We start from the raw sequence: 57,671 nt of genomic DNA on the forward strand, positions 1-57,671 counted from the left end.
AACAGCGATTCCCTGGCATCAAAAGGCTTGCCCACCGTTCAATACATTGCCGGCGCACTTAATATATCGCCTGGCTATCTAAGTGCATTGCTTAAAATACTGACAGGGCAAAGCACTCAACAACACATCCAGGACAAATTAATGGAGAAGGCCAAAGAGAAACTATCTACCACCGGTTTATCCGTCAGTGAAATTGCATACGAGCTGGGCTTTGAACACCCGCAGTCGTTCAGCAAGCTGTTTAAAAATAAAATGAAAGTGACGCCGTTGGAGTACAGGCAGTCGTTTAACTGAAAATAACAAGCAAACAGCAAATATTACCAGAACCTCACATAAATAACCGACAGCAACAATAATATCGTTACAATTAAAATCACGGAAGAAGGCTTCAGCTTAAACATCTCATAATCCAGTTCAAAAGCTTTGGCACTTACCTTTGGTCCCGCCAGGCTGATAGCCACCATTACCAGCACCGTGGTAAGGAAAGACCATCCCAGGCTGATAAAGAAAGGTATTTCGTATTCGCCCTTTGCATTGTGGAAAGCGGAATATAATACCGTTTCAGGACCAAAAATCTTTACAGCTACCTGGTTGAAGAACAGGGAGGCTGCAAAACCGGTGATGATACCCGCTATGGCAGCCGCGCCGCTGGTTCTTTTCCAGAACATGCCGAGGATAAAAGTAGCAAATACACCGGGGCTGATAAAGCTGGAATACTTTTGTACAAAAGTATAACCGCCGGCGCCGCCGATATCCAGCACATCGTTCCAGGTGAATAATACGCCTATCACGATAGCAGCTACAATAGTGAGCCGGCCGGTCCATACCAGCTGTTTTTCATCTGCTTTCGTATTGATATATTTCTTGTAAACATCTAAAGTAAAAATGGTGGAAATACTGTTGGATTTACCCGCCAGCGAAGCTACGATAGCAGCGGTAAGCGCGGCAATAGCGAGACCTTTCAACCCGGCCGGCAGCAGGGTTAAAATGGCGGCATAGGCGCCATCTTTTTGTCCTCCTTCCAGCTGAGGCAGGTGCCCGTGCTGGTACAACACATACGCTACAATACCCGGCAGCATCACAATTACCGGCATCAGTATTTTAAGCAGGCCGGCAAATAAAATACCGGTGCGGGCTGTTTGCAGATCTGCACCCAGCGCCCGTTGGGTGATGTACTGGTTACAACCCCAGTAGTTAAGGTTACTGATCCACTGTCCGGCAATGTACATACCAAAGCCCGGCAGGATCAGGTATTTGTTCACGTAATCCTGTGGCGCGCCAACAGCGGGCTTCTTCAGCATCATATGGAAATGATCGGGCGCCTCCTGTACCAGGATATTAAAGCCGGCCAGCACATCTTTTCCCATGCCGAATTTTTCACTCACCACGGTTAATGCCATCCAGGTAGTGGCCAGTCCGCCGATAATCAGCACCCCGACCTGTATTACATCCGTGTAGCCAATTACTTTCATACCACCCAGGGTGATCACCACGGAGAAGATAGCCAAAGCCACCATCACTTCATGAAAATAGGCGCCCCCTAGTAGTCCGTTGATAGCGAGAGCGCCCAGATACAAAATAGAAGTGAGGTTAACAAATACATATAAAAACAACCAGAATACAGACATTATCAACGCTACCGTTTCATTGTAGCGCGTTTTCAGAAACTGTGGCATGGTGTAGATCTTATTTTTGATATACACCGGCATCAGGAATACCGCCACAATGATCAGCGCAGCTGCGCCCACCCATTCATACACGGATACTGCGATGCCCACAAAAAAGCCATCTCCGCTCATCCCGATAAACTGTTCCGCTGAAATATTGGAAGCGATAATAGAAGCCCCAATGGCCCACCAGGTAAGAGATCCTTCTGCAAGGAAAAAATTCTTGGAAGCGCTAACAGCTCCTTTCTTCTTTCTTTTATAAATCCAATATCCGTAGGTAGCAACAATCACAAAATACAACGCAAATACCAGGTAGTCTTTGAAGACAAGTTGATTACTCATAAGTGGAGCGGTTGATCAGCAGTTTTTTTTAACGTGGGTAGAAATACCTGGATATAATTTAACACTTTCCGGCATGCAAAAAAAAGGATTACCGGCGACACATCAGAAAGTTGCATCTGCACCGGTAATCCATAATATCACTGTTCAAAACTTTAAGGTGGATGGTAAGTACTTGGCTACCAGATCTTCGTAATATGGTCTTAATACTTTCCAATCTGGCGGAGTTGGACTCTTGGAGTACAGGTCGTACGGATTAAACAGATCCACCCATTTAAACATTTCCACATCATGTGCATTCATCAGGTGACCATAAGCATGTTCCCTGTGCTGCGGATAAAAGGAGTGATAACGCAGCATGTACAGGGCCGGTTCCGGCAAATGATTTTTCATGATCTGGTAAATATATTCGTCGTGTCCCCAGCTCAGGTGTACATTTTCCAAACCGCAGTTAGGTTCATATACACCATACTTGGTGTTATAATCCGGGTTATTGATATCCGGATTATTTTTGAAGAACTCCGGGAAAACGATTTTATCAGAGAAGGCGCAGCCAACAGGGAAAGTATCCCCTACCACTGCCCATTGCGGTTCGCCGAACAGGCACAATACTTTGCCCATGTCGTGAAACAAGCCGGTGAGCACCATCCAGTCCGGGTGACCATCAGCACGGATGGCTTCCGATGTTTGCAGCAGGTGCTGGAACTGATCCAGGTCTGTATCCGGATCGGAATCATCTACCAGTTGGTTAAGAAAATCGAAGGCATCCCATACCGACATTTCCCTTTTATTGAAAGAAAGAAATTCCTTTTCTTTTTCTTTTACAAATGCATAAGACTGGTAAGTATGATTTAACCGGTAAAACTCCCGCACCGTATCGCGTGGAGGCGCTTCGTAATTCCGGAATTCAGCAGTGCTTTTTTCTTTGTTGATATTGGCGGGATCTGGATATCGCTCAAGTAAATCATCTTCCCATTGATCCAGTGAAGTAAGTGGTGCAGGATTTGGCTGCCCGTTAACGTTATCCATAATATCAGATTTTAAAAGTTCGTGGAAATGCAGAAAAATATCCTGCTCTAAATATGCGATCTTTTTAAAAATCTTCCGCATAATAGAATAACTTTATTTACTTAACCGATTAAGTAACACCGGCCATTATATGGAAAACGTCACCATCAGGATGCTTGCGGAAAGATTGCAGTTATCTACTGCCACCATTTCAAAAGCGCTGAGTAACAGTCATGAAATAAGTGAAGAAACAAAGCAGCGGGTGCTGGCGCTCGCCGCAGAGCTGAATTATGTGCCCAATCCATATGCCAGCAGTTTACGGAAAAAGTCGAGCCATACCATTGCGGTAGTAATTCCCGAGGTTGCCGACAGCTTTTTTGCAGAAGCCATCAATGGTATCGAATCTGTGGCACAGGAGAAAGGCTACCACGTACTCATTTATCTTACGCATGAAAGTTTTGGGAAAGAAGAGGCTATTTTGAAAGATTTCCAGAGCGGACGGGTAGATGGGGTACTTATTTCTGTTACAACCGAAACATCGTCGAAAGCGCATGGATTGGCGCAGCTGGTGAAAGAAATACCCGTCGTATTTTTCGACAGGGTTTGTGAAGAAGTAACAGCCGCCAGGATCACCACCGATGACGCCAATGCCGCTTATAACGCCACCGCGCACCTGATCGCCGGAGGATGCCGTAATATGGGCCTTTTATCAGCTTCACGGCAGCTTTCTATCAGCAACAGGCGGGCAGATGGTTTCCGGCAGGCACTGGCCGATCATCAGCTTCCGCTTACTGACAACAGTATTCTCTATTGCTCCAATGATCCTGCCGCTACCCAGCAACTGCTGCAAACAGCATTACAGCAAAATCATTACGATGGCCTGATTGCCACCACGGAAAAACCCGCCACAGCAGTATACCAGGCCTGTGAGGAGCTATCTCTCACTATTCCCGGCGATGTACAGGTGATCGGCTTCTCCAACCTGAGCACTGCACGCTTCCTGCAGCCATCGCTTACCACTGTTTCGCAACCCGCCTTTGACATGGGACACGCCGCCGCCACTGTACTGTTCAAAGCGCTCAAAAGCAGCAGCTTCCCATTGCAGGAGCAGCAACAGGTGATTCCTTCTTCACTGATTATAAGAAACTCTACCAAGTCAGGGCTATAAACAACTATCCCGCAGCATTTTCATATACGCAGTGCCTTTTTCACGGGCAAAGCTGATATTGCGTTCGGGGATGTTTTCCGGGTGGGGATATTGCTGCAATGCCTTCTCTATTTCCGCTTCCCGTAACAAATGCAGCATGGGATAGATGGACCTGTTGGTATAATTGGCCGCATCCTGCAGATCCGTGCCGGCAAACTGGTACAGCGGATGAAAACTCGCCAGCTGGTAGATACCGGTGTACTTCTTTTTATAGATCATTTTCTCCACCACCGATACCAGGTCGAGATAGTCACGAAACACGGGAAAGCCGGCAGGGAAAATTAACAACGTAGTAGATACCGCCGGTTCACTGTCCAGCAACAAACACTCCTGCAACAGCTCATCACTGGCCGCCTGCAGCGATACGGCGCCGCTCACCTGGTACCGGATGCTGTTCTTCTTCACTTCCCTGTTGGCAAAAGGGCAGAAGTTACAACCGATCACAAGTTCCCTGACCCAGTTCTGAGTTTGTGTAATGACCGCTGCTGCCTGTTCCGGATTGTATACCATAGCGGTGAAGGTACGGATAACTATCTTCTGGTGATCACTGTGCTACTGAAGTGATCGCCTACTTTATCATGACTGATCACATACTGTTCCATAGGTAAATAAGATTCGATCATAGGTAAGGCGGGCGCATAATGGTAACTACCACCGGTTTGCAGCGATGCCAGTATTTCCATGTACTTTTTTGCATAGCTCATATAAGCACTATTGCTGCGCTGATGGTGATGCAGAAAATGATTGGAGAAAGAAAGATTGGAGATGATGGTGCCCCAGCTGTTGGGCTCCAGGCGGTATTCCAGCCAATCGGCAGATCCGAGATAACTTTCCGGTTGTTCAATAAAGCGGTCTATTCCATATGCTTTGATGCCCTGTTTACGCAGGTATCTTACCAGGTAAGCATGTTGCCCGCAACCGATATCCAGTACGGGACCTTTGATAGCAGCGGGGTTTAACCGCAGCACAGACAGTTGCGTGGCGGGTGTATATTCTGCACACACTACCTGTTTAACATGAGGTTCCTGCTCACTGTTCAATTCTTTTACAAATGGGTTGGTGTGTAGTAACCATTTTGTTAAGCGTTGTCCATGCAACTGTTCCAGGTCATCGAAATTGGTTTGTTTTCTTTTAAGGCGGGTAACAATATCTTCCATTAAAGTAACATATACGGCCTTTAAGGACTCTCCGGCAACGCCGGAAACATTCATATACTGGTTGGCGGCACAAAAAGTAAGCTGGGCCTGGGTGGTGAGGTAATTAACCAGCCCTGCTGTCAACCCATCCGCGTTCAATTGTAAAATTTCACGCGGATAGGTGGCCAGCAGGAACCTGGTATAAGGCGTCCACGCCAGTGCGGCGCTTTTCCCGCCATAAAAAAGATTCAGTTCTTTATGATGATCATGTTGTGACGAAATACTTTTTATTATCTCCGGTAAAACATACATGCCTCAAAGGTACGCTGCTTTCAGGTGATCACGGGTAAGTAATCCGTACAAACCTGTTGGCATCACGGTAATCAAACTTTGTAAAGGTGCCTACTACCAGCAGCGACTTCTCTCCCACCTGCGGCAGGATCTGTGTAATACCGCCACTGTTGGCGTTCTGGTCGAGTGTTACGCCGCCAATAGTGTTATACGTAGGATGAACCGCGCCTTTGTCGGTGAGCACAATCATATTATTGCGCACCAATCCGCTGAACTCTGTGAAGATACCGCTCACAATTACTTCTCCTCCGGGCATTACATGCGCATTGAACAGGTAACCATTGGACCCCACACCCACGTTAAACGTGGGATCTATCACCCCGTTTTCATTGATACGGGCTACATTAGCCAGTTTTAGTCCGCCGAAAGTATTGAAGCGGCCTACAATGATCAGCTTTCCATCTGGTTGACGGGTCATGTTCAGGATATTCTGATCGGGACCGGCGCCTGCTGAAAAGGAGGGATCAATAGAACCATCGGGGTTTAACCTGGCAATGCGGTTCACGGATTGTCCGTTGTATTTGGTGAAAGTACCTGCAATCAGCATTTTTCCATCGGGTAGGAGGATAGAGCGGTTGATATAACCATTGGGCCCCTCTTTACCCATGTGCTTTGCCAGGTCGTAGTTGTAGGTACTATCCAGGCTTCCGTCGGGCATTAAGCGAACCAATCCATTGATCTGTACGGAATCGAGATGTACGGAATCCTGACCGGCAGCACCCACGAGGTTGTAGTTAGGTTGTACATAAAACCGGAAGAAGCCGGTGAGCAGGATCTTACCATCCGCCTGCACATGCATATTGGCCACCTGTCCGGAAATACCGCCTTTCAGGGAAGACACAGTGATTTCCTTCCCGGTAGGACTGAAAATCTTATCTGCTGCCAGCGAGCCGTTGTTGTTCAGCAGGGCAATACTGTTGACGAAGTTCACCCCTTCATAGTTATTAAAAGCCCCTGCCACCAGGTATTTACGGTCGGCGCCTGGAAGTGCAGCGGCTGTAGCCACAAAGGTATTGGTACCATTTTTCTTGTCCGGGCCAAAAGAGCCGTCTACTTTACCATCATGATTAATCCTCGCCACGCGGTTAAGCTTTCCTTCCTTACCGGAGTTATCGAAGTCTGTGAAATCACCGACGATTAGATACTTCCCGTCTTCCACAGGTATAATATCCGAGATACCGCCATTAGCGGCTACTTTACTGGGGAAAAGGGTATCCATCTGAAAAACACCTATTACCCGGAAGAAGGGTCCGAAGAAGTACTCCTGGTCCACCTGTGCAGCCACATTACCGGTAGCTGCCTGTGCAGGCACCTTTACGCGCACGGTCGTATCTGTAAGCGCCAGGATGGGCGTACTTATGCCATTAAAAAGAATGGCCAGTTTATCTTTGTTCTTCAGGAATCCTTTCCCGCTGATCAGCACCTCCTCTCCTATGTGTGCGCTGGTGGGAGTGATACCGTCTTTATTGATATAGATCGCCGGCTGCACCTGTTCTTTATAAGGATCATCCCCCTTGGAGCTGATCTTATCTTTTGTACAGGCGCCTAACACTGCCAGAAGCACTATTAAATACGTATATTTTTTCATACTGAATGCATTAATGAGTTATTGATTCTGCAGTTCCTGTTCTGCTATCCTGACAAATTCTCCCGGCCGGAAACCGAAGTTGTGCCGGAAATTCAGCACATGCAGTACGCCGTTTGTTGGCTGAATGTCTGAGGTCATCACCTGCACTTTCTGGTTATTGGCAAAAGTCACCGGATCATAGGTAATATCTGTGAGCAACAGCACACGCGCGCCTACCGCTTCTACGCCATTATAGTTCTGGTAAATTAACCCGATGTTGAGAATATAGCCGCTGTTCATAACGTAGTTAATGCCCGGGTAAGCGTATACATTCACCGGATCAATACGTGCAAACTTATTGGCCGTATACTTCCCTTTGAGCATGTACATGCCCAGGAATTTCTTCCATACTTTAGCAGGAATATCAGCTAGTTTCACGCTGTCTTCTACCATCCGGTAACGGTACTCGTTCAGGTCATCAATAGCATCCACGATGCTTTGGTCTGTTGGTGTAAAGAAAGTAACAGAATCGTTCTGCAACATTTCTTTCAATCCGGCTTTTTCCACCACATATGCCACGGTGTCAAAGAGGTCCGGGTTTTGAACCAGGTACTCATAAATAGTTCCTTTATAATGCGGATCCGCAACACCGCTGTCGATATAATAATCTTTTTTACAGGAAGATAACAACAGGCCTGTTATTAACAGGATGCCGGCTATGGGCAATAGCTTTCGCATAGTGAATATTTTTTACAGTTATTGTATCCAGTATTGATTTCTGGTGACCAGCGGATTGTTGTTTACTGCCGATGATGATATCGGCCAGGTCCATGCGCCTTTTTCCATGAGATCCGGTGTGAGGGGATTCTCCGTCAGTATTCTGTCGCCGATCCTTCCGGTGCGGATGAGGTCATACCACAGATGTCCTTCTCCCATCAGTTCCTTTTCCCTTTCATAGAAAATAGCCGTTTTCAGCGGTTCTCCACCGCCGCCGGCATACAGCTTTGCGCCTGCCCTGTCGCGTACCAGGTTCAGCATCTCTATCGCTTCGGCATTTCTGTTTCCCAGGTTGGCCAATGCTTCCGCCCTCAGCAGGATTACATCTGCATAGCGGAACAGGATAAAGTTGGCGTCATAATCCCTGGTAATTGGATTGGTGATCGCAGAAAATTTCAGGAACATTGGTTTCTTTTCTCCTTTGGAAGCATACGGATCATCGAACCACAGGTCTATCCGTTTGTCGGATTCACCGCGGGGATAAACCCTGTCGAGGTGCCTTACCATGGGAGTGATTTCACTGTTCCCGTTCAGTCCATCCCTGATAATGGGATCGTGCAGGGTCCACTGGCAGATAAGGAAATGGAAAGCGCCACCATAGTTAGCATCCAGCGACAGTTCAAAGATGCCTTCTTCTGAGCGGCCTTTGAAAATGGTCTGGAATGTTTCTTTGGTGTAAGGCAACAGTTTGTATTCGTTCAGCGCCATCAGCTCTTTGATCAGATCGGCGGTTTGTGTCCAGTATTTCTGCTGATTGGCGGGGTCAAAACCGGCGCTCCACATATTGATATGCGCCATCAGTGCCAGCGCAGCGCCTTTGGTGCCGCGTACCGCCCTGTTGGTAGGATCGTCGTAGGAAATTACCATATCGTCTTTACATCCTTCGAGGTCTTTCAGACAGAAGTCCAATACCGTCAGCATTTTCTCGCGCGGCCTCAGCGTAATATCATACGGGTCTGTTTGCAGGGGCACATCTCCGTATAGCCGTGACATATAGAAGTAGATGAACGCGCGTACAAAGCGGGCTTCTGCCACCAGGGCTTTTTTCTCCCTTGAGCTGAAAGCCGGATCTTCAATACCTGGTATCCTGTCGATACAAAGATTGGCGGTAGCAATCGCCTGGTAAAACAATCCCCAGTCCGGGATATCTTCTATGCCGTCGCCACCGGCCTGCAGCAGGCGGTTGGCAGCGAGGTTGCGGAAACCGTTCTTATCAAACCAGTTCCAGTTGCCGGCCCTGAAATCGCCTACATTATATATAACGCCGTTGGTAAATTTTTGCAGCAGCTTTGAATATATACCACTAACCGCCTTCTGTGCATCGCCTCTTGTTTTCCAGAAATCCTTTCCGGAAAGGGTATCCAGTGGCTTTACTTCCAGAAATTTCTTACAGGAGCCCACACCCAGCAAAAGGCAGAAAAGCATTCCTATTTTAAACCAATGTTTCATCTGAAAATAATTTAAGTGTCATTAAAATTGAGCGCCAATACCAAATGTCAAACTGGTGGCATTTGGATACCCGTTGATATCGTCCCTTCCGAGTGAGGTAACGGTTTCAGGATTAGGCCCGGTATACTTTGAGAAGATGCCTACGTTGTATGCAGTGAGATAAGCACGCAATACCCGCAGCTTCAGCCGCTTCATAAAATCAAAGTCACGGAACTGGTAAGCCAGTGTGATCTGGTTGATTTTGAAGTAGGAACCATCTTCCATATACAAGCTCTGATCCAGCCTGTTGGGCGCTACCTGTGCATCGTGATCAAAAGAGCCTACGATGGCAGGATGCGATGCTTTGTCGCCCGGATTTTTCCAGTAGTCAATCTGATTGATATCATACAGGTTGATAGGACCGGCGGCGGTACCGTCGTTCTTACTCAACAGGTTGGGATACTGCAGGCGGTAGATCCTCGCAGCGATAGCGTTATTCAGGATGCTGCGGTCTGCCAGGAAAGTACAGTTGATATTGAGCGACAGGTTCCGGTAGCTCAACGTATTGTTCAAACCACCGGTGAACATTGGTTCCGGGTTACCCATGATCATGTAGTCGGCACCATCCAATGCGTAGTCGCCGTTCAGATCCCTCCAGATAGGATCTCCTGCCTGGAAGTACTGGGTACCGGGACCTTTAAACGCTTTGTAACGTACGCCCCTGATGGGATCTACCGGTACATCTGAAGTATTGCTGTATACACCGTCTGTCTGGTACATATAATTGCTCTGCGGATTTCTTCCTACTTTCAATGCAATGCTCTGGTAAGTGTTCTGATCCACTGCTACAAAGAGCTGCGAACCTCCGGGCAATTCCGTGAGCACGCCTTTGTTGTACGCACCGTTTATGGAGAAGATCCACTGGAAACCTTTGGGATCGCGGTTCATAATAGGCCGCGTGGTGATGGACAGCTCATGGCCGTAGTTCACAATAGCGCCGCCGTTGACCTGCATTTTACCGTACCCCGTGGAATTAGGCAACGGGATATCGCGCACCAGGTTGTAATTGTTCTTGTAATAAGTATCGTAGATAACTTCTACACGACCTTTAAACAGGCCCAGGTCTACCCCGAAGTTAAATTGGGAAGACTTCTCCGGTTCCATGTAAGGGTTGGCGAGCACGCCGTAGTTAGGATTGATGGAAACCGCGTTGTTGTAGTTTTTCACACTTTCATATGCACCCAGTGAATTGAGGATAGTAGCGGTAGGGCGGCTGTTAACGCCATAGGTTACACGCACCGATCCATAATCCAGCCAGTTCCAGCGCCGCATCAGGTTTTCTTTATTAAAGTTCCAGCGTACACCCACAGATGGATTTTTCGTATAGGGGTTATTGATACCTGCAGACGAGTTTCCATCCAACCGGTAGGCCAGGTCCAATACATACTTCGTACGGTAGTTATAGGAGAAGAACCCTGCCCACGATGCAGCATGATATACATAAGATACCGGCGTACCGTTTACATTTATTTCGTTGGCATTATTCCAGGGGTTACCGGGATAGAACCGCGGAGAATAACCACGGGGTCCCCAGTAGTAATCGTTCGGACCATTGCGTATATCTTTCACATGCTGGTCATCTGATTTGATGTTCACTTCGCTGAATACGCTGGCATATATGTTATGGCTTTTTTCCAGGTCGGCAGGTCTGCTGCTGTAGCTGTAGTTCACGCCATTCCTGGTATTAAGCTCATCGTGCCGGCCTACGAAACCATATAAACCGGTTTGGTTGTTATTGGAAAACGATTGATTAAACCGGTCCCTGGTATCGGTGTAGTAGTCATAAGAAGTAGTAGAGTTGATACGCAGCCCGTTGATAATTTCATAGTCCACATCCACGAAACCACGGATATTGAGGGTGTTGTTATCATCTATATTATTTTCATATCCACTCAGCTGGGGGTTACCAACAAAGGTAGAAGGGCCGGGCATCAGGGAAGAGGTAAAGGAATTTCCTGCACCATTGTTAGTCAATCCGCCGCCATTACCACGTTGCTTTTGACCCAGCGCACTGAACAACTGTGCACCGATACGCAGCTTCTTGCTTGGTTGCATATTCAGTTGCATGTTCAGGCTATACTTATTAAAACCGGTATTTTTCAATACGCCCTGGTTCATCTGGTAAGCAAAGTTGGCCTTGTAGTTCATTTTCAGGTTACCTCCGCTGATCTGTACGTTATTATTGGTATTTAAAGTGGTTTGGTAAAATAACCCCTGCCAGTCGGTTGAATTATTATAGAAAGCATTCAGGCTGTCTGTCAGGAACTGGGAATTGGGATCGCTCAGTATGCTGCGTGCGTCCTGCAAATCCCTCGCATTTTTCATGATGGAGTTGATACGATACCGGCGCTCGGCATTACCACCAATAGTAGGGCGCAAATTCGGCGGCAGGTTCACAAACAAACTGCTGTTGATGTCGATGATCGGTGTAGGTGAATTACCACGTTTGGTGGTTACCACAATTACGCCGTTGGCGCCACGCGAACCATACAAAGCAGTAGCCTGCGCATCTTTCATTACCACGATGGACTCTACGTCTTCCGGCGGAATTAAGGCGAGCGGACCTGTTGCGGCGCCTGGTTGCAACATCGACTGGGAAATACCGCCGTCGAAATCTACCGGAACGTTATCAATTACCAGCAATGGGTTGTTACTGGTAAGATAGGCATTATCACCGCTGCCACTTACATCCAGCTGGGAAACCCCTCTAACGGACATGGTACCACGAAAACCCGGCGCGCCGGAATTGTTCTGGATATTGAGGCCCGCAATCTTTCCCTGCAGGAGTTCCTGGATATTGGATACCGGCACATCCTGCAGCGCCTTTCCGTCGATCACGCCTGCCGACCCGGAAGATGTTTCCTTGGTACGCTTCTGGTAACCTATGATCACCGTTTCTTTCAGCGACTTATTCTCCGGGCTCAGGGTAACGTTAAGCGTCGTTACACTTCCCGTTTTAACCGTTTCCAGGCGATAGCCGATGTACCGGAACTGGATGGTTTTATCGGGTTCCACTGAAATGGTAAAACGACCGGTGGGGTCTGTAACACCAAGACCTTTATTATTTTTTACATCAATGATGGTTACGCCCGGGATTCCCTCTTTGGAACCGGCATCCGTCACCCTACCCTTAATGGTAACAGCCTGTTGGGCATATACCCTGTTGCCTGCTCCTGTAAGTAACAGGAGAAGAACAACCAACGTATGTATGTACCGTTTTTTCATGGCACTAATATTTTAATGATTCAGAATACAGTTACCGGTTTAATCGTTGGTAAACTTGGGATTTACTTTAAACTTGAAGATCACGTCCCAGCTGCCTGGTTCAAATACGGCAAAGCCGTAGCCGATACCTGCCTGCCGGCGCACACCATAGGAAATGCGCTCATAGATGAACATGACGCTGGCTTTTTCATTAATCCCCACGTCCGCCAGTACCGGGTAAGGGCTGGTTACATCCCAGGTAACAGTGGCGCTGTCTGATGAAAACTTGCGGTTAAAGCCAAAATTCACAGTCGTACCAACGGTGTTGCTGTAATATCTCAGGCTGTCCCATTTGGTAACATTAAACTTCGACATTTTAATTGGTAAGGAATCCTGATCATAAAATTTAAATGTCAGTGTATTCTTAGCAGTACCTGTTTTAACGAAATACACATTTACCTGCTCGCTGTTAATCTCATTGTTCTGCATATCTTGCACGCCTATTACGGTAGGATGATTGTAAAGAAGATTATCGGTATTAGGCACTTTCTTTTGCAGGCCGGTGATGTCATCAAACTCGTAAGGCTCATATGGTCGCGGGCGGCGGAGGTCCAGCTTTCTTTTCTGGAAAGTTTTCTGCCCACCTTTGTTCTTCACCAGGATATCAAAAGTATAAATGCCCTGTTTTATTTTGGAGGTATCGGTGGCCCAGAAAACAAGATCGCCTGAAGTAGAGCGCATGTCAAGTACCGGCCTTTTCACCTGGATACGTTTGGCTTCAATTTCCGCTACGGTTTTTTCCGTACCGCTATAATACTCTTTCCACTGCCAGGTATTCACCTGCTCCAGCAATTCCGGCGCAGGCGTGCCATCGGGCCGTGCAATGTTCTGCATTTCAAAAGTGAGTGGCTGCGTTGAATTGTCTGCATTAAATTTTCCGTAGAACACATTGGTACGTCCAAAATTGGCCTGGTACGTATCGCCGTCAAAGTTGGCGTTATTACTGAAATGCTCTTTCTCATCCGGCAACAACTGCTTGTAGCAGCCTGTTACCGTAATGGCCAGTGTGCCGGCTATTAATAAAGTATATACTTGCCTTTTCATTGCTATGGGTTTATTTTGGTGAAGATGAGACGGTGCAGGTTCAGGTTGGCTTTCTTGATCATCACTTTCATCAGGTGTTTTCCTGCGGGCAGATCTGCCGTTCCAAAGGCGCCCTGCCAGGATTGCCAGCCGCCGGTACCTTGAATCGGGATATCTTCACATACCCTTACTTCATCTATCAAAAGATAAATAAGGCCACCGCCATTCCCGGCTATCCTCAGTTCTACTTTATATTTTCCTGCTTCTTTAATGTCAACCGTATACCGTACCCAGTCGCCGTCGCTGGTCCAGCCGATATTATAGTTACCGCCGGGACTTGTGGCGCCATCCCCCTGCGAGCAGTTTTCTGTGCCCGGATCATCGGGACGATAAGTATGACCGCCATTGGGATTACGATAATTGTAAGCCACTCCCTTGGGGCCTTCGTCATAATCCGCTGCATTCACAATACCCGGTATTTCAATCGGGTAGCCGAGGTATGGCCCCTGCGCCGGCTCCAGTGACCTGGGATAGGCTTTTCCAACAAAGGATGTAAATCCGAATACATGCCGGGTTTCTAAAATGTGCATCAATCCGTTGGTAGATTTGATGTCCACGTTTTGCGTAAGCGCAACGGACCAGTCTTTTGTAAACCTGGAATCATTTTTATCGCTGTACTGCAACACCGCGGTGCCTGCGCCCACTGCGCCGGAAGCATTGGTGCTGGCGGTTTTACCATTCATTTCATGACCGTACAAAGATTCGAGGTCACTGCCATCCGCATATCTCAGCGAATCGGCGGTTACCAGTCCACGCACGATATAGCGTCGCAAAAGACTATCCCATACCGTCAGCGGAATACTATCCAGTGTCCAGTTGCCTTTATCACCGAGGCGTTCCCGGGAAAAATTCACGTTCCTGATGGCTGTGGAAATACTGTTGTCCTGTGGAACAAAAAAAGTGACCTGTTGATTTTTAAGTGTATCCGTAAGCTTTACGCGGTCTATCAGTAATAGCAGGGTGTCATATAATCCTCCCTGTTGCTTGAGAAAATCATAAGTACTTACCTTCACTTCCGATACGGGCTTTGCATTCCGGTAGTCCTGCATTCCTTTTTCGCATGCAAAACAAGCCGTTACAGCCAGTAGTATTAAATATTTTTTCATGGCAGTGATTTATTATTTCCAGAAAGAATTTTGAACCAGCGCGCCATTGTTGGCCAGCGCTTCCTGCGATAGTGGCCACAAAGCGGCGCCCCTGTCTACGTCAGCCTGTGTAAGCTTGGTATACTGCGGGATCTTTTTGAAATGTATGAGGTCGTACCAGTACCATCCTTCTCCGATCAACTCTCTTCTGCGTTCCAGCAAAATAGCATCCAGCAGCTCCTGGCCGGCAGTAGCTACGTTTACATTTTTGAGTGCGCGGGAGTTACGGATCTGGTTCAGGTCTTTTTGTGCTTCCGCGGTTTGTCCTAACCGGGCTTTAGCTTCTGCGCGCAGCAGGTACAATTCCTCATAACGGAATACGATTATACAAGACGAATACATTTTCAGTACGGGATCTTTCACCGCGCCGTTGATTTGTTTCATCTTGTAAAAGATGGGATAAGCCTCTTCCATTTTTGTAAAGAAATAGGTAGGGCGTTGTTCCCGCGATTCGCTATAGATCTTTAGCACACTGTCTTTCGGCACATAAATTTCAGATTCCCTTTTTGGAATATAAGGTTCACGGAGGGTCCAGTCTTCCAACTGACCGGTAGACGATATTTCCGCGTGGTCAAAGTTCATATCTATCTGGAAAATGTTGGCCCCGATACGTCCGCGGAATGCGCCATCCAGCCTGGTAAGATCGTTCAGGCTCACAAAACCGTAACCGGTGTTCGACTGGTTGTTGATGACGGTGTTGGCATACTCGAGCGACTTATCGTATTCGCCTTTCCAGTTATAGATATGTGCGAGCAATGTATAGGCCATTCCTTTGGTGATGGTGATAGAGATATGATGTGATTCACCCTGACCACGGTAATCGCCCTGTTGTTCCGGCGACTTACCATTGTATTTCCAGGGTAAGCCATCAATACAGGCTTTTGCTTCGGCGGCAGCATAATCCAGTACTTTATCCCATTTTTCACGGGAGATCGTTTTTGCTACTCCATCCGACGGAGCAATTACCAGTGGCACATCTCCCCAGATCCTTACAATATAATAGTAGAGAAATGCGCGGATGTAAATCGCCTGCGCCCGGTCCAGCTTCATATCGTTTTGCGAGTAACGGTAATCGGTAGCGGTTACCTGTGGTAATTTTTCTATCGTAAGATTGCATTGTGCTATAGCCGTATAAAATCTTCGCCAGTCGCGCCATTCCTCCATTGTAGAATAACTGGCGTTCAGGTTACTTTCCACTACTGCGCGCAGATCGCCGCGCTTGGTCGACTGAAAGTCGCCACCACGCAAATCTCCGTACACCCAGTGTGCATTTTCGTTTGACATGGCAGCGCGCATTAAAGCATAGCAGGCAGATAATCCTGCGCGTGCATCATTTTTAGTCTGCCACATATTTTCTTCTGTCAGGGCGCGATGTGAAGGCACATCCAGCATTTTCTTGCAGGACTGCATCCCGCCAGCCAGTAATAGTATCACCCCAACAACAGCGATATTTCTCATGATCTTGTTTTTTAACATCAGAATTGAAAATTAAAGCCCAGTGTAAACGTGCGCGGAGCCGCCCAGTTATAATATCCTTCGTCATATCCGAAATAGCTCACGGCTTCCGGATCGCCGCCCTTGTACTTTGTCCAGGTAAGCAGGTTGTTACCGGTGGCATAAATACGCAGGTGCTCAACACCCGAACGTTTCATCCAGTCTGTTTCCATATTGTAGGCCACCGTTAATGCGCGGAGCTTTACAAAAGAGGCGTCTTCGAGGAACAGGGTCTGGTTGGGCTGGTAGGCATATACTGCGCTCCAGGGATTGTATTGCGGTATTTTGCTATAGTCGCCTTCTACTTTCGACCACCAGCTGATTTCCTTTATCGCCTTTGGATCATCAATGGCTTCCCTGTTGGCAAAGTCAAAACGATCGGCCAATGCCTGGTTAATCACTTTACGGCCAAAAGAATAGTTCAGCAGGATGTTCACGTCCCACGCGCCATAATGGAAGGTGTTGGTAAAACCTCCGGTAGCAGCGGGTGACAGGCGGCCTTTCATTACACGGTCCGCATCATTGATATTAAAATCGCCGGTTAAATCTGTCCATTTAGGATCTCCTTTTTTCAGGGTTACACCCTGGTAAGTCATCTTCCTGCCTGTTTTTGGATTCACAGGTACTTCATCATCGGAGTTATAAATACCTTCGTTGAGCAGCAGCCAGTAACGGTCTACCGGTTTTCCTACGAGGAAACGGCGGTTATTGATCACCAGGTCGGTAATCCCGTCGGGCAAAGCCATCAGCTTATTCTGGTTTGTATAGATATTGATACCGGTGGTCCACTGGAATTTCTTTCCTTTCACTACGTCTGCATCGATAGACAACTCATAGCCGTAGTTCCGGATGTCCATGCCATTTTTTACGATACCGGTATATCCTTCTTCTTCCAATGTAGGCACCTTCAGTACCAGGTTACGATCTGTTTTGGCATATACATCCAGCGAGGCGCGTAACCGGTCGTGAAAAAGACCGATATCAATGCCGCCATTCAGTTGCTCTACTACCGGCCACGAAGTACCCGGCACTACATAGCCGGTGGTGTAGCCGGCGTTAATAACAGGGAAACCGTTGTAGGTAGACATGTTAGGCACCCCATTCCAACCTGCATCTACGTTATATACCGGTCCGCCGGTATACATTTCATCCATCAGCAAACGGCCTACACGGCCCCAGCTGGCGCGGACATTCAGGTTGCTCAGCCAGGAAGATTCTTTCAGGAAATCTTCCTTATGCACTTTCCAGGAAGCAGATAAAGTAGGCGATATCAGCCAGCGGTTATCTGCATCGAGGTAGGAGCTGCCATCTCTTCTCACATACAGGGAAACAAAATATTTTTCATTGAAGTTATATCCGACATTGGTGTAGAAAGATGCCAGCCGCGACTGCGTAAAATCTTTGGTGTTAAACATCAGGCGGAAGTTGCCGAAGCGGCCTTCTTTCTGCTGATCTGTACCCGGCTGATAGATCTTCACATAATCGCTGGAGCCTTTGTAGGCGCGGCCGTAATCATAGCGCCATTTGTCCCATTGGCCATACTGACCAAGTGTTATTTCAAGATGATGTTTTCCCGGGAAAGTTTTTTCAAACTGAAGGGAATTGTCCAGGATCATCCGCCTGTTCAGTCCATCATAATTGGATACATAACTGTTGCCTTCGCCGAGTGCCGTAGGTACAAAGAAGTCGCGGAAATTTTGCCCGTAGTCAATAGCAAAACGGGTGTTCCAGGTGAAGTGCGATAAGAAGCTATACTTCGCATTGGCAATGATACGGGCAGAATTATTCTTGTTCCGGTTAATGGTATTTTCCAGCGCCGTATAATACTGTTGGAGATAGGCTTTGTTGGGAGATAAAGGTGCATCGTAGTTAAAGAGATAGTCTTCGTCTCCGGCGCGGTCGCGGATAAACTCATTCCGTTTCCGGTTTTGGTTAGCTACAGAAATATCTGTTGTAAAAATCAGGTTCCTTACGGGCTGGATGTTGATCCCGAAGTTTACATCGTAGCGTTTGATGCCTGTTTTGTCATATACGCCCTGCTGCGAGGATTGCCCGATGCTGAACCGGAAGTTGGCATATGGCGTTCCGCCGCTTACGGCAGCCTGGATACCTTCCGTGAATGCGTTTCTCAAAAAAAGATCATCCCAGTTGGCCGGGCCATAGTAGCGGGCCTGGGAAGAATCTGCCAGGTAGCGGGGAAAGTTACGCCACTGTGTTTCATCAGCATATTTCTGGTAGAAGGGCAGGCGGAAATCACTTTCGTATCTGCCATTCACTGCATCTACCGCAGGTTTTAATGATACACCGGCGTAAGCATTTACCGACACCCGCATCTGTCCCACGCGGGGTGCTTTGGTGGTGATGTTGATAATCCCGTTGGCAGCATTGGGACCGTATTTTGCGCTGGCAGCAAAATCTTTCAGCACTTCGATACTTTCAATATCATTGATATCGAGGAAGCCAAGCAGGTTGGTTTCCGTTCCCATCCTGTTAAAATCGAACCGCTGAATGTCATAGGCGAAAGCATGCTCCATGATCAAGGGCACACCGTCGACCACATAAGTGGGTTGCGCATAAAACAAATCGCGGTTGCTCAGGAGCAGGGAAGAGGTACCTCTTACAAATACGCTGTTGCGTTTTCCGGGTTCTGCTGAAGGAATTCGTACATCCACTCCCGTTACCCTTCCTATCAGCATCTGGTCGATACTGTTGTAGGGAAGTTTTTTAACCTCGCCAATGTCTACTGAAGAAATAGCCCCACTGGCACTATGTTTCAGGAAGAGTTCATTGTTGGGAAAATATCCCAATGTGTCCCGCCTGGTAGATGTCACTTTGGAAAAGGCAAGTGAATCTGCATTCACACCGGAGGTATCTTTGTTATTTTTGAACAACACATTCTGTGCTTCCGATGATGTACTCACCAGGCACATTGCTGCAAAAAAATAAATACCTCTGTGCAGGAAAAAGTAAAAGTATTTCATACATGCAATATTTAGGAATGAGAATCCCAGGGCGTAAAAGAAGCTTTACACCAGATTAACTATTTTTTGACATGAACGGGCATAGGTTGCCCTGTTCCCTTTAGGGGAATGTCTGTGATTTAGAGATCAGCGTTCGCCATGGCTACTACAGCACAATATCTGCCATGCAAAATGCCTCGTCAGCATAAGCAGGATGCGAAAATAATGTCAACTGTGGAAACATAACGCCCGTGGGTAGTTAGGGACAGCGGGTGACCCTATCAGGATGTAATGAACGTTGAGTCATGGAAACAAGATTAATTAACGTGAAATTTTCAATCGGTCTGTAATTCTGGTTTTCAGTAATGGCAGTACTAATGCACAGTGGGGAAACTACAGCAAACACAGGGTCTTACTGGTCATCAGTACTATCAATGCTCTTTAAATTCTGGTTGTTTTTTTAACGCTACTGTACCAAATGTAATTAGCTAAAAGGATTTTTCATAGTTTTTTGTGAATTATTTTTTAAAATTTAATCCGGGAGGTAACACCGCCTTCATCTTCGTGAGCCTTTTTTCAAATTCTTCATTCACAATGACCGGGGTAGTCTTCACAGGTGTTAATAATGCAGGACGTTATCGTTATCATACATCCCCATGCGGGTCCAGATCAATATGCCCTGTCGGTGGTATAGCGCACCAATTCCTCCAATGCGGCCCGCGTGGGTGAGGGCGGAAAAGTAAAGAGTATCCGGAATGCTTCATCGCGGTATTCCATCATTTTTTGGGTGGCGTAATCGAGTCCACCCGACTGGTTCACCGTTTCCACTACAAAGTTTACTTTATCCTTGTCGGTATGCTGGTGCTTTACTATATGAAGGATCTTTTTCCGCAGCGCCGGGCCGGCATGCTGAACGGCATAAATAAGGGGAAGGGTTACTTTCTTTTCTTTGATATCATTACCGGTAGGTTTGCCGATGTCGGTATTTCCATAATCAAACAGGTCGTCTTTCAGTTGAAAGGCCATGCCTACTTTTTGTCCGAAGTTGTGCAACCGCTGGATAGTTTCCGGGTTATCGCAGGCGGATGTGGCGCCGGCGGCGCAGGCAGCGGCCAGGAAGGAGGCAGTTTTAGCATTGATGAGATCATAATAGTCCTTTTCCTCAAAGCTGAGTTTATTGGCTTTCGTCATCTGGAGCAATTCTCCTTCTATCATTTGCTGAATAGCGGCGGCGTATATTTTAAGCAGGCCGGGGTCGTTGTTATCGAGGGCCAGCAGTAGTACACCTTTGGTAAAGAGCTGGTCGCCCACCATTACGGATACACGATTTTTCCAAAGGGCGTTTACAGAAAATGCGCTGCGGCGTTTCATAGCGTCATCCACCATGTCGTCGTGCACAAGGGAAGCGGTATGCAGCATCTCCACCAGGAGCGCGGCGCGGTAGCTGGCATCATTGATGGCGCCACACAACCGGGCGCACAGCAACACAAACATCGGACGCATCTGCTTCCCCTTGTGGGCAGCAATATCCGCCATGATCCTGTTCAGCAACAGTACATCACTTCGCATGGCATCATGAAAAATTTCCTCAAACCGCTGTAATTCGCTACCAATCGTTTCCCGGGCTAATTGCATATGATCATCACTATGAACGGGGCCGAAATTACGACTTCTGTGGGAAAGTATGACCTGGGACCTGACTTTCTTTATTGCCGGAAGCCCAGCACAAAATGTAATTGCTGCATGTGTTTTAAAAAAGCCAGCGTATCCTGCTCCAGTGTACCCGTGTCCGTTATATTCAGCTGCGGCGCATATTCCAGTATATCCTTTACCGTGATGCCGAGTGTTAACTGCTCAGTAAGGAAGGCCAGCCAGGGCGACAGATCCGTGAACTCTACATGCCCTGTTTCCGGGTGACGGAACAGCAGCACAAAATAAACGCCTTTATTTTTCAGCAGTTCTTTCGGCTTCGCTACCAGGTGAACGGGGTAGTTAAAAGATAACAGCCGGTGCTCAGGATTGAGTACCAGCAGGGTATCCAGCCAGTTGCCGGAAAGGGAATACGCAGGTGCAGGTATATCTTCCATGTTATACACCTCCATTTCGGCCCACTCAAAAGCGAGGAGATCGTTGAGGAAGGGAATACCATAAGTATCTTCCCAGTTATGCTCTACCGCGTAAGTATAAAACTCCAGGGGGAGTTTCCATACCTGGTACGACTGACATGCATGCCTTGAAAAAAATTCCTTCACCATTTTATTCCACCTGGTGGTGGGAATATGTTTAAATGCAATGGGGAATGCATGCTCCATAGTATCCTGGATCATGTTAAATACCAGCTGGCGATAGTGTTTCAGCCGGTGCGGCGCTACGCCGGGCAGCTTCACTTTTTCACCGGTTCTGCAATAGGTGGAAAAAGTTTGCTGGATATGATAAGTGTCAGGCAACAAGCTCATCTTTCCGTGTCCATTGTTTGTGACAAATATTTTTCAACCTGGTTAACTCTCCCTGCAGTTCCGCCATTTCCGGGATATTAAAATCCCTTTCCAGTAAAACCGGTACGGGTTGCAGGTGCTGAATGGTCCATTCAAAAAGGTCGTACACCGGGTCTATAATTGGTTCCCCGTGCGTGTCAATGATCAGATCAGGAGCTACCTGTTCATGACCTGCCATATGTATGTAAGCAACTTTACTAAGGGGCAGTTGTTGTATAAATGCTTTGGCATCATACTGGTGGTTGAAAGCATTTACATAAATGTTGTTCACATCCAGGAGCAGCTGGCAGCCGGATTGTTTTACCACTTCATTAATAAAATCCACTTCACTCATTTCTGCGGCTACCGGTGTGTAATAAGATACAATTTCCATTACCAGCGGGCGTTGCAAATAATCCTGCACCTGCTGTATACGGCTGGCAATATGCTTTACCGCATCCATCCGGAAGGGAATGGGCAACAGGTCGTACATATGCGCGTTATCACACTTGGAATAGCTGAGATGCTCTGAGTAGATCTGTACGTTGTATTCCCGGAGAAATGCTTTTATGTACCGGAGAAACGATTTATCCAGCGCTTCGGGGCTGCCGATAGAAAGGGAAAGCCCATGACAAAGCACAGGGTATTTTTCTACCACGCGGTGCAATACCTTCTTCCAGTATCCGCCAATGTTCATCCAGTTTTCAGGGGCAAACTCAATAAAGTCGGGGCGGATATGTTCACCGCTGATCATCTCTTCCGCAAATTCCCTGCGAAAACCTATACCTACCATGGTCGTACATTTTAGGAGGTTAAAATACGAGTAAAGACCGGCCTGCATATGATACCGGTCTTTACCTTATCCGGGAAATCAGCTGCCGGATTTTGTACTGTCTTTTTTATGCTTATCTCCTTTCTTACCTTTTTTATCGCCGCATTTTCCTTCACCACATTTACCCTGACCGCATTTACCCTCTTTTGTTTTACCTGCAGCAGCGCTGTCTTTTTTTGCGCCGCATGACAGTTCAATCGCATTGGCTGTATTGCCGGATGCGCCGGTTAATGTACTTCTTACGGCTGCGCCGGAACCCAGGTTAGTATAACTGCCGGGGGTTGCAGTTACCTGCAATGCAGCCATACCGAGGATAGCACCGGCAACAAGAGAGCCGGAAAACAGTACTTTTTTGCTGATAGGATTGTTGTTTTTCATCTTCTTGAAAATTTAAGAAACTGGTGAGAAAATATATGTTTCTGACAGACAGACGTGATGATCGTTGTTTATGTTTCGTAGTGGAAAGCTTACGGAAAATTACCTGTTTTAGTTTTCCCGGCAACCAAAAAAAATGTTAAAGGCGGATAACCGGTAAAGAGAGTATGGCAAATGGTGTGATAACCGGCATCACTATTCAGCATTTTATCCTATTTTTGGCCTGTACCCAATGAAATATGAATTAAACTCGGCCCATGAAAAATGAAATGTCGCCTGTAACGTCCGTTTACTTTGTAACATTATTGAAGGCATATTTACGTGGTACTAAAACAAGACAGGAAGTAATAGATGAATTGCGCAGCGTATCCCCGCTGCAACAGAAGGCCGGAGAAGAATCAGACACTGAAGTGAGCAGGTTACTGTTCCAGACTGCCAGTGAAATCAATGAGGATTATTACCAGGATATAGTCACTGCTATTTCGCATGCTTCCGATACCACTCCCACCCGCGAAGGGGTTATTCACCAGCTGGAAGCGATGCTGACCGGCTATATCACCAAGGAACAGCTGATCCAGTGGGCCACCTGGCACAACGAGCCCGGTACCGACGATGGAGCGGGTTTCTTTGATGATATCGCGGTAGATTATTTTTGTACCCAGCTATTGCCTGCTTCTGCCGGTGAATTAACGTTGGCGCACTACAAACAGGCACTGAGGATTTTCCGGTCGGGCCAGCATAACAGCCTGAAAGACAAGGTGGCGCTGGTGTTGTTATCTGAAAAAGAAAGACAACGGTTTCTCTTTTATCTCAGTGATTACATACAGGGACATACTTCGCCGGAGCAACTGGATGTATACCTGCTTCATAAATTTGGTATGGACCATCATTCTTTTCCCTATATGTCGTCCCTTTCCGCCATTATGCACGATCCCGCCAAATTACCTGCGCTTTTACACCTCGCCGCCATGGACGAATAAACACATCATATAAATTTAACATACTAACTAACCATCAGGCTGCAGCCTCTTAACGCAGAGTTGTCCAGCCGGCCCAGTACTTCAAACCGGCCATCAGCATGGATACGGCCAATGTCTTCCGTGGCAATGAATGCACAGGAGTAAATATTAGCCAGGTCAATTATGTTCATTACGCCCGCGCCTTTGCCGGCAGTAAGCTGGAAAGGATCGTTTTCATCACGCAGGAGTACTTTCATCCAGGGTGGAGTTTCAAACAAGCCATCACATTTGGAATAAGCCTGTGATAACAGCTCCGTCATGCCATATTCCGCATGGATACAGGCCGTTCCCAGCCGTTCTTTGAGGAAAGCATGTACTTCTTCCCGGGTCCATTCCTCTCTTCTGCCCTTCATGCCACCAGTTTCCATGACGATGGTATTTTTCAGGGAAAGGGTATACTGCTCTGCAAAATCCAGTAATCCGAAGGTCACGCCTATCAGTAATACCTTTTGTCCGCGTGCTTCCAGCGCCTGCAGCTGTTGAAACAACTTATCATGTTCATACAGGTAAAAGCCGCTTTCCGCGTGTCCGCTGCGGAGGGTCATTTCCTGCACCATGCGCACCAGTGAAGAATGCTGGCGTTCCAGGTAGGAAGGCAACAATCCCACTACCACGTAATCGCTCACCGGGCCATAAAATTGTTCAAACGCTGTCATGAAGCTCCGGGTGTAGATCGCAGACTCCTTCACCAGGTGCCGGCTGTTCACCGTTTGGGTGGTGCCGCTGCTTTCAAAGATCAGCTCAGGCACAAACTGACCGCATACGACGGTATGTGATTTGAAAAATTGTATGGGGAGATAGGGAATTTCAAGAATGCTTTTCACCGAAGCAGGCGGGATGCGCAGGGCATCTGTATAGGCCCTGTACAGGTCATTTTCCCGGTACTGGTACTGAAACAGCTCCAGTGCAGCGGCTTCCAGCCCGTTTTGGGTTAATGAAAATATATATTCCGGTGATACGGCGGTCATGTAAAGCTGAATTTAAAATCGCACAAAGTTAGGGAGAAGAATAAATCTATCCGCAGTAAGTAACAATTGTCACAAAAAAACGTTTTGGTATAGATGGATAGCGATAACTGAATATTTGTATATTTCCTAAATTAATGTAGGTTTGTTTTATGAAGAAAATTCTGTTTTTGTTCCTGCTGGCCGGATTATTTTACGCCTGTAAAAAGGATAAAATAGGCACCAAACCCATTCTCAGCTTCAAAGGATATTCGCTCGACAGCGTGGTAACCAGTACCCAGGTAATGTTTGTAACGCTCGATGTCCAGGATGGAGACGGGGACATAGAAGACACTTTGCAGATAGCCCCTATCTATGATACCAAACTACAGGACACCTTCTATATTGTGAGACGGATGCCTGAAATTGGCGCCAACCGGGGAAACAGCGTAAAAGCAGAAGTAGCTATCCGGCTCGATCCCGTGGATTTCAGAACCTACCAAAGCCCGAGCGACAGCATTCATTTCCTCGTATTTATCCGTGATAATGCCGGGAATATCAGCGACACCATCGCTACCCCGAAAATACCTTACAACATTCCCTGACAAACGTTACATTCTAAAATATCATACATTTAAGGATTCCTTTTATCAAAGGAATCCTTTTATTTTTAGCTTTACTTTTGATTTTTAGCATATGGATAAAATAGAAGAACTACAGGCAAAGATCGCCGAAGCAATGCTTGGCGGAGGAGATGTACGTATTGCTTCCCAGCATAAAAAAGGTAAGCTGACCGCCAGAGAAAGGATACAGTTGCTGATGGATGAAGGTTCTTTCGAAGAGCTGGATATGCTGGTCACTAACCGCAACCGCGGACTCACCGCCGACCAGGAACAGTTTCTCGGCGACGGCGTGGTAACCGGCTACGGGACCATCCACGGCCGCTTGACTTATGTTTTTTCACAGGACTTCACCGTATATGGCGGTAGTTTGTCCGAACCACATGCCCGCAAGATCTGCAAGATCATGGACCTGGCCATGCAGAACGGCGCTCCTCTCATCGGTTTAAACGACAGCGGCGGCGCACGCATCCAGGAAGGTGTGGTGAGCCTTGGTGGCTATGCCGATATCTTTTACCGCAATACCAGGGCTTCCGGCGTGATCCCGCAGATCTCCGCCATCATGGGACCCTGCGCCGGCGGCGCCGTATATTCCCCTGCTATCACCGACTTCATCATGATGGTGGAACAAACATCTTATATGTTTGTGACAGGCCCCAACGTGGTAAAAACCGTTACCCACGAGGAAGTAACTTCAGAAGAACTGGGTGGCGCGCAAACGCACGCCGCTAAAAGCGGTGTAACCCATTTCGCCTGCGCTAATGAAATAGAATGTATTCAGTATATCAAACAGCTCCTGAGCTATGTGCCGCAGAACTGTGAAGAAACCGCACCGGTATACCCTTACGAACCAGGGAACGAAATACGCGATGCCCTCAACACGCTGATCCCGGAGCATCCGAACCAGCCGTATGACATGAAAGAAGCCATCGAGCAGATTACGGATGCCGGCAGCTTCTTTGAGGTGCATAAAAACTTTGCAGAGAACATGATCGTTGGCTTCGCCCGCATTGCCGGCAGGAGCATCGGTATAGTGGCCAATCAGCCGGCCCACCTCGCAGGAGTACTCGACATTCATGCCTCCGTAAAAGGCGCCCGGTTTACCCGCTTCTGCGATGCTTTTAACGTCCCATTGCTGGTGCTGGTAGACGTGCCCGGCTTCCTGCCCGGCACCGACCAGGAATGGAACGGCATTATCACCAACGGCGCTAAACTGCTGTACGCACTCAGTGAAGCAACGGTACCCAAACTTACCGTTACCACCCGCAAAGCCTATGGCGGTGCCTACTGTGTAATGAATTCCAAACACATCGGCGCAGACCTCAACTTCGCTTTTCCACAGGCCGAAATTGCTGTAATGGGCGCCAAAGGAGCGGTGGAAATCATCTTCAAAAGAGAAATCGATGCGGCGCCGGATCCGGAAGCACGCATGAACGAACTCGTGGCCGATTACACGGAAAGGTTCGCAAACCCTTACCTGGCAGCAGAAAAAGGGTACATCGACGAAGTGATCAAACCTGAAATGACCCGTATCAAACTGATCAAGGCTTTCAAAATGCTCGAAAATAAAGTGGTAAACATGCCGCGAAAAAAACATGGCAATATACCTTTGTAGCAAATGGCGCCCCGCTTTTTCATACTAAAAAGCGGGGTGCTAAAAGCTAAACATATGCTCCGCAGTCTTTTCAACCTTATTCTCTTCACCTCCGTTTATATTTCAGGGTGTGCCATCCTGATGGTATGGCAAACCAACCAGTTGCTGGCACTCGATTACCCGCATAATACCTTTTACCTTTTTGTTTTCTTTTCCACCATCTGCAGTTACAATTTTCACTGGTACCTTACACCCGGCGCCTACTCGGCCTCAGAAAGAATCCTTTGGGGTAACCGTCACCGTACCCTTATGCTCACTTTATGCGGCATAGGCCTGGCAGGCTCTCTATGGTTTTTCTGGCAGCTGCGCGAGCACTGGCTGGTACTCAGTGGCAGCGCAGTACTCACTTTTTTGTATTCTGCACCCAAAGTACCGCACAAGGCATTCAGGTGGCTCAGCAAAATAGCCATCGGGAAAACACTATTCCTCACCTTTGTATGGACCTATGTAACCACTGTGCTTCCTGCGTTGATAGCGGACAACGTGGTCACCCAGCCATTGGTATATCTCACCATACACCGTTTTGGTCTTATCTATGCGATCTGTATCTTATTTGATTACCGCGACCTGGAATCAGATAAAAAAGAAGGCATCCGCAGCCTGATCACTACCCTGGATGAGAAAAACCTGATGCGACTTTATTACGCTTCCCTGCTGATAGCCGCCATAAGCGCCGGTTTAATGTGGCCCTATACCACGCTGCCCGCTGTGGTTACCCTCCTGGTACCGGTCATCGCCACGGCCATCGTCACCCGGAAAGCGCAGCACACCGATTCCGATTACCTGTTCTACTTCGTACTGGATGGATTCATGGCCTTGTCGGCCGTATTATATCTCATGATCGTTTAACCCTGATGAGCACAATCCGGCGTTTTCCTTACATTTGTCGCGTCACAATCTGCAAATATTATGTCTAAAAAACAGAAATCAATATTCAACAAGGAATCACTGACATTCCTGGAAACGTACCTGAATAACCCGTCTCCTACCGGTTTTGAGAAAGAAGGACAAAAGCTCTGGCTGAAATACCTGACGCCTTATATCGATGAATATTTTGTAGACTCCTACGGATCTGCAGTAGGTATTATCAATCCTAAAGCGGAATTCAAAGTGGTGATTGAAGCCCATGCGGACGAAATCTCCTGGTTTGTAAATTACATCTCCCCGGAAGGACTGATCTATGTCATCCGCAATGGCGGCTCCGACCAGCAGATTGCTCCTTCCAAGCGCGTGAATATCCATACTGAGAAAGGTACCGTAAAAGCCGTGTTCGGCTGGCCGGCGATCCATACCCGTATCCGCAGCGGCGATGGCAAAGAACCGCAACCAAAAGTGGAAAACATTTTCCTCGATTGCGGCGCACGCTCCCGCAAAGAAGTAGAAGAACTGGGTATACACGTAGGTTGTGTATGCACATTTGAAGATGGTTTCGAGGAACTGAACTACGACTACTACATCTGCCGCGCTATCGACAACCGTATCGGTGGTTTCATGATTGCAGAAGTTGCCCGTTTGCTGAAAGAAAAGAAGCAGCAGCTTCCTTTTGGTCTTTATATCGTGAATGCTGTACAGGAAGAAGTAGGTTTGCGCGGCGCAGAAATGATCGCCAAACGTATTAAGCCAAATGTGGCCATCATCACCGATGTAACGCATGATACCACTACTCCCATGATCAACAAAAATATTGAGGGAGAAATAAAATGCGGCAGTGGTCCCAGCATTACTTATGGTCCGGCAGTACATAACATCCTCCGTGACCTCATCATCAAAACCGCCAAAAAGAACGACATTCCTCACCAGCTACATGCGGTAAGCCGCAGTACCGGTACTGATACAGATGCATTTGCCTACAGCAATGACGGCACGCCTTCTGCGCTGATCAGCTTACCATTACGCTATATGCACACTACCGTGGAAATGGTGAAGAAAGATGATATTGAAAATACGATCCAGCTGATTTACCAGACGTTGCTGAATATTACGCCTAAAACGAATTTCCAGTATATATAGGAGATCGGCGCGGATTTTGTCTTTCTCAGGATTACGCTGATTTTACTGATTTTACTTTTTGGATTTTTTTTGATTTTAAAAGATCAGGGAGATATAAGCGGACATATTCGCTCCTATCTCCCTGAATACTTTAATCAGTTATAAAATCAAAAAGTAAATTTTTGATTTTATAAGATCATGGAGATAGGAGCGGAATATATTCGCTCCTATCTCCATGAATACTTTAATCAGTTATAAAATCAAAAAAAATCCAAAAAGTAAAATCAGCGTAATCCTGAGAAAGACAAAATCCGCGCCGAAGGCGATCTCCTAGTTTTTAAAGAAGTCCGCTGCCCGGTTCACCTTCTCCACCCATGCGCCGGAACCAGCCTGCATTACATATTCGCTCATTCCTACCCTGCTGGCGCCCGGGGCCCAGTCGTAGGTGTAGCCTAGCCTTGTCCACGGATAGTGCATATCTGTGGCTGATGTCAGCGGGCGGTAGTAAGCGAAGATGATGTAGTTGTTAAACCAGGTGGTGAAGTCCGGCGATACACCGCTGATGGGGACTGCACCGGTGGTTTTGGTAGTAATGGCAGGATTGCCGGCGGGACGGTACAACCTGGAGGCACTTACCCACATGGTAGCGATATGGGTATTTGTTTTTGAGTTAACGGGCGGTAGTCCCAGTAACTGGCAGATACGCTGAATGGTATCTGAAGTAGGCGTAAGGGATGGTCCTATCCTGGTCTTCATCTGTTTAGGGATGAACAGCCAGGATTCGCCCCATACGGTGTTGATGGAATCGCCGGCCGGGTAACTTCCGGGGAAACGCATGAAGGTAGCCATCAACACATACTGCTGACCATTAATGGTTTTCCATTGCAGGTCAGGGTTGTCTGGTGTGATGGGCCACAGTGCATCGGTAATTTCGCTGCTGTCGGCAATCATGGCATCATCTACGGCCTGGCTGTAGAGCTGATCCAGGGTGTACACCGGCGGCGGAGGCAAAATTGGGTCATCATCATTTTTACTGCAACTGGAAAATGCCATAGCGGCAAATAGAGCGAGTACGGACAGCTTACTGCCCTTAGGGAAATGTTTCATAGAAGTGGTTTTCTGGATGCTGGTTATTTAAATTGAGTCCCGCAATTAAGTGTATTTCAACAGAATAATCAAATTTCCTTCATTTTCACTCCTACTAATTGGTAATTTGTATTTCGTAATAATTTGCTACGTTTGCTATTCAAACAAAATCAGATCTATGATCCGTCATGACTGGACGTTAGAAGAAATCAAAGCTATTTACAATACTCCTTTACTGGAACTGGTATACCGTGCTGCCACTATTCACCGTGAATACCAGGATACAGCAGAGGTGCAGGTTTGCACCCTCTTGTCCATTAAAACAGGCGGATGCCCTGAAGATTGCGCTTACTGCCCGCAGGCTGCCAGATACAACACTGACATCAATGTGCATGGCCTTCTGAAAAAAGAGGACGTGATGAGTTACGCGCAGAAAGCAAAAGAGGCGGGGTCCACCCGTTTCTGTATGGGCGCAGCATGGCGTGAAGTGCGCGACAACCGCGATTTCGACCGTGTACTGGATATGGTAAAAGGCGTAAATGAACTTGGTATGGAAGTATGCTGCACATTGGGCATGCTGAACGAAGACCAGGCAAAGAAATTAGCCGATGCCGGCCTGTTCGCCTACAACCACAACCTGGATACTTCCCGTGACCACTACGAAGAAATTATCACCACCCGCACTTACGACGATCGTTTACAAACGCTGGATAATGTCAGAAAAGCAGGTGTAAGCGTATGCTGTGGCGGTATTATAGGCTTGGGAGAATCGCATGAAGACCGTATCGCCATGCTGTGGACACTCAGCAGCTTACCGTCGCATCCGGATTCCGTGCCCATCAATGCGCTCACCCGCGTAAAAGGTACACCGCTGGAACATTTACCTAAAGTAGAGTTCTGGGATATGGTACGCATGATTGCCACCACCCGCATCCTGATGCCAAAGGCAATGGTGCGTTTGAGCGCAGGCCGTGCGGAAATGAGTATGTCCGACCAGGCCCTGTGCTTTATGGCGGGCGCCAACTCTATCTTTACCGGCGAAAAATTATTAACTACAGGCAATCCTTCCTTTGAAGAAGACCACATGATGTTTGAGCTGCTGGGACTGAAGCCCAGAGAAGCTTTCAAAGCACAGGAAGCGGTGGCGCCTTCGGCGCCGGAAATTGTCTTGGAGCGCTGATTATACTGATTTTTTGGATTTGATCAGTTTTGATTTTATAAGATTAAGGGAGATATAAGCGGATAAGTCCGCATATATCTCCCTAATCAATTATATAAAATCCAAAAAATCATTATAATCAGCGTAATCAGCGCTCAAGACAACCTCCGCAGCGCTACAAGTCGTTCATCCCGAAGTACTCCACTCCCAATTGATATCCTTTGAGTCCGAGTCCGCAGATGCAGCCGATGCATTTGGGCGCTATCAGTGAGGTGTGCCTGAATTCTTCCCTTGCATATACGTTGCTGATATGAATTTCCATCACCGGTGTTTTGATGCCCGCAATAGCGTCACGGATGGCAATGGAGGTATGTGTATAAGCGCCTGCATTGAGCAGCACGCCATCATATGAAAATCCTACTTCATGCAGATAGTTCACGATTTCCCCTTCTATGTTACTTTGATGGTAGCTGAAAGTTACCGCCGGAAATTGTTTTTGCAGATGTTTGAAATACTGTTCGAAAGATTCGCTGCCATAGATTCCCGTTTCACGCTTACCGAGCAGGTTAAGGTTAGGTCCGTTTATAATAGCTATTTGCATGATAATGGTTATAGAAATGAAGAATGAGGGACTAAGATAATTAATCCTGTTTATTATTACTATCGCTTCCCCCAGCGGTAAGTTTGCTGTTCCAGGCCTGCGAGGTCTATGATCCGGTCCACCACTGTGGCGGCCATTTCTTCGAGATTGGCGGGAACGCTGTAAAAGGAAGGAGTGGCAGGGCAGATAATGCCGCCGGCCAGGGTAACTGCTTCCATATTTTTGATGTGAATAAGATTATAAGGGGTTTCCCGTACCACGCAGATGAGCTTTCTTCTCTCTTTCAGCACTACATCTGCCGCGCGGGTAATAAGATCGTTGGAAATGCCGGTGGCAATGCGTCCCAGCGTACCCATGGAACAAGGGCAGATAATCATGGTGTTAAACCGTCCGGATCCCGAAGCGAACGGCGCGTGGAAATCCTGTTGGGAATAAAAACGGAAAGGCAATTGTTTATAATCTTCGTCTCTGAGCTCTGTTTCCCATACCGTTTTTGCGTTTTCTGTCATCACTACAGCTACCTGGTCCAGCTGTTCATGTGCTGCCTGCAGCTTCTGTAACAACTGACGGGCATAGATAGAACCACTTGCCCCGGTAACTGCTACTACTATACGATGTTTCATTGGCTATGCTGTTGAATTTACAAAGCTAGCCTATTTGGGTGGTTATACGCCAGCCTGTGCAACTATTTCATCCATGGCAATGCCGCCATGACTTTCATTGTAAACACATTGGCCGTTGCGGATGACCAGTACCTGGGGAGACTCATGCTGAACATTATAGACTTCCGCAATTTTATTGGATACCGGACGATGGGCGATCAGATCCAGGTAATAAAACGTTAACCCTTCTGGTACAGCCGACCGTTCCAACCTGGCCTTGGCCATCGAGCTGATAGAGCATCGCGTGCTGTGTTTGTAAATAACTACCGGCTGATGCGCTGATACTGCATTGATTTCAGCCAATTGTTCCTCGCTGGTTAACGTTTTCCAATTCATTTAACATGCTTTGTTATGTTCTATCGCAGGCGACTTGGCCATGCCCTTCATGGGACAGCCTAATTTCTGATGGCTTGCGCAGGACGTTAAGAAAGCGGCAAAGATACAAACCATAGCGGTGTAGCCCAAAATTCTTACATAAGATTGCATACTGGCAGTTTTAAATAATTTATGACTAAAACGAATTTTCACAGGAAATATGATACGACCACTTTTTTAATCGTCTTTTGTAACGTTATTTTGCAAATATAGAAAATACATTAAAAAAAACAACAATGTAATTTTCGGCCAGCCGAAAATATCCAGCGTTATGACAAAAGTACATTTTATTGCCATAGGCGGCAGCGTAATGCATCAGTTGGCCATTGCGCTCAAAAATAAAGGTTACCAGGTAACCGGCAGTGACGATGAGATTTTCGAACCGGCATTGTCAAACCTCCAACAGGCGGGCATTTTACCAGCCAGTACCGGTTGGAACCCTGCCCGGATAACGCCGGATCTCGACGCAGTCATCCTCGGCATGCATGCCCGGGACGACAACCCCGAGCTGATAAAAGCCCGGGAACTGCAGCTGAAAATTTATTCTTTCCCGGAATATATCTACCAGGAAAGTAAAAATAAAACGCGGGTAGCCATCGGGGGAAGTCATGGTAAAACTACCACTACCGCCATGGTAATGCACGCCTTGCAGCTTAATCATCAGTCGTTCGACTACCTGGTAGGCGCCCGGCTGGAGGGTTTTGCCCAATCTGTAAATATCACAGACGCACCCGTAATTGTGTGCGAAGCCGACGAGTACCCGGCCTCGGCCATTGAAAAACGGCCCAAGTTCCACTTTCTGCATCCGCAGATCGCGGTATTAACCGGCATCGCCTGGGATCACATCAACGTATTTCCTACCTACGAAATATATAAAGAACAGTTTGCTATTTTTATCAGGCAGATGGAAGCCGGTCAGGTATTGATCTACAACAATACAGATCCTGAACTCGTTAGCCTGGTAACCGCTACCGGCGACCACCTTAAACTGGTGCCATACGGCCTGCCCGAACATACCATTACCAACGGCGTTACCCGGGTTGTTTTTGGCGACCAGCAGGCCAGCCTGGAAGTTTTTGGCGATCATAACCTGCTGAACCTCCACGCTGCCAAGCTCGTTTGTAACGAACTGGGCCTCTCTGATGCGGAATTCCTGGCAGCAATTGCTACCTTTAAGGGCGCCGCAAAAAGACTGGAACTCGTAGCTAAAAACGATCATTGCGTTATTTACCGTGATTTTGCACACGCGCCTTCTAAAGTGAAAGCCACTATGGAAGCCACTAAACACCAGTTTCCCGACAGGAAACTGATAGCCGTGCTGGAATTACACACCTATAGCAGTTTAAATGCAGATTTCCTGGAACAATACCACGGCGCCCTCGATACAGCAGATACCGCCGTTGTGTTTTACAGCAAACATGCACTGGAAATAAAAAGAATGCCGGATCTGGCGCCGGAACTCATTGCACAGCGGTTTGGCCGGGATGACCTCCACGTTTTCCATAACAGGGAAAAACTGGAAGCTTTCCTCGCCGCACAACAATACCAGGACACCAACCTGCTGCTGATGAGCTCCGGAACATATGATGGTCTCGATTTTAGCAAACTGAAAGCATTATTGCCGTCAGACAAATAAATACATTAAACAAATTATAAATTATTCATAATGCCTTCTTTGCTCCTCAAAAGGCCGCTGGCCGTAATCGATCTGGAAACCACCGGTACCAACGTGGCTTCTGATCGTATCATTGAAATTGCTATCATCAAAGTGTTTCCGGACAAAACCACCCAGTCCAAAGTGAAACGCATTAACCCCGGAATGCCGATCCCAGCAGGATCTACAGCAATTCATGGTATTAAAGACGAGGATGTAAAAGACGCACCTACCTTTAAACAGGCCGCTCATGAACTCAAACAGTTCATGGATAACTGCGACCTGGCCGGGTATAACTCCAATCGCTTCGATATTCCCCTGCTGGTAGAGGAATTCCTGCGGGCCGACATCGAATTTGACGTATCCAAACGCAAATTTGTAGATGTACAGCGGATCTTCCACCTGATGGAAAAACGTACCCTGGGCGCCGCCTACAAATTCTATTGCGATAAATTGCTGGAAAACGCTCACAGCGCTGAAGCAGACGCATTGGCCACCTACGAGATCCTGGAAGCCCAGCTCGGCCGCTACGAACAATTGCAACAGGATATCGATTCACTCGCCGATTTCACAAAAGAGGAAGATTATATCGACTTTGCCCGCCGCCTCGTGATGCAGGGTGGACAGGAAGTGTTTAACTTTGGTAAATACAAAGGCCGTCCTGTCAGGGACGTGCTAAAGGCAGAACCTCAGTACTACGATTGGATGATGAAAGCGGATTTTCCGCTTAATACCAAACAGAAACTGACTGAAATCTTCCATAATATGATGTTAAAAAAAATGTAATGTTATTCGGGAACGTCATATCTTGCGCCGGAATTGAATTATTTTCGCAGTCCAAAAATATCATCTGCTGAATTGGAAAAGCTTGTCATCATTCCTACGTACAATGAAAAGGATAATATCCGTAACATCATTGACGCTGTATTTTCCTTACAGCAGAATTTTCATGTCCTCATTGTGGATGACGGATCGCCCGACGGCACCGGCGCTATTGTAAAATCATTACAACAGCAACATCCCAACGAATTATTCCTGGAAGAAAGGTCCGGCAAACAAGGTTTGGGTACAGCTTATATCCACGGTTTCAAATGGGCGCTGGCCCGGGGCTATCAGTACATCATAGAAATGGACGCGGATTTTTCACACAATCCCAAAGATCTGCCGCGCCTGTATGACGCCTGCGCCAAAGATGGAGCAGATGTATCCGTAGGCTCCCGCTACGTAAAAGGCGGCAAAACCGAAAACTGGCCGTGGGACCGCGCCGTACTATCTTATGGCGCTTCCATTTATGTAGGCATGATCACCTGGATGCCGGTAAAAGATCCCACCGCAGGATTTGTATGTTACCGCAATACCGTATTGGAATCCATTAACCTGGACCAGATACAGTTTGTAGGCTACGCTTTCCAGATTGAAATGAAATTCACCGCATGGAAGCTGGGCTTTAAAATAAAGGAAGTGGCTATTACCTTTAAAGACCGGAAAGAAGGCTATTCCAAGATGAGCAAAGGCATCGTAAAAGAAGGCATCCTCGGCGTACTCAAAATACAGTGGCAAAGCCTTTTCCGCAATTATAAAAGACGGGTTCAGAATTAATAAATTACATCAATCGCATAGCATTTAGGGATCTGTTCATTTAAAAAAATGACCAGGTCCCTAAATACATTTTAACGGACCATGAAGAAAGCATTTCTCCAGCTACACCTCTCCGTATTTCTGGCTGGATTTACCGGGATATTGGGCAAACTCATTTCCCTCAACGAAGGACTACTGGTATGGTACCGGTTACTGATCACGTCCGTTACTTTGTATGTTCTATTCCGCTTCCAGGGTACCTTTAAAAAACTCCCCTGGAAAGACATCCTGCCCATTGGCAGCACCGGCGTAGTGGTAGCCCTGCACTGGCTCTTCTTTTATGGTAGTATCAAATATTCCAACGTATCTATCGGGGTAATCTGCTTTTCACTCACCAGCCTGTTCACCGCTATATTTGATCCACTCATCAACAGGCGCCGCTTCGACGTGGCCGAAATGCTGCTAAGCATGCTCACCCTCCTCGGCATCCTGCTTATCTTCCATTTTGATACGCAATACCGTACCGGCATTATCCTCGGAATTATTTCTGCCATGTTCGCCGCGCTGTTTACCGTATTTAATAAAAGACTGATCAAACGGTTCGATACCTATACCATTACTTTTTATGAGCTGTCGACAGGCTTCATTGTGCTCACCCTCGCCATGCCTCTATATCTCTACCTGTTTCCGGCCCCTACCCTGCTGCCCTCGTCTATGGATACACTCTACCTCCTTGTACTGGCCTGGTTCTGCACGGTGCTGATGTACCTGCTGAGCATGAGCGCATTAAAAAAAATCTCCCCGTTTACCGTCAACCTTTGTTTCAACCTGGAACCGGTTTACAGCATTGTGATGGCGTTTGTATTGTTTCATGAAAACAAATTCCTGAATAACGCTTTTTATGCCGGACTGGGCTGCATCATCCTTTCCGTAGGACTGCAAATGCTGCGGGTGGTAAAGGGTAAAACGGCGTCGTAATCCCCTCCGTTCATCCTCATTTATTTGTAACTTGAGCGCCGTAATTATTACTTTGCGCTTATGAGAAAAGTTTTATTAGGGGTGTCTCTCCTGGGCTCCTCCCTTTTTACCTATGCACAGCAACCTGCAAAAAAGCCGCTGGACCACAGTGTTTACGACAGTTGGCAAAGCATCGGCACTAAACTGATCAGTAATAACGGACAGTGGGTAGTGTATACTGTAGTTCCGCAGGAAGGCGATGCCAGCCTCGTGATTTATGACCGCAAAACAGGTCAGTCCACCACCATTGACCGTGGCGGCAGCCCGGTGATCACGGAAGATTCCCGCTACGTGATCTGCAGCATCAAACCGTTTTTTAAAGATACCCGCGAAGCAAAGATCAAAAAGAAAAAAGCTTCAGAAATGCCCAAAGATTCCCTGGCCATCATTGCATTGGGCCAACCCGGCATCCTGAAATTTCCTGGCGTAAAGTCTTTTAAAACACCGGAAAAAGGCAGTGGTCTGCTCGCCTATCTTTTGGAAAAACCAGCAGCAGATAGTGCCAAAGCCAAAGGAGGCAAAGCCCCCAAATCGCTGGATGATACCGATCGTGCGGATGACGACAAAATGCCCGCTGCCGGCACTGAAAGCGGCACGCTGGTGATCCGTCAGCTGCAGAGTGGTACACAGGATACCATTAAGAATGTAACGGAATTTACATTCAGCAAACCTGGTAACCAGCTGCTCATAGAAACAAAGGCAGATAAAAAAGATTCGCTGTCGCGCAACGGTGTACTGCTGTGGCGTGCTGCCAACAGGAAAGCGGTGGCATTGAGCAACGGTAACAACGATTATAAACAATTTGCTTTCGACGAAAAAGGAGAACAGGCGGCGTATTTCGGCACGCGTGATTCTGCCAAAGCATTACAGCAATTCTATAAATTATATTATTTCAAACCCGGGCAGGACAGCGCCTACGAAGTAGCCGATAAAAACAGCAGCGGCCTGCCGGCCAACTGGAGTATCAGTCCCAACAGCCTCATTTATTTCAGTAAAGATGGACAGCGCCTGTTTTTTGGCACCGCTCCCGTGCTGCCCGTGAAAGATACCACCATCGTGGACTTCGAAGTAGCTAAAGTGGATATCTGGAATTATAAAGATGATTACCTGCAACCCATGCAGTTAAAAAATGTGGATAAGGAACTGAAAAGAAGTTATGCCGCCGTATATTATCCAGGCAGCAAACGGGTGATCCAGTTAAGCGATAAAGACCTGGAAACCGTTGTCACCGCTGCGGAAGGCAACAGTGCTAACGCCCTCGGCTATACGGATAAAGGCGCGCGCATCCCTATGCAATGGGTGGGCCGCACACTGAAAACAGCTTACCTCGTAAACATAAATGACGGTACGAGAAAAAAGATCAAGGAAAAGCTGGACGGTAACTTTTTCATCTCCCCTAAAGGAAAATATATTATCTGGTACGACCTGGCAAACCGGGAGTGGTTCAGTTATGATAATGCTACCGGCGCCGCGGTAAATATAAGCAAAGGCATTCCCACCAAAGTATATGATGAGGAAGATGACCATCCCGATGTACCGGATGCATACGGCATCGCTGGCTGGATGACCGGTGACAACTACGTATACATTTACGATCGCTACGATATTTGGCAGGTGGATCCTTCCGGTAAGGCAGCGCCGCTGAATATCACCAAAGGCCTGGGCCGTACCAACAAAATACGTTTCCGGTACCTGCGCCTGGATCCGGATAAGAAATTTTTCCTTCCCGGCGACCGCCTGACCTTATCTGCTTTCCAGGACAGCACCAAATACAATGGTTTCTATTCGCTGGAACTGCCGCGTAAAAGCGGTAAGGCTGCTAACCTTCAACCCGTGGTACTTGGGCCTTATTCATACACCGATCTGCTGAAAGCAAAAGATGCCAACGTGTTTTCGTATACCCGTAGCCGGTATGAGCTTTCCCCGGATGTTTTTACCGGAGATGATATCGCAAAAGCGACACAGATCAGTCATACCAATCCCCAGCAACAAGGATATAACTGGGGCACCGCATCGTTGTATAAATGGACAACTTTCAGCGGCAAACCGGCAGAAGGTATTCTTTACAAACCTGAAAATTTCGATAGCACCAAACAGTACCCGGTCATCTTTTATTTCTACGAGAAATTAACAGATGGATTATACAGTTACCAGGCGCCCGCGCCAACGCCGTCCCGGCTGAACATTTCGTTTTTTGTAAGCCGCGGTTACCTGGTGGTAGCGCCGGATATCAGCTATGAAAATGGTTATCCCGGAAAAAGCGCTTACGATTATATTGTGAGTGCCGCAGAAGACCTGGCTAAAAAAGCCTGGGTCGACGGAAAAAATATGGGTATCCAGGGGCAGAGCTGGGGTGGTTACCAGGTAGCTTATCTCGTTACACAAACCAATCTCTTTAAAGCAGCGTGGGCAGGCGCTCCCGTAGCCAATATGACCAGCGCTTATGGCGGTATCCGTTGGGAAAGTGGTATGAACAGGCAGTTCCAGTATGAACATTCGCAAAGCCGTATCGGCGCTACCTTATGGGAAAAACCCGAGCTGTATATTGAAAACTCACCCTTGTTCAACCTGCCGCGCGTAAACACGCCGGTGGCAATCATGGCCAATGATGCCGACGGCGCCGTTCCCTGGTACCAGGGCATTGAGCTGTTTACCGGCCTGCGTCGTTTAGGCAAACCCGTATGGTTGCTGAACTATAACAATGAAGCGCATAACCTCATACAACGCCAGAACCGGAAAGACGGAAATATTCAGCGCAGGGAACAACAGTTCTTTGATCACTTCCTGAAAGGCGCACCGGCGCCGCAATGGCTGGAAAGCGGTGTGCCCGCAACAGAAAAAGGGATCAACTGGGGCTGGGATCTGCAACAGTAAACTAACGGCAATAATAAAAACGCTGCAGGCGCCTGTTAAGGAACCTGCAGCGTTTTTTGTTAATACGGGACCGGAGATAATGCTATTAACAGCTAATGCTGATAGATGACCGATTTTTGAGAAATGCCGAATCTATATATCATAGCCGGTTGCAACGGCGCCGGGAAAACGACCGCCAGTTTCACACTATTACCTGAAATACTGGACTGCAAAGAGTTTGTGAATGCAGACATCATTGCTGCAGACATGTGTCCTTTCCATCCGGAAAGCGTTGCTTTACCTGCAGGCAGGCAAATGTTGCACCGGATCAGGGAACTGGTGCTGGCAAAAACAGACTTTGCTTTTGAAACAACCCTGGCCACCAGGAGTTGTGTATCGCTGATTGAAAAAGCAAAAGAAACCGGTTACACCGTTACCCTGCTTTTCTTTTGGCTGAATTCCCCCGAAATGGCCGAGAGACGGGTACAGAAAAGGGTGAAAGAAGGCGGCCATCATATTCCCCCCGAAATCATCAGAAGAAGATATCACAGAGGTCTTAGTAACCTCATGAACCTATATATCCCTGTCTGCGACAACTGGCTGATGATAGACAACACCAGTACAACACCATTAGAAATCAGTTCAGGCACTAACATCCCTTCGGAATCTTTTTGTATATGGGATGTATTCCCCCTCCACTGTGGCAGGGAGGAACCGGAAGCAGCCGGCCAATATGAATTTAAAATACTCTCCGGGAGAATAATGCAGGGCGTTGAAACAGCTATGTGTAAACTGGTGGAAACGAATGCTGGTCTTGGCCGGGAGCTCATTATCGGCGATAAACAGGGTAACATCCTAAGCATTCCTGCCAGGGATATCCCGCTCACTGCCAGGTGATTCCGTTGCTCTCTAAATATATTTTTCTTAATATAAATTATTTAACATATATTTACAATAACATCGCCACTTCAGCGTATGGTGTGATCTGCAGCGATAGCGATATCCTTAACACCACATTATTGTACCTATGAACTTCCATATCCATCATCCCGCGGATGCATTACGTCCGTTTGTAAAGCAATATTATTATTGGGAAGACGATACCCGTGGTATTATTCAACTACCACAAAACCTGTTTGCCCTGGGCGATCAGTACATGGTATTCATTCTCGAAGGGAAGGCTGAAGTTAAACCAGTGAATCACAAGGCATTCACCTTGCCTGCGGGCTCTGTGCTGGGGCATCTTACCTGCGCCTGCCAGTTACAGGTGCAGGGGCCGGTAAAGGCAGCAGTAATACAGCTGAACGCTTATGGATGCTACCGGCTTTTAGGTATGGATGCCGCTAATTTCACCAATTACTACCGCAACCTGTTGGCCGCCGGACAACCTGTGTGGCAGGAACTGATCACGGCCCTCCAACAGGAAAAGGAGCCGCAACGCATAGAGTCATTGCTGGATGGTGCTTGTCTGCAGGCGCTTTCACAGCAACCGGGCAATCTCCGTGAAGTAGACGACATGGCGGATTACCTGGTGATCATGCAGGGAAATGTAAGCATGGACGAACTCACCACCCGCTACGGACTTTCCCGTCCCACGCTTGAAAGACTCTTCAGCAAAATAGTAGGTATTCCGCCGCAATTATATGCGCGGATGATCCGCTATAAAACCGCGCTGAGTGCGCTCCGCCAGTTAAACTTACCACAATGGCAAACACAGGTGGAAGCAACATCCTGGTACAACCAGGCCATGTTTATAAAAGACTACCTGCTGTTTAATCATGAAACGCCTTCTTACTTTACTCCTTCAACAGGAACTATTGCACATATGCAGGTAGATAACCTGCAGCAGGTGGCAGTAGCCAGTTAAGAAAAAGCTGCTTTTGCAGCAATATAAAAAAACAAACTTCCGGGAGCAGGCAAGCCTGTTCCCGGAAAAACCATGCTCGATATAACCCTCACCAATACACGAAAAAGTACAATACCATACTTTTTATTTAACTTACTTTTTCTAACAGGCATTACTATGCAATATTCTGCAGCCCATTGGCGTGAACAACTAAAACTGCAATCTCATGTTGAAGGCGGCGCATTCCGCGAAACTTACCGGTCGGAGTGGGTACTCGACATGAAAACCCTGCCTGCCGGCATGAGTGGTAACCGCAATGCATCTACCTGCATTTATTTCTTACTGGAAGAAGGAGAGTTTTCTGCATTCCATCGTATCGCAGCCGATGAAATCTGGCATTTTTATGATGGCAGCACATTGACTATCTACGAGATCGTTCCCGGTGGAGAACTGCTGATACATAAGCTTGGACGCGATATTCAAAACAATGAAAGCCTGCAGGTGATCATCACCGCGGGCAACTGGTTTGCTTCCCGCGTGGAAGTGCCCGGCGGATACGCCCTTGCCGGCTGCACCGTAGCGCCCGGCTTTGATTTTGCAGATTTTGAACTGGCTGAAAAAGCGCCGTTGCAGGCGGCTTACCCGGAACATGCGGCACTGATCGACAGTCTTACCAGGTAACGGTAACGGCTATCCGCTGCAGGCTCCTTACTTTTCACTAAATTTAGGTATGAAAAAAGCCCTTTATCTCGTTGTATTTATATTATTCGCGCTCCTGATCTTTTGGCTGGGCAAGCGTTTTGGCAGTACCAATGTGAGCCAGCAGGTAATTTCCAACAGCACTATTGTAAAAGAAATTGCAGAACTGGCCAGCCTGGATGTACAGGGAAGCGCCAGTATCAAAAGGAGTAATATTGAAAACAGCGGCGACTGGACTGATAACCTGAAGAAAGCATTCCTTGAAAATACAGTATGGGTAACTATTCCGTACCAGGCCAAATACGGCGTAAACATCGACGATAAGTTGTTTAAAGTGCAAATGACTGATAAGAAGATCATTATCAGTTTACCGGCGCCCCGTTTGCTCAGCTATGAACTGAAAATGGACCGGATGGAAACCTCGAACCGTAAAGGCTGGCTCCAGTTCCAGGATGACGAAACCTATACCGATGTTCAGAAAAGTCTCTATCGTACCTCCCGTGCCCAGCTGGAAAATAACCCCACTTACATCCAGCAATCCAAAGAGAAAATACAGAAGGTAATGGAGCAGTACTATGCTCCATTCCTGAAGGACCACACCCTGGAAATCCGGTACGACGGCGAAACCAGTGCACCGGCTTTAAACTAACCGCTACGCCGCTTCCTGCGCAATATATTTTACCAGGCTTCTTTTGGCGATGGGCAGCAAGGTTTCATCTACCGGCACCACCAATGGCGTTTCCACGCAATACACCGCAGGGTTGGGTAAATTATTCCGTTCCCGTATCAGCATGCCTTTAATATGATTGATGGTATGCACCAGGTCTTTCTTATAGGCCTGAAGGTATTGGGTATGAATACCCCGGTATTTCTCGTCATGTCTTTCAAAAATAGTAAGCCGGTAAGTGTATACCAGCGTTTGCCGGCCACGACCGTCGCACAACAGCAGATACCCTTCGGCTGTTTCCAGCGGCACAAGCCCCACCGGGAAAATACTGAGATGTTCCGCCACGTATTCGTAAATCTCCGTTCCTTCCTTAATAGTGCTGTTTAACTGTGGCAGGGAATAATGGATGATGGACTCCAGTTCTTCCATCAGTTCATCATCTGCAATCAATTGCTCGTACAATAGCTCCAGCTTCTGGATGTTCACTGCGGTAAGCCTTTTTGGAAACTGCTGCTGTAAAAACTGTTTGTTGTCCCGGAACGCTATCAGGTTGTTGTAATGAAAGATAATGTCTGACAACTGCGGGTACAGCCTGCTCTGGGTAAAGTGTTGATTAATGTCCTGTAAATAAGCCAATAGCGTGTACTTTTTGAGCTCAAAGTCTATGTAACCATCGGCAAACCATGTTTCACTTAACGCTCCCATATGAATTTAATTTAATGGATCATGTACTGAATTTACGAAAAAAAAACCGTAAAAAGGAGCGTTTATAAGGGTCAGAGCACTATTTTAAATAATATTTCCATGCCAGTCAAACAAAGTACTGCAAAGGATCTGGCTATGTCAAGTGGTAGTAAAAAAGAAGGTAATTACAAAAATATTTTAACGCTAACTTTTTTATTAGCGTAATTTTCATAACTTCAGTATATTATTTTTCATTTTTTTAATTTCAGTTATCATGAACATTTACGTAGCCAACCTGCACTATAGGTTGAACGATGAGGATCTCCATCAGATTTTCAGCGATTTTGGAGAGGTTACCTCCGCTAAGGTTATCAAAGACCACGAAACAGGCCGCTCACGTGGTTTTGGCTTTGTGGAAATGCCTAATCAAGAAGAAGGAGCAAAGGCTATGGATAGTTTGAACGGCAGCGAAATCGAAGGTAAGCAATTGATGGTAAACGAAGCAAGACCTAAACAACCGAATAATAATTTCAAAGGTGGCGGTGGTAATAACCGTGGCGGCGGAGGATATGGTTCCCGCGACCGTCGTTATTAATAATCCCCTTTATTCGGCACTAAGGAACTAAAAAGAGACGCTTTTTCGGGCGTCTCTTTTTTTGTGGCTGTTAAAAGACAAAATGCAGCAGAAAAAGATTCCTGCTGCATTCCTGCTAATACAATAGCTATCTTAAATTCCTCTCTTCGGATCAAAATTCTCCAGTTCCTTCGCTACTGCGCTCAGGAAAGTAGAACCCAGGGAGCCGTCTACAATGCGATGGTCGTAAGACATCGACAGGTACATCATGTGCCTGATGCCAATGGTATCACCGTCTTCCGTTTCAATAACCACCGGGCGTTTCTTGATGGCGCCCACTGCCAGGATGGCCACCTGCGGCTGATTGATAATGGGCGTACCCATCAGGCTGCCAAAAGTGCCTACATTGGTAAGCGTGAAAGTACCGCTCTGGGTATCTTCCGGCTTCAGCTTATTCTGGCGGGCAGAATTGGCCATATAGTTTACCTGTTTGGTTAACCCGGTGAGGTTCAGCATATCTGCATTCTTGATCACCGGAACAATCAGGTTACCACTTGGCAATGCGGTAGCCATACCTATGTTGATGTCTTTCTTGATAATAATCTTATCGCCGTCGAGCGAGCAGTTGATCAGCGGGAAACGCTTGATACACTTCACAATGGCTTCTATAAACAGCGGCGTGAAAGTCAGTTTTTCACCTTCACGTTTTTCGAAATCCCCTTTTACACGATCGCGCCATTTCACCATGTTGGTCACATCGGCCTCGGCAAAGCTGGTCACATGCGGACTGGTTTGTTTGCTCATTACCATGTGGTTGGCAATCAGTTTACGCATACGATCCATTTCAATAATTTCCACATTACCGCTATAGGTTGGGGAAGCCACGGTAGTGGTCACCACCGGCTGACGGGTAGTGGCCGCTGCTGTTGAGGTTGCCGGTTCCGGCGTTACATCCGGAATCACCTTTCCTTCGCGGCGGTCGGCTACGTATTGAAGGATATCTCTTTTGGTTACGCGGCCATCGTTGCCGGAACCGGGGATTTTTTCCAGGTCGGAAAAGCTGATGCCTTCCTGTTGTGCAATGGTAAGTACCAGCGGGGAGTAGAATTTGGCTCCGCCACCGGAAACAGGCGCTTCGGCAGCAGGTGTATATGCCGGCGCTGTAGTGAATTTTGGTTCAGTGGCTGCAGGTGCAGCAGGCGTAACAGGTGTGGAAACCGCTGCTGCATCGGCATTGGTATTAATGCGGGCAATGACTGTACCTACCGGCACCACATCATTTTCATTGAAGAGCAGTTCTGTGATTTCGCCTTCCGCGGTGGAAGGAACTTCGCTGTCCACCTTGTCGGTGGCAATTTCAAGTACGGTTTCATCTACTGTTACGTGATCGCCCGCCTTTTTATGCCAACGCAAAATGGTGGCTTCCATGATGCTCTCCCCCATTTTTGGCATTACCAATTCTACAATGGCCATAAGATTGATTTTTGCTTTAGTGCGCAACAAAAATAAGGGAATTGTACCAATTCAAAATACGTGAATATCCCTATTCCAGAATGAGTTTGCGCAACTCATTCATGGCGTAGACAGCTGTCATTTGCGTATTCCGTTCCCGGTCGTAACGCAGCTGGTGTTTTATGGTGACTTTTCTCTTTTCATTTCCTACCGCTATCCAAACGGTGCCCACCGGTTTTTCCGGCGTACCGCCATCAGGTCCCATGATCCCGGATACGGCAATGGCATAATCAGTTTGCAGCAGTGCCAAAGCGCCGGTCAGCATTTCAAGCACAGTGGCCTCACTCACGGCGCCATGCGCCTGCAGGGTTGCCGGATTCACGCCTAACATCTTTACTTTCATTTCATTCGCATACGTTACCGCACTGCCTTTGAAATAAGCGGAACTACCAGGAACAGCAGTAATCCAGCTGGCAATCAGTCCGCCGGTACAGCTTTCCGCGGTACCCATGGTTTTCCCTTTCTCCTTTAACAGGTTACCGAGTACTTCGCCTATAGAAATATCCTGGTCTGTTACCGTGATATCTGCCAGCAGGTCTTTCAGCTGGTGAAACAGGATGCTCACTTCTGCCGCCACTGATAATTTATCTTTCCCAAAACCGGTTAACCGGAGTTTCAAGAGGCTGTAACTGGGCAGGTAAGCCAGTTTGATGTGGGCAGGGAGCTTTGCTTCAAAAGCAACCAGCCGTTCGGCAATAAAAGATTCGCCCATGCCGGAGGTAACCAGCGTTTGATGTACTACTGCCGGGGTTTTGAAATGGCTGGCCAGCCGGGGCAGCACGTAATCTTCCATGATCCCCTTCATTTCATGCGGCACCCCGGGCATGGATACATAGATCTTGCCTTCTTTCTCAAACCACATTCCCGGCGCGGTGCCTCTCTTATTTTCAATAACCGTGGCCGTTTCCGGTACCAGGCTCTGGTCCAGGTTCCTTTGCAGGATGGGCAGCCCCCTGCTTTCAAAAATATGCAGTACGTTATCCAGCGTTTCCTGGTGCTGTACCAGCCGGGTATTGAAGTATTCACACAAGGTGGGCTTGGTGATATCATCGGCCGTGGGTCCCAGCCCGCCGGTGATCAGCACAATATCCGACACCGCCGATTCTTTTGCCAGGGCGTCCAGGATATCATCCCTGATATCGCCAATGGCTACACGCCGGTGTACCCATATGCCCATTGCATTCAGTTGCTGCGCCATCCAGGCAGAATTGGTATCAATCGTTTGGCCTATCAACAGTTCATCTCCGATGGTGATGATGCTGGTGGTGATTTTATCCATAATGCGTTGTTTATACTGCTATTCAAAAAACGGTGCCAGTATTTTCTGCAGCTCTTCCGGCAAGCCAGCTTTCTGCTTCGTTTTCACATCAATGAATACCAGTGTGGTCACTCCAACATTCAGCAATTCATTCTTTTCGTTATACAACTCACTGTGAAACTGTATCTTAGAACCCTTCGGCATCTCCTTTAGTATAGTCTTCACCGTTATCAGGTCGTCGTAATAGGCGGGCCGCAGGTATTTCACATTCAGTTCGGCTACCGGCATAATCACGCCCTGTTCTTCCAGCTGCCTATAGCTGAAACCCAGTTCACGTATGGCTTCTGCCCTGCCTACTTCGTAATACAGCCCGTAATTGCCATAATACAGGTATCCCATCTGGTCTGTTTCCCCATAACGCACCCTGATTGTTGTTGTACTGATAAACATGGTTCCCCGCTATTTTTATCCTAAACGTTTACTTGAAAATTTTATTTGCCTAATGCGCCATCCAGTGAAAACCTGCCCGGTCCAGTGAAAAGCAGCGTTACAAATGCTGCCAGGAAAAGAATCGGCATTTCTTTTTCTGATACCGGGTCGTGGCCGTGAATCATAAAAATGATCACTCCCATACAAATGACCAATGGCACAGAAGCCAGTCTGGTTAACAGTCCCATGATCAGCAACACCGCGCAGAACACTTCTGCAAAAACCACCATTCCCAAAGAAATTTTATGTCCTACTCCCAATGGATCAGGAAAAGAATTCATTTTGGCAGTAAAATTGATCAGCTTGGGCCAGCCATGCAGGAGTATCAGACCACCGGATATCACCCGGAGCACCAGCATGGAGAAACTTACAGCGCCATTCGAGTAGCCGGCAGAGAACAGTTTTCTCATAGTAGGTAAGGTTTTTGTTCTTAAAATTATTTTCCGCAAGATAAATGAATAGCTTTTGCCTTGCTACCGGAGTTATCCACATTGTTAGAAACACAATCGGAAAGGAAAAGATATAACTTTTATATTTGCTGATACCACCTGGTTCGTTTCTCATCATGAACGCCGGCGGCACTCAGGCATCAAAGAAACGGACTACCAGGGTCAGGCCACGACAGAGTACTTCCCCGGCTGGAAAATATTTCCTCCCGGGATTCGTTTTAAACGCATATTCAAGAAATAACAGCTATAGCATGCAATTTATAAGAAGAGTTTTTGTTCCCGGACATCTGTACATATCACTCCTGGCCTTTACGGGTACAGGTTTGATAGGGCTGCCTGCCGCACAGGCACAGCAAACACGCATTTATACAGATCCGGAAAAAGTGTTCAAGGACGCCCAGCAGTATTTCCAGCAGGAAAAATATGCCGTGTCCATGCAGCTTTTCAAGCAAACCCTTGATAACATCGACTATTTCCACGAAACCAACCGAGACCTGGTTAAAACAGATGCGTACTACTATTATACCATCTGCGCACTGAAACTGCAACAGGACAATGCGGAAAAACAGGCGCAGGAATTCCTGAAACTGGCCAATAACAATGCCCGGGAAGAACTGGTGAGCTATCAACTGGCAAAATATTATTTCCGTCAGAATAAACTCAAAGAGGCCATTCCCCTCTACGAGAAAGCCAATATCGAAAACCTCTCCAACGCAGAAATTGCAGAAGCAAAATTTGAACTGGCCTATTGCTATTTTAATTTAAAAGATTTTAAAAAGGCACAGCCCCTGTTTGCCTCCATCAAAGAAGTACCGGGCAAATACAGCATTCCTGCTAATTATTACTATGGTTTCATCAGCTACTATAACCACCAGTATGCAGAAGCACTCAATAGTTTCCAGAAAGTAGTGAACGAACCGAAATACAGCAACGTAGTGCCTTATTACATCGCTGAAATTTATTACTTCCAGGGAAAAACAGATCAGCTGATCGCCTACACCGAGCCACTGCTGAGACAAGGCGGACAATACTACGAAGCAGAGCTGAAACAGTTACTCGGTAAAGCCTACTTCGAAAAAAAGAACTATCCGAAAGCATTGCCCTACCTGCAGGATTTCCAGGATAATGCAGATGACGTGAGAAACGAAGATATCTACCAGTTATCATACGCTTATTACCAGACGAATAACCTCTCAAAAGCGATCGCCGGATTTAAACAACTGAGCAGCTCCAAAGACTCACTTGGACAAAATTCCATGTACCTCCTGGGCGACTGCTACCTCCGCACCGGTCAGAAAGCCAATGCACGCAATGCTTTTGCCTTTTGCGCCAACAACAGCTCCAACGCACAGCAACAGGAAATTTCCAGGTTCAACTACGGTAAATTATCGTACGAACTGGGCTACCCCGATGCGGCGCTCAGCGAACTCACACAGTTTGTAAAAACATACCCGCAATCTGCTTATAACAAAGAAGCCCGGGAAATACTCGTTAATCTTTTCATGAACAGCAATAACTACAAAGACGGTTTAGCGACCATTGAATCGATTCGCGATAAAAACCCGACGGTGCTGAAAGCTTACCAGAAAGTAGCCTACGGCCGCGCCACCCAGCTGATCAACGACCAGCAACTGGCAGAAGCCGACCGCCTGCTGGATGTGGCCATCAGCAACCCCTACGATCCACAGATCAAACAACTCGCCCATTTCTGGAAAGCAGAAATTGCCCTTCGTCAGAATAAAACAGACCAGGCGGTTACTAACCTGAACGCCTATCTGAATAATACGGCCCCGGTGTCCGGTGAAGCTAACGCACAAACCGCCAGCTACAACCTGGGATACAGCCTCCTGAAACAGGACAAATTCACGGAAGCACTGCCTTACTTTGAATCCGCCCAGCGCACCAGCGGCCCTAACGCAGAACGCATTGCCACCGACGCCGCCCTACGCAGCGCCGATTGTTATTATATGCTTCGCCAGTTCCCGAAGGCACTGGCGCTGTACGACCGCATCATCAGCAACAACGCTCCCGGCGCTGATTACGCCACCTACCAGAAAGCCGTGATCCTCGGCTTACAGGGCAAGCAAGGCGAGAAACTTGCACTGCTCAAACAACTGGGTAACAAGTTTCCATCGTCCGGCTTTAATAACGAAACAGATATTGAGATAGCCAATACCTATCTCTCGGAAGAAAAATATACAGAAGCCATTCCTTTCCTGGAAAATGTTTTACAGAAACAACCCAACGGACCGAATGCACCACGCGCACTCCTGAAACTGGGTTTGAGCTACTACAATAAAGATAACGACAGTAAAGCGCTGGCCTATTACCGCCAGGTAGTGGAGAAATTCCCTAACTCGCCGGAATCCAATGAAGCCCTGCAAAGTATGAAGTCGATTTATGTTAGCCAGGGCAAAACCGACGACTACCTCGCCTTCCTGAAAGCCAGCGGCAGAACCGTTACCGCTTCTGCTGAAGACTCCCTGGCCTATGCTGCTGCTGAAGCCCGCTTCACCAGCAACGATTGTACAGGCGCCACCAGCGGCTTCAACAACTATATCCAGAAATATCCGAACGGACAATTTATCCTGCCGGCCTACTTCTATAAAGCAGAATGCGCTTATAACAGCAAAGACTATACGAGCGCATTGCCCGCCTACGAATTTGTATTATCCCGCAACAACAGTTTATATGCAGAAAGATCTGCGCTACAGGCGGCTAACATCAATTTCTACCAGGTAAAAAATTACGATAAGGCAAGAGGCTACTACCTGCAACTGCAGGACCTCGCTACCAGCAAAGAAAACAGTCTTACTGCCACCAGGGGATTACTTCGCAGCAACTACCAGCTGAAACGTTGGGACGAAGTAACCAACTATTCAGAAATGTTACTGGCTGCCGCCAATATCAGCACGGATGATCAGATCATCGCTCACTTCTATCATGGTAAAGCATTGCAGCAGGCAAAAGATTATGCCGCCGCCCTGTCGGAGTTCAAAACAGTTGCCGGCATGACCAAATCTGAAACAGGCGCCGAAGCCCGCTACAACATTGCGGATTGCTACCTGCAACAGAATGAACTGGATGCTGCTGAAAAAGCTGGTTTTGATGTGATTAAAAATACGCCGTCCTATGAATACTGGGTGGCTAAATCATATATCCTGCTGGGAGATGTATACGCCCGCCAACAGGATTATTTCAATGCAAAAGCTACTTACCAGAGCATCGTTACCAACAGCTCTATTCCTGAGCTGAAACAGGAAGCGAAAGATAAACTGGCCAAAGCGGAAGCAGAAGAAAAAGCAGCCGGTAAAAAACCGAAGAAATAATCACCCGGATTCTGGAATCTGACATTAAGCGCAACAAAGCATGAACATTCAAGCAATATATAACAAACGAACTTTTATCATATCAGCACTGGGGCTGACGGGAATGCTGTTTTCACAGAAAGCAGCCGCTCAGGAGGTATTGAAACAGGAAACGATTGATATCATTTCCACCAACCAACCCAAACTGCGCGACGCCTACAAACTCAATCTCACAGCTTCTTTGCCGGGTATCGATACCACCCGTCCTTCCATGAAGTACGAGATACCGGCGCTGAACCTGAACTTTATGTACCAGGCCATGCCGCTCAAACCGTTGGCACTGGGTAAAGATTCATTGTCGTACCTGCAGAACAACTTCGTGAAACTCGGATATGGCAATTATAAAACACCCTATGTGCAGGCTGGGTTCGGCAGCGGCCGGCAGGATATGTACAACTACGGTTTGTACGTAAACTACACCGGTTCCAAAGGCAAGGAAATTCCTGACCAGGATTATAGTAACCTCAATGTACTGGCCGCGGGCACCTACCTGTTGCCAAAGTTCCGGTTCGACGGAAGCATCGGGTACGACCGTAATACCGTTCACTACTATGGCTATGGCCACGATACGGCCAGCTATAAAAAGAAGGATATCGAGCAAACGTTTAACCAGATCACCGCTTCGGCAGGCATGCAGAACAGGCCGCAAAACGACTGGGCATTTACCTTCCAGCCAAAAGTGAAGTTTATTCTTTTCAACGATTCCTACAAGCGCACAGAAAATACCTTCCAACTGAATGTACCGGTACGTAAGCAGGTGTTTGAAGATATCTACATAAAAGTAGAAGGTGTGTTTGATCTTTCTACCTATAAAGAAGATAACAACCGCGCCATCAACAACAACATCGCTTCTATCCACCCTGCAGTGGATATCATGAAACCGGGGTTTGTGCTGCATGCCGGCGTAAATCCAACGTGGAGCAACGGCGAATTTTACCTGCTGCCCGACATCGTGAATGAGTCGCACCTGATCCGTAAAAAACTGATCCTGAGCAGTGGATGGATTTCCTATTTTGAAAAGAATTCCTATCGCAACCTCGCCAATAAAAATCCGTTCCTCGCCGGCTTACCGGGAGAAATGATGAATACCCGTGTAGAAGAAAAATATACCGGTATCAAAGGTACGCTGGGCAGCCATTTCAACTATAACACTAAATTCGCTTCTGTTACCTGGTACAATATGCCGCTGTTTGTAAACGACAGCGCTGATACCAAGAAATTCACCACCCGTAACGAAGCCCAGCTGCGCGCTTTCCAGCTGCATGGTGAAGTAGGCTATATTGAAGAAGAAAAATTCCAGGCCCGCGTAAGCTTCGACTGGTATAATTATAACAAACAGGAAACGGAAGTGCAACCATGGCACCTGCCCGCTTTCCAGGGCGATTTGTTTGCACAATACACCATCGCCAAAAAATTACACCTGAATGCCGACCTCTTTGCACTGAGCGGCAGCTATTACCTGCTCCCCAACAAAGACTTTGGCAAAACCAAAGGCGCATGGGACCTGAATGCAGGCGCATCCTATGATATCAGCAAAAATTTCGGACTGTGGGTGAATGCAAATAACCTGTTCAATACGCACTACCAGCGGTATTATCTTTACCCTACTTATGGGTTCAATATTGTGGGTGGTGTGATGATTAAGTTTTAACTTTATATGCGGATTTTGTCTTTCTCGCTGATTATACTGATTACCAGGATTTGATCTTTTTTTGATTTTTTTGATTTTGGGGGAATATATGCGAGTATATCCACTTATATCTTCGAAAATCCTTTATAAAATCACAAAAGTTCAAATCCTGGTAATCAGTATAATCAGCGTAATCAGCGAGAAAGACAAAATCCGCAGCATTATTCACTAAAAATTGCTCCACTTGATACTTCAGCAATATATCCAGGAAGTGCTGTTTAAACAGCGGATTTGTGTAGTACCACAGCTGGGAACATTTTCTGTACAACATTTTCCGGCGCATTATAACGACCACGCCCAAACGCTTACGGCGCCACGTGAGCAGGTGATGTTTACCCAACAATGGCAGGACGATGGTTCCTGTGTGGAATGGATAGCCCTTAAGGAAAACCTGGTGCCGGCAGTAGCACAGCGGAAGCTGGAAAAATACCTGGAAGAGCTGAAAGCAGAACTTCAATCCGGGAAGCCACTGGTATTACCGGGTATTGGTCAGTTGCAGGGCGACTTTACCGGCAACATTCACTTCCATGCAGAGGAACTGCCGGTAGAAAAAGAAACACTGGATATTAAGCCGATAGAACGCACAACAGATAGCCGCTCTGCGCCAGCATTTGTTCCACCGCCGCCTTTGGAGGCGCTGGAGCCTGTTATGACAGAAGAGGTAGAAGATACATTGGAAGCCGTAACAGAAGAAAGTGGTTTTAAATGGTGGTGGGCAGCTATTCCCATTGCGGCTATTGTAATTGGATTAGCCGCCTGGTGGTATTTATCGGGTGTTTCAAAACCAATAGCTGAATCCGAAACTCCCGCTGATACGGAAGTCAACGCGCAACAGCTCGCCGCCGCTGCTGCAGATTCCATACAAAAGGTCCTGGCCGACTCCACAGCAAAAGCTGCGATTACGCCCATTACCTATTATGCAGTGGTGGAAAGATACAAAGACAGCAGCATCGCTGTAAAAAAACAAAAGCAACAACTCGCCTGGGGAAAAACGCTGGTTCTTTATAAAAGGGACAGCATGTACAGAACTGCGGTGGAATTGCGCTCACTGGCAGCAGATACAACCGTGCAAAGGGATAGCATCCGCAAAATATTTGGCAATAAAGTATTTCTTGAATTTTAGCTGTTAAGCTTTGATTTCAGCGGCTACAATTTCCAGCCCCTCCGCAAAAGTACGGGGCTGATAACCCAGTTCTTTGGCCGCCTTATCTATTATCAGCCCGGTTTTGGCAGGACGGGCCGCCGGTTGTGCCAGTGTTTTGGCACTGATTTTTTCTACGAGGGAAGTATCCAGTTTAAAGTATTCAGCCGTTTGAATGGCCATATCATAGGGAGTGAGAATTTCATTTCCGGAGATGTTGAAGAAACCGTTTGCTTTCTTATCTGCAATCAGCAAACAACCCTTCGCCAGGTCGTGGCATAAGGTAGGCGTACGCCATTGGTCATCCACCACTTTCACTTTTTTACCCTGCTGCAAATTATTTTTTACCCAGGTAATCATATTATTGCGATGCGGATCTGCTACCACGCCATACACCAGTACAGTGCGGACAATGGCCCACTTCAGTTTGCTATTGATCACCAGTCGCTCTGCAGCTACTTTACTGGTACCATAATAATTAATAGGATTTACGGTAGCGTCTTCACTGTAAGGTCCCTGTAAGCCATCGAATACAAAATCGGTAGACAGGAAAATGAAGAAGGCGTTGCAACTTTCTGCCGCGTGTACCAGGTAACGGGTAGCTCCTACATTGGTATCCCAGCACGCATCTTTATTTTTTTCGCAGTCATCTACCTGCGACATGGCGCCGCCATGAATAATGATATCCGGCTGATGTTTTTCCACCAGCTGCTTTACGCTGCCGGCATCGCGGAGGTTCACCGCCTCATAAGTGTATTTATCCCGCAGGGGGAAACGATTAGGGCCTCTGCCTGTGGCTATCACATCATATTTTCCATCTTGCAGAAAAAGCGGGATCAGATGTTGTCCCAATAATCCGTTACTACCAGTTATAAGTACCTTCATAAAGCCATGTTCAATACGCTATTTCTAAAGATAAGAAAAAAAAGCTTTTAGCTGTTCACCAAAATGAGGCATTTCGATAACAGCTAAAAGCTGATCACCTGCAACTTTACTTGTGCATGCCCAGGTTATACATGGTGAACGCCCAGATATCAGCGGCTTCATCAATCATCTTGGAAGTGGGCTTGCCGGCTCCGTGACCTGCCTGTGTTTCAATACGGATCAGGGCCGGGTTTGGCCCGGCGTTGTCTGCCTGCAGTGTAGCTGCAAACTTAAACGAATGCGCCGGTACCACACGGTCGTCGTGATCCGCAGTGGTGATCAGTGTAGCCGGGTAAGCGGTACCTGGCTTCAGGTTATGCAACGGTGAATATTTCAGCAGGTATTTAAACTGTTCTGCATGATCGCTGCTACCGTATTCCACTGCCCAGGCCCAACCGATGGTAAATTTCTGAAAGCGCAGCATGTCCATTACGCCTACAGCGGGCAGTGCCACCTTAAACAATTCCGGACGCTGCGTCATACAGGCGCCTACCAGTAAACCACCGTTGGAACCGCCGCGGATCGCTATCTTGCCGGGATTGGTGTATTTCGCTTTCACCAGGTATTCAGCTGCACCGATAAAATCGTTGAATACATTCTGTTTCTTTTCCATCATACCCGCTTTGTGCCAGGCTTCACCGTATTCGCTGCCACCTCTCAGTGATACTACGGCGTATATGCCTCCCTGTTCCATGAAGTATAGGTTGGAAACGCTGAAAGAGGGCGTCATGGCAATATTAAATCCGCCGTAGCCGTAGAGCAACACGGGGTTATTACCATTCAGCCGGATCCCTTTCTTGTAGGAAAGGAATATGGGAACACTTTCTCCATCGGCACTTTTAAAGAATACCTGTTTGGTTTCGTATTCCGCAGGGTTGAATTTTACTTCTGCCTTATTATATAAGGTAGAAACGCCGGTGGCCACATCATATTTATATACAGCAGGCGGCGTAACAAAGGAAGTATAAGTATAAAAGAATTCCTTGTCTTCTTTCTTGCTGCCAAATCCACCAGCGGTTCCGAGGCCAGGCAGTTTCACTTCATGTTCTAGCTTACCTTTATAATCATACTGGTAAACCCTGGTAGAAGCGTCTTTCAGATAGGAAAGGAATAATTTGCCGCCGGCAAGGCCCACTCCCTGGAGGGCTTCTTTCTTTTCCGGAACAATTATTTTCCAGTTGGCTTCCGCAGGATTGGCGGGGTCTATCAGCACAATTTTATAGTTGGGTGCGTTATGATTGGTGCGCACCAGCAATTTATCCCCATCGTTATCTATTACGTCTGGTTCGTTAGCGAAGCCTTTTACCAGCAGGGTGAATTCTTTTTGTGCGGGGTTTTGCAGGTCGCGGTACCAGAGTTCCCGGCCGGAAGTACCTTCCGAGGTAGAGAGGATCAGGAAACGCTCATCTTCTGTTACGTCTACGCCGGCGTTGCGCAGCGGGTGTTCTTTATCCACATAGATCAATTCATCCTTCTCCTGCGGATCGCCCAGGCGGTGGTAGTATACTTTCTGGAATTCATTCTTTTGGGATAGTTTGTTTTGTTCATCGGGTTTGTCGTAGCGGCTGTAATAGAAGCCATCACCTTTCCACGACAGGCCACTGAACTTTACCCATTCCAGTTTATCCGGCAGGAGTTGCCGTGTTTCCACGTTTATCACATAACCTTCCTGCCAGTCGGATCCTGCTTTGGAAAGCAGGTAGGCAAAATATTTCCCGTCTTTTGAAAACGACATGCTGCCCAGTGCGGTAGTACCGGCTGCTGACAGTTTGTTGGGATCCAGGAAAACTTCCGGGGTACCGCCTAAAGTGGCAGAACGGTAAAGAACGGACTGGTTCTGCAGACCATCATTTTTAAAGAAGTAATAATAGTTACCGTGTTTAGCGGGGGCGCCGTTTTTGGGGTAATTCCACAATTCTTCCAGTCTTTTGCGGATTTCTGCGCGGAAAGGGATGTTGGAGAGATAGTTTTCTGTTACCTTATTCTGGGCGT

The 57,671-nt window shown here is 47.2% G+C and carries 49 protein-coding genes (2 of these 49 cut by a window edge); 21 read left to right on the forward strand and 28 right to left on the reverse strand.

What is annotated here, in order from left to right:
* Nucleotides 1-294, forward strand: partial view of a helix-turn-helix domain-containing protein gene (locus tag QFZ48_RS03010; RefSeq protein WP_429045842.1) — the 3' portion only. 621 nt of this gene lie to the left of the window's left edge; the window shows 294 of its 915 coding nt (coding positions 622-915); the start codon falls outside the window, past its left edge; it ends in the stop codon at nucleotides 292-294.
* A 23-nt stretch (nucleotides 295-317) separates the two neighbouring features.
* Here the strand turns inward: QFZ48_RS03010 and QFZ48_RS03015 are convergent, their stop codons facing one another.
* On the reverse strand, nucleotides 318-2,009 hold the full coding sequence (locus QFZ48_RS03015) for a sodium:solute symporter family transporter (RefSeq protein WP_429045840.1): 1,692 nt from the start codon (nucleotides 2,007-2,009) through the stop codon (nucleotides 318-320).
* Between the two features lie 144 nt (nucleotides 2,010-2,153).
* Entirely contained in the window at nucleotides 2,154-3,035 is an 882-nt protein-coding gene (locus QFZ48_RS03020) for an inositol oxygenase family protein (RefSeq protein WP_429045839.1), read from the reverse strand.
* 130 nt (nucleotides 3,036-3,165) lie between these two features.
* Between QFZ48_RS03020 and QFZ48_RS03025 the strand changes: the two genes are divergently transcribed.
* Entirely contained in the window at nucleotides 3,166-4,182 is a 1,017-nt protein-coding gene (locus tag QFZ48_RS03025; RefSeq protein ID WP_429061096.1) for a LacI family DNA-binding transcriptional regulator, read from the forward strand.
* On the opposite strand, the gene QFZ48_RS03030 is transcribed toward QFZ48_RS03025, so the two are convergent.
* From QFZ48_RS03030 to QFZ48_RS03095, 14 genes are all read right to left on the reverse strand, one after another.
* Nucleotides 4,177-4,731, reverse strand: coding sequence for a DUF1415 domain-containing protein (locus QFZ48_RS03030; protein WP_429061098.1), 555 nt, complete (start codon nucleotides 4,729-4,731; stop codon nucleotides 4,177-4,179). The two genes, QFZ48_RS03025 and QFZ48_RS03030, sit on opposite strands and share 6 nt — an antisense overlap.
* A 20-nt stretch (nucleotides 4,732-4,751) precedes the next feature.
* Nucleotides 4,752-5,669: a hypothetical protein gene (locus QFZ48_RS03035; RefSeq protein ID WP_429045835.1), complete on the reverse strand. Its 918-nt coding sequence runs from the start codon at nucleotides 5,667-5,669 to the stop codon at nucleotides 4,752-4,754.
* Between the two features lie 28 nt (nucleotides 5,670-5,697).
* The gene (locus QFZ48_RS03040; RefSeq protein ID WP_429045833.1) at nucleotides 5,698-7,296 is read right to left on the reverse strand and encodes an IPT/TIG domain-containing protein; all 1,599 of its coding nucleotides are present in this window, start codon (nucleotides 7,294-7,296) and stop codon (nucleotides 5,698-5,700) included.
* Between the two features lie 18 nt (nucleotides 7,297-7,314).
* Entirely contained in the window at nucleotides 7,315-8,013 is a 699-nt protein-coding gene (locus QFZ48_RS03045; RefSeq protein WP_429045832.1) for a fasciclin domain-containing protein, read from the reverse strand.
* Between the two features lie 18 nt (nucleotides 8,014-8,031).
* Entirely contained in the window at nucleotides 8,032-9,501 is a 1,470-nt protein-coding gene (locus QFZ48_RS03050) for a RagB/SusD family nutrient uptake outer membrane protein (RefSeq protein ID WP_429045831.1), read from the reverse strand.
* Between the two features lie 21 nt (nucleotides 9,502-9,522).
* On the reverse strand, nucleotides 9,523-12,765 hold the full coding sequence (locus QFZ48_RS03055; protein WP_429061100.1) for a SusC/RagA family TonB-linked outer membrane protein: 3,243 nt from the start codon (nucleotides 12,763-12,765) through the stop codon (nucleotides 9,523-9,525).
* A gap of 39 nt (nucleotides 12,766-12,804) precedes the next feature.
* Nucleotides 12,805-13,848 carry a DUF5007 domain-containing protein gene (locus tag QFZ48_RS03060; protein WP_429045828.1) on the reverse strand — a complete coding sequence of 348 codons (1,044 nt, stop codon included), beginning with the start codon at nucleotides 13,846-13,848 and terminating at the stop codon, nucleotides 12,805-12,807.
* 2 nt (nucleotides 13,849-13,850) lie between these two features.
* Nucleotides 13,851-14,993, reverse strand: a complete 1,143-nt coding sequence (locus QFZ48_RS03065) for a carbohydrate-binding protein (protein WP_429061102.1) — start codon at nucleotides 14,991-14,993, stop codon at nucleotides 13,851-13,853.
* A 12-nt stretch (nucleotides 14,994-15,005) separates the two neighbouring features.
* Nucleotides 15,006-16,490, reverse strand: coding sequence for a RagB/SusD family nutrient uptake outer membrane protein (locus QFZ48_RS03070; protein ID WP_429045824.1), 1,485 nt, complete (start codon nucleotides 16,488-16,490; stop codon nucleotides 15,006-15,008).
* Between the two features lie 17 nt (nucleotides 16,491-16,507).
* The gene (locus tag QFZ48_RS03075) at nucleotides 16,508-19,507 is read right to left on the reverse strand and encodes a SusC/RagA family TonB-linked outer membrane protein (protein ID WP_429061104.1); all 3,000 of its coding nucleotides are present in this window, start codon (nucleotides 19,505-19,507) and stop codon (nucleotides 16,508-16,510) included.
* A gap of 648 nt (nucleotides 19,508-20,155) precedes the next feature.
* Nucleotides 20,156-21,121, reverse strand: coding sequence for a polyprenyl synthetase family protein (locus QFZ48_RS03080; protein WP_429061105.1), 966 nt, complete (start codon nucleotides 21,119-21,121; stop codon nucleotides 20,156-20,158).
* A 71-nt stretch (nucleotides 21,122-21,192) separates the two neighbouring features.
* Nucleotides 21,193-21,942, reverse strand: a complete 750-nt coding sequence (locus QFZ48_RS03085; protein ID WP_429045818.1) for a DNA-binding domain-containing protein — start codon at nucleotides 21,940-21,942, stop codon at nucleotides 21,193-21,195.
* Entirely contained in the window at nucleotides 21,926-22,753 is an 828-nt protein-coding gene (locus tag QFZ48_RS03090; RefSeq protein ID WP_429061106.1) for an HvfB family MNIO-type RiPP peptide maturase, read from the reverse strand. Before QFZ48_RS03090 ends, QFZ48_RS03085 begins: the two co-directional genes overlap by 17 nt.
* A 78-nt stretch (nucleotides 22,754-22,831) precedes the next feature.
* A complete protein-coding gene (locus tag QFZ48_RS03095; RefSeq protein ID WP_429045814.1) occupies nucleotides 22,832-23,170 on the reverse strand; it encodes a hypothetical protein in 339 nt (112 codons plus the stop codon).
* A gap of 254 nt (nucleotides 23,171-23,424) precedes the next feature.
* Here QFZ48_RS03095 and QFZ48_RS03100 point away from each other — a divergent pair, with 254 nt between their 5' ends.
* Nucleotides 23,425-24,147 (forward strand): hypothetical protein, encoded by a 723-nt coding sequence (locus QFZ48_RS03100; protein ID WP_429045812.1) that lies wholly within the window; start codon nucleotides 23,425-23,427, stop codon nucleotides 24,145-24,147.
* Nucleotides 24,148-24,170: 23 nt separating this feature from the next.
* On the opposite strand, the gene QFZ48_RS03105 is transcribed toward QFZ48_RS03100, so the two are convergent.
* Nucleotides 24,171-25,154, reverse strand: coding sequence for an acyl transferase (locus QFZ48_RS03105; protein ID WP_429061107.1), 984 nt, complete (start codon nucleotides 25,152-25,154; stop codon nucleotides 24,171-24,173).
* A gap of 149 nt (nucleotides 25,155-25,303) precedes the next feature.
* Here QFZ48_RS03105 and QFZ48_RS03110 point away from each other — a divergent pair, with 149 nt between their 5' ends.
* The 4 genes from QFZ48_RS03110 (at nucleotide 25,304) to QFZ48_RS03125 (ending at nucleotide 29,414) form a co-directional block, all read left to right on the forward strand.
* Nucleotides 25,304-25,735 (forward strand): hypothetical protein, encoded by a 432-nt coding sequence (locus QFZ48_RS03110; RefSeq protein ID WP_429045809.1) that lies wholly within the window; start codon nucleotides 25,304-25,306, stop codon nucleotides 25,733-25,735.
* A 91-nt stretch (nucleotides 25,736-25,826) separates the two neighbouring features.
* On the forward strand, nucleotides 25,827-27,365 hold the full coding sequence (locus QFZ48_RS03115; RefSeq protein WP_429045807.1) for an acyl-CoA carboxylase subunit beta: 1,539 nt from the start codon (nucleotides 25,827-25,829) through the stop codon (nucleotides 27,363-27,365).
* 54 nt (nucleotides 27,366-27,419) lie between these two features.
* The gene (locus QFZ48_RS03120; protein WP_429045805.1) at nucleotides 27,420-28,253 is read left to right on the forward strand and encodes a UbiA family prenyltransferase; all 834 of its coding nucleotides are present in this window, start codon (nucleotides 27,420-27,422) and stop codon (nucleotides 28,251-28,253) included.
* A 60-nt stretch (nucleotides 28,254-28,313) separates the two neighbouring features.
* Nucleotides 28,314-29,414, forward strand: coding sequence for a M42 family metallopeptidase (locus tag QFZ48_RS03125; protein ID WP_370912851.1), 1,101 nt, complete (start codon nucleotides 28,314-28,316; stop codon nucleotides 29,412-29,414).
* 309 nt (nucleotides 29,415-29,723) lie between these two features.
* On the opposite strand, the gene QFZ48_RS03130 is transcribed toward QFZ48_RS03125, so the two are convergent.
* Entirely contained in the window at nucleotides 29,724-30,500 is a 777-nt protein-coding gene (locus QFZ48_RS03130; RefSeq protein WP_429045803.1) for a hypothetical protein, read from the reverse strand.
* Nucleotides 30,501-30,657: 157 nt separating this feature from the next.
* Between QFZ48_RS03130 and bioB the strand changes: the two genes are divergently transcribed.
* Entirely contained in the window at nucleotides 30,658-31,659 is a 1,002-nt protein-coding gene (gene bioB, locus QFZ48_RS03135) for a biotin synthase BioB (protein WP_429045802.1), read from the forward strand.
* A 154-nt stretch (nucleotides 31,660-31,813) separates the two neighbouring features.
* Here the strand turns inward: bioB and aroQ are convergent, their stop codons facing one another.
* Genes aroQ through ytxJ form a run of 3 tightly spaced genes read right to left on the reverse strand, consistent with a single transcriptional unit; the run spans nucleotide 31,814 to nucleotide 33,237 of the window.
* A complete protein-coding gene (gene aroQ, locus QFZ48_RS03140; protein ID WP_079468741.1) occupies nucleotides 31,814-32,239 on the reverse strand; it encodes a type II 3-dehydroquinate dehydratase in 426 nt (141 codons plus the stop codon).
* A gap of 59 nt (nucleotides 32,240-32,298) precedes the next feature.
* Entirely contained in the window at nucleotides 32,299-32,862 is a 564-nt protein-coding gene (locus QFZ48_RS03145) for a UbiX family flavin prenyltransferase (RefSeq protein ID WP_429061108.1), read from the reverse strand.
* 42 nt (nucleotides 32,863-32,904) lie between these two features.
* A complete protein-coding gene (gene ytxJ, locus QFZ48_RS03150) occupies nucleotides 32,905-33,237 on the reverse strand; it encodes a bacillithiol system redox-active protein YtxJ (protein WP_370913472.1) in 333 nt (110 codons plus the stop codon).
* Nucleotides 33,238-33,547: 310 nt separating this feature from the next.
* Between ytxJ and QFZ48_RS03155 the strand changes: the two genes are divergently transcribed.
* From QFZ48_RS03155 to QFZ48_RS03195, 9 genes are all read left to right on the forward strand, one after another.
* Entirely contained in the window at nucleotides 33,548-34,912 is a 1,365-nt protein-coding gene (locus QFZ48_RS03155) for a UDP-N-acetylmuramate--L-alanine ligase (RefSeq protein ID WP_429061110.1), read from the forward strand.
* Nucleotides 34,913-34,942: 30 nt separating this feature from the next.
* Nucleotides 34,943-35,716 carry a 3'-5' exonuclease gene (locus QFZ48_RS03160; RefSeq protein ID WP_079468745.1) on the forward strand — a complete coding sequence of 258 codons (774 nt, stop codon included), beginning with the start codon at nucleotides 34,943-34,945 and terminating at the stop codon, nucleotides 35,714-35,716.
* Between the two features lie 72 nt (nucleotides 35,717-35,788).
* Nucleotides 35,789-36,529: a polyprenol monophosphomannose synthase gene (locus tag QFZ48_RS03165; protein WP_370913475.1), complete on the forward strand. Its 741-nt coding sequence runs from the start codon at nucleotides 35,789-35,791 to the stop codon at nucleotides 36,527-36,529.
* Between the two features lie 81 nt (nucleotides 36,530-36,610).
* Nucleotides 36,611-37,486: a DMT family transporter gene (locus tag QFZ48_RS03170; RefSeq protein WP_429045796.1), complete on the forward strand. Its 876-nt coding sequence runs from the start codon at nucleotides 36,611-36,613 to the stop codon at nucleotides 37,484-37,486.
* A gap of 60 nt (nucleotides 37,487-37,546) precedes the next feature.
* Entirely contained in the window at nucleotides 37,547-40,399 is a 2,853-nt protein-coding gene (locus QFZ48_RS03175) for a prolyl oligopeptidase family serine peptidase (RefSeq protein WP_429061112.1), read from the forward strand.
* Nucleotides 40,400-40,522: 123 nt separating this feature from the next.
* Nucleotides 40,523-41,275: a zeta toxin family protein gene (locus tag QFZ48_RS03180; RefSeq protein WP_429045792.1), complete on the forward strand. Its 753-nt coding sequence runs from the start codon at nucleotides 40,523-40,525 to the stop codon at nucleotides 41,273-41,275.
* Between the two features lie 130 nt (nucleotides 41,276-41,405).
* Nucleotides 41,406-42,245, forward strand: a complete 840-nt coding sequence (locus QFZ48_RS03185; protein WP_429045790.1) for a DUF6597 domain-containing transcriptional factor — start codon at nucleotides 41,406-41,408, stop codon at nucleotides 42,243-42,245.
* 156 nt (nucleotides 42,246-42,401) lie between these two features.
* Nucleotides 42,402-42,905: a cupin domain-containing protein gene (locus QFZ48_RS03190; RefSeq protein ID WP_429045788.1), complete on the forward strand. Its 504-nt coding sequence runs from the start codon at nucleotides 42,402-42,404 to the stop codon at nucleotides 42,903-42,905.
* A 49-nt stretch (nucleotides 42,906-42,954) separates the two neighbouring features.
* Nucleotides 42,955-43,572 (forward strand): DUF4230 domain-containing protein, encoded by a 618-nt coding sequence (locus QFZ48_RS03195; RefSeq protein ID WP_429045786.1) that lies wholly within the window; start codon nucleotides 42,955-42,957, stop codon nucleotides 43,570-43,572.
* A gap of 3 nt (nucleotides 43,573-43,575) precedes the next feature.
* On the opposite strand, the gene QFZ48_RS03200 is transcribed toward QFZ48_RS03195, so the two are convergent.
* A complete protein-coding gene (locus tag QFZ48_RS03200) occupies nucleotides 43,576-44,295 on the reverse strand; it encodes a hypothetical protein (protein ID WP_370913482.1) in 720 nt (239 codons plus the stop codon).
* A 253-nt stretch (nucleotides 44,296-44,548) separates the two neighbouring features.
* Between QFZ48_RS03200 and QFZ48_RS03205 the strand changes: the two genes are divergently transcribed.
* Entirely contained in the window at nucleotides 44,549-44,869 is a 321-nt protein-coding gene (locus QFZ48_RS03205) for an RNA recognition motif domain-containing protein (RefSeq protein WP_079468754.1), read from the forward strand.
* Nucleotides 44,870-45,001: 132 nt separating this feature from the next.
* Here the strand turns inward: QFZ48_RS03205 and QFZ48_RS03210 are convergent, their stop codons facing one another.
* The 4 genes from QFZ48_RS03210 to QFZ48_RS03225 all read right to left on the reverse strand — a co-directional run bounded on the left by QFZ48_RS03210 (nucleotide 45,002) and on the right by QFZ48_RS03225 (nucleotide 48,517).
* Nucleotides 45,002-46,321, reverse strand: coding sequence for a dihydrolipoamide acetyltransferase family protein (locus QFZ48_RS03210; RefSeq protein WP_429045784.1), 1,320 nt, complete (start codon nucleotides 46,319-46,321; stop codon nucleotides 45,002-45,004).
* A 70-nt stretch (nucleotides 46,322-46,391) separates the two neighbouring features.
* Nucleotides 46,392-47,639, reverse strand: a complete 1,248-nt coding sequence (locus QFZ48_RS03215) for a CinA family nicotinamide mononucleotide deamidase-related protein (protein WP_370913484.1) — start codon at nucleotides 47,637-47,639, stop codon at nucleotides 46,392-46,394.
* Nucleotides 47,640-47,657: 18 nt separating this feature from the next.
* The gene (locus QFZ48_RS03220) at nucleotides 47,658-48,068 is read right to left on the reverse strand and encodes an acyl-CoA thioesterase (protein WP_429045782.1); all 411 of its coding nucleotides are present in this window, start codon (nucleotides 48,066-48,068) and stop codon (nucleotides 47,658-47,660) included.
* Between the two features lie 41 nt (nucleotides 48,069-48,109).
* Nucleotides 48,110-48,517, reverse strand: a complete 408-nt coding sequence (locus QFZ48_RS03225) for a DoxX family protein (protein ID WP_370913486.1) — start codon at nucleotides 48,515-48,517, stop codon at nucleotides 48,110-48,112.
* 290 nt (nucleotides 48,518-48,807) lie between these two features.
* Here QFZ48_RS03225 and QFZ48_RS03230 point away from each other — a divergent pair, with 290 nt between their 5' ends.
* From QFZ48_RS03230 to QFZ48_RS03240, 3 genes are all read left to right on the forward strand, one after another.
* Nucleotides 48,808-51,885 carry a tetratricopeptide repeat protein gene (locus QFZ48_RS03230; RefSeq protein WP_429061114.1) on the forward strand — a complete coding sequence of 1,026 codons (3,078 nt, stop codon included), beginning with the start codon at nucleotides 48,808-48,810 and terminating at the stop codon, nucleotides 51,883-51,885.
* Nucleotides 51,886-51,925: 40 nt separating this feature from the next.
* On the forward strand, nucleotides 51,926-53,575 hold the full coding sequence (locus QFZ48_RS03235; RefSeq protein ID WP_429061115.1) for a hypothetical protein: 1,650 nt from the start codon (nucleotides 51,926-51,928) through the stop codon (nucleotides 53,573-53,575).
* A 223-nt stretch (nucleotides 53,576-53,798) separates the two neighbouring features.
* Nucleotides 53,799-54,737, forward strand: coding sequence for a hypothetical protein (locus QFZ48_RS03240; protein WP_429045776.1), 939 nt, complete (start codon nucleotides 53,799-53,801; stop codon nucleotides 54,735-54,737).
* Nucleotides 54,738-54,740: 3 nt separating this feature from the next.
* Here QFZ48_RS03240 and QFZ48_RS03245 read toward each other — a convergent pair whose 3' ends face one another.
* Nucleotides 54,741-55,640, reverse strand: a complete 900-nt coding sequence (locus QFZ48_RS03245) for an SDR family oxidoreductase (protein WP_370913490.1) — start codon at nucleotides 55,638-55,640, stop codon at nucleotides 54,741-54,743.
* A 106-nt stretch (nucleotides 55,641-55,746) separates the two neighbouring features.
* Nucleotides 55,747-57,671: the 3' portion of a prolyl oligopeptidase family serine peptidase gene (locus QFZ48_RS03250; protein ID WP_429061117.1), read on the reverse strand. It continues 169 nt past the right edge of the window; only the last 1,925 of its 2,094 coding nucleotides appear in the window; its start codon lies beyond the right edge, outside the window; the stop codon is at nucleotides 55,747-55,749.

This window comes from Chitinophaga sp. W2I13 (assembly GCF_050434005.1).
Lineage (GTDB): Bacteria > Bacteroidota > Bacteroidia > Chitinophagales > Chitinophagaceae > Chitinophaga.

Excerpts from the sequence above, each read along its gene's own strand:
- QFZ48_RS03015 (WP_429045840.1), bottom strand. The coding sequence starts at position 2,009 with ATGAGTAATCAACTTGTCTTCAAAGACTACCTGGTATTTGCGTTGTAT.
- QFZ48_RS03020 (WP_429045839.1), bottom strand. The coding sequence starts at position 3,035 with ATGGATAACGTTAACGGGCAGCCAAATCCTGCACCACTTACTTCACTG.
- QFZ48_RS03025 (WP_429061096.1), top strand. The coding sequence starts at position 3,166 with ATGGAAAACGTCACCATCAGGATGCTTGCGGAAAGATTGCAGTTATCT.
- QFZ48_RS03030 (WP_429061098.1), bottom strand. The coding sequence starts at position 4,731 with ATGGTATACAATCCGGAACAGGCAGCAGCGGTCATTACACAAACTCAG.
- QFZ48_RS03035 (WP_429045835.1), bottom strand. The coding sequence starts at position 5,669 with ATGTATGTTTTACCGGAGATAATAAAAAGTATTTCGTCACAACATGAT.
- QFZ48_RS03040 (WP_429045833.1), bottom strand. The coding sequence starts at position 7,296 with ATGAAAAAATATACGTATTTAATAGTGCTTCTGGCAGTGTTAGGCGCC.
- QFZ48_RS03045 (WP_429045832.1), bottom strand. The coding sequence starts at position 8,013 with ATGCGAAAGCTATTGCCCATAGCCGGCATCCTGTTAATAACAGGCCTG.
- QFZ48_RS03050 (WP_429045831.1), bottom strand. The coding sequence starts at position 9,501 with ATGAAACATTGGTTTAAAATAGGAATGCTTTTCTGCCTTTTGCTGGGT.
- QFZ48_RS03055 (WP_429061100.1), bottom strand. The coding sequence starts at position 12,765 with ATGAAAAAACGGTACATACATACGTTGGTTGTTCTTCTCCTGTTACTT.
- QFZ48_RS03060 (WP_429045828.1), bottom strand. The coding sequence starts at position 13,848 with ATGAAAAGGCAAGTATATACTTTATTAATAGCCGGCACACTGGCCATT.
- QFZ48_RS03065 (WP_429061102.1), bottom strand. The coding sequence starts at position 14,993 with ATGAAAAAATATTTAATACTACTGGCTGTAACGGCTTGTTTTGCATGC.
- QFZ48_RS03070 (WP_429045824.1), bottom strand. The coding sequence starts at position 16,490 with ATGAGAAATATCGCTGTTGTTGGGGTGATACTATTACTGGCTGGCGGG.
- QFZ48_RS03075 (WP_429061104.1), bottom strand. The coding sequence starts at position 19,507 with ATGAAATACTTTTACTTTTTCCTGCACAGAGGTATTTATTTTTTTGCA.
- QFZ48_RS03080 (WP_429061105.1), bottom strand. The coding sequence starts at position 21,121 with ATGCAATTAGCCCGGGAAACGATTGGTAGCGAATTACAGCGGTTTGAG.
- QFZ48_RS03085 (WP_429045818.1), bottom strand. The coding sequence starts at position 21,942 with ATGAGCTTGTTGCCTGACACTTATCATATCCAGCAAACTTTTTCCACC.
- QFZ48_RS03090 (WP_429061106.1), bottom strand. The coding sequence starts at position 22,753 with ATGGTAGGTATAGGTTTTCGCAGGGAATTTGCGGAAGAGATGATCAGC.
- QFZ48_RS03095 (WP_429045814.1), bottom strand. The coding sequence starts at position 23,170 with ATGAAAAACAACAATCCTATCAGCAAAAAAGTACTGTTTTCCGGCTCT.
- QFZ48_RS03100 (WP_429045812.1), top strand. The coding sequence starts at position 23,425 with ATGAAAAATGAAATGTCGCCTGTAACGTCCGTTTACTTTGTAACATTA.
- QFZ48_RS03105 (WP_429061107.1), bottom strand. The coding sequence starts at position 25,154 with ATGACCGCCGTATCACCGGAATATATATTTTCATTAACCCAAAACGGG.
- QFZ48_RS03110 (WP_429045809.1), top strand. The coding sequence starts at position 25,304 with ATGAAGAAAATTCTGTTTTTGTTCCTGCTGGCCGGATTATTTTACGCC.
- QFZ48_RS03115 (WP_429045807.1), top strand. The coding sequence starts at position 25,827 with ATGGATAAAATAGAAGAACTACAGGCAAAGATCGCCGAAGCAATGCTT.
- QFZ48_RS03120 (WP_429045805.1), top strand. The coding sequence starts at position 27,420 with ATGCTCCGCAGTCTTTTCAACCTTATTCTCTTCACCTCCGTTTATATT.
- QFZ48_RS03125 (WP_370912851.1), top strand. The coding sequence starts at position 28,314 with ATGTCTAAAAAACAGAAATCAATATTCAACAAGGAATCACTGACATTC.
- QFZ48_RS03130 (WP_429045803.1), bottom strand. The coding sequence starts at position 30,500 with ATGAAACATTTCCCTAAGGGCAGTAAGCTGTCCGTACTCGCTCTATTT.
- bioB (WP_429045802.1), top strand. The coding sequence starts at position 30,658 with ATGATCCGTCATGACTGGACGTTAGAAGAAATCAAAGCTATTTACAAT.
- aroQ (WP_079468741.1), bottom strand. The coding sequence starts at position 32,239 with ATGCAAATAGCTATTATAAACGGACCTAACCTTAACCTGCTCGGTAAG.
- QFZ48_RS03145 (WP_429061108.1), bottom strand. The coding sequence starts at position 32,862 with ATGAAACATCGTATAGTAGTAGCAGTTACCGGGGCAAGTGGTTCTATC.
- ytxJ (WP_370913472.1), bottom strand. The coding sequence starts at position 33,237 with ATGAATTGGAAAACGTTAACCAGCGAGGAACAATTGGCTGAAATCAAT.
- QFZ48_RS03155 (WP_429061110.1), top strand. The coding sequence starts at position 33,548 with ATGACAAAAGTACATTTTATTGCCATAGGCGGCAGCGTAATGCATCAG.
- QFZ48_RS03160 (WP_079468745.1), top strand. The coding sequence starts at position 34,943 with ATGCCTTCTTTGCTCCTCAAAAGGCCGCTGGCCGTAATCGATCTGGAA.
- QFZ48_RS03170 (WP_429045796.1), top strand. The coding sequence starts at position 36,611 with ATGAAGAAAGCATTTCTCCAGCTACACCTCTCCGTATTTCTGGCTGGA.
- QFZ48_RS03175 (WP_429061112.1), top strand. The coding sequence starts at position 37,547 with ATGAGAAAAGTTTTATTAGGGGTGTCTCTCCTGGGCTCCTCCCTTTTT.
- QFZ48_RS03180 (WP_429045792.1), top strand. The coding sequence starts at position 40,523 with ATGCCGAATCTATATATCATAGCCGGTTGCAACGGCGCCGGGAAAACG.
- QFZ48_RS03185 (WP_429045790.1), top strand. The coding sequence starts at position 41,406 with ATGAACTTCCATATCCATCATCCCGCGGATGCATTACGTCCGTTTGTA.
- QFZ48_RS03190 (WP_429045788.1), top strand. The coding sequence starts at position 42,402 with ATGCAATATTCTGCAGCCCATTGGCGTGAACAACTAAAACTGCAATCT.
- QFZ48_RS03195 (WP_429045786.1), top strand. The coding sequence starts at position 42,955 with ATGAAAAAAGCCCTTTATCTCGTTGTATTTATATTATTCGCGCTCCTG.
- QFZ48_RS03200 (WP_370913482.1), bottom strand. The coding sequence starts at position 44,295 with ATGGGAGCGTTAAGTGAAACATGGTTTGCCGATGGTTACATAGACTTT.
- QFZ48_RS03205 (WP_079468754.1), top strand. The coding sequence starts at position 44,549 with ATGAACATTTACGTAGCCAACCTGCACTATAGGTTGAACGATGAGGAT.
- QFZ48_RS03210 (WP_429045784.1), bottom strand. The coding sequence starts at position 46,321 with ATGGCCATTGTAGAATTGGTAATGCCAAAAATGGGGGAGAGCATCATG.
- QFZ48_RS03215 (WP_370913484.1), bottom strand. The coding sequence starts at position 47,639 with ATGGATAAAATCACCACCAGCATCATCACCATCGGAGATGAACTGTTG.
- QFZ48_RS03220 (WP_429045782.1), bottom strand. The coding sequence starts at position 48,068 with ATGTTTATCAGTACAACAACAATCAGGGTGCGTTATGGGGAAACAGAC.
- QFZ48_RS03225 (WP_370913486.1), bottom strand. The coding sequence starts at position 48,517 with ATGAGAAAACTGTTCTCTGCCGGCTACTCGAATGGCGCTGTAAGTTTC.
- QFZ48_RS03230 (WP_429061114.1), top strand. The coding sequence starts at position 48,808 with ATGCAATTTATAAGAAGAGTTTTTGTTCCCGGACATCTGTACATATCA.
- QFZ48_RS03235 (WP_429061115.1), top strand. The coding sequence starts at position 51,926 with ATGAACATTCAAGCAATATATAACAAACGAACTTTTATCATATCAGCA.
- QFZ48_RS03245 (WP_370913490.1), bottom strand. The coding sequence starts at position 55,640 with ATGAAGGTACTTATAACTGGTAGTAACGGATTATTGGGACAACATCTG.